This window comes from Actinocorallia longicatena (assembly GCF_039534125.1).
Taxonomy (GTDB): domain Bacteria; phylum Actinomycetota; class Actinomycetes; order Streptosporangiales; family Streptosporangiaceae; genus Actinocorallia; species Actinocorallia longicatena.
This window is the reverse complement of sequence record NZ_BAAAUV010000024.1, coordinates 54,676-112,346: the sequence shown is the minus strand read 5'-3', so window position 1 is coordinate 112,346 and position 57,671 is coordinate 54,676. Positions and strand designations below refer to the sequence as shown.

General features: G+C 71.1%; 51 protein-coding genes and 1 tRNA gene (2 of these 52 only partly in view). 40 read left to right on the top strand and 12 right to left on the bottom strand.

Annotated features, from left to right (window positions below; all coding sequences use genetic code 11):
* Nucleotides 1–506, bottom strand: the 5' end (the start) of a protein-coding gene (locus tag ABD785_RS32875; protein ID WP_344836111.1) for a hypothetical protein. Its footprint begins 904 nt before the window's first position; only the first 506 of its 1,410 coding nucleotides appear in the window; its start codon is at nt 504–506; the stop codon falls past the left edge of the window.
* The gene (locus ABD785_RS32870) at nt 506–991 is read right to left on the bottom strand and encodes a hypothetical protein (protein ID WP_344836108.1); all 486 of its coding nucleotides are present in this window, start codon (nt 989–991) and stop codon (nt 506–508) included. The genes ABD785_RS32875 and ABD785_RS32870 overlap by 1 nt, the downstream gene beginning before the upstream one ends.
* Nucleotides 992–1,114: 123 nt before the next feature.
* Here ABD785_RS32870 and ABD785_RS32865 point away from each other — a divergent pair, with 123 nt between their 5' ends.
* The 3 genes from ABD785_RS32865 to ABD785_RS32855 all read left to right on the top strand — a co-directional run bounded on the left by ABD785_RS32865 (nt 1,115) and on the right by ABD785_RS32855 (nt 14,905).
* On the top strand, nt 1,115–5,254 hold the full coding sequence (locus tag ABD785_RS32865) for an nSTAND1 domain-containing NTPase (RefSeq protein ID WP_344836106.1): 4,140 nt from the start codon (nt 1,115–1,117) through the stop codon (nt 5,252–5,254).
* 82 nt (nt 5,255–5,336) lie between these two features.
* Nucleotides 5,337–8,705, top strand: a complete 3,369-nt coding sequence (locus ABD785_RS32860) for a LamG domain-containing protein (RefSeq protein WP_344836103.1) — start codon at nt 5,337–5,339, stop codon at nt 8,703–8,705.
* A gap of 41 nt (nt 8,706–8,746) precedes the next feature.
* Entirely contained in the window at nt 8,747–14,905 is a 6,159-nt protein-coding gene (locus ABD785_RS32855; RefSeq protein WP_344836100.1) for an RHS repeat-associated core domain-containing protein, read from the top strand.
* 93 nt (nt 14,906–14,998) lie between these two features.
* Here ABD785_RS32855 and ABD785_RS32850 read toward each other — a convergent pair.
* Nucleotides 14,999–15,070 (bottom strand) — tRNA-Arg (locus tag ABD785_RS32850).
* Nucleotides 15,071–15,195: 125 nt separating this feature from the next.
* On the opposite strand from ABD785_RS32850, the gene ABD785_RS32845 reads away from it, so the two are divergent.
* The 13 genes from ABD785_RS32845 (at nt 15,196) to ABD785_RS32785 (ending at nt 28,488) form a co-directional block, all read left to right on the top strand.
* Entirely contained in the window at nt 15,196–15,564 is a 369-nt protein-coding gene (locus ABD785_RS32845) for a response regulator transcription factor (RefSeq protein WP_344836137.1), read from the top strand.
* Between the two features lie 43 nt (nt 15,565–15,607).
* Nucleotides 15,608–16,252, top strand: coding sequence for an anticodon-binding protein (locus ABD785_RS32840; RefSeq protein ID WP_344836098.1), 645 nt, complete (start codon nt 15,608–15,610; stop codon nt 16,250–16,252).
* Nucleotides 16,249–17,646, top strand: coding sequence for a diaminopimelate decarboxylase (gene lysA / locus ABD785_RS32835; protein WP_344836096.1), 1,398 nt, complete (start codon nt 16,249–16,251; stop codon nt 17,644–17,646). Before ABD785_RS32840 ends, lysA begins: the two co-directional genes overlap by 4 nt.
* Nucleotides 17,647–17,657: 11 nt before the next feature.
* Nucleotides 17,658–18,926, top strand: a complete 1,269-nt coding sequence (locus ABD785_RS32830) for a homoserine dehydrogenase (RefSeq protein WP_344836093.1) — start codon at nt 17,658–17,660, stop codon at nt 18,924–18,926.
* 129 nt (nt 18,927–19,055) lie between these two features.
* A complete protein-coding gene (thrC, locus tag ABD785_RS32825) occupies nt 19,056–20,111 on the top strand; it encodes a threonine synthase (protein ID WP_344836090.1) in 1,056 nt (351 codons plus the stop codon).
* Complete coding sequence (thrB, locus tag ABD785_RS32820) at nt 20,108–21,013, top strand: homoserine kinase (RefSeq protein ID WP_344836087.1); 906 nt, start codon at nt 20,108–20,110, stop codon at nt 21,011–21,013. The genes thrC and thrB overlap by 4 nt, the downstream gene beginning before the upstream one ends.
* A gap of 274 nt (nt 21,014–21,287) precedes the next feature.
* A complete protein-coding gene (gene rho, locus ABD785_RS32815; protein ID WP_344836085.1) occupies nt 21,288–23,261 on the top strand; it encodes a transcription termination factor Rho in 1,974 nt (657 codons plus the stop codon).
* A 166-nt stretch (nt 23,262–23,427) separates the two neighbouring features.
* The gene (locus tag ABD785_RS32810) at nt 23,428–24,690 is read left to right on the top strand and encodes a sensor histidine kinase (protein ID WP_344836082.1); all 1,263 of its coding nucleotides are present in this window, start codon (nt 23,428–23,430) and stop codon (nt 24,688–24,690) included.
* Nucleotides 24,691–24,707: 17 nt separating this feature from the next.
* On the top strand, nt 24,708–25,328 hold the full coding sequence (locus ABD785_RS32805; protein ID WP_344836080.1) for a response regulator transcription factor: 621 nt from the start codon (nt 24,708–24,710) through the stop codon (nt 25,326–25,328).
* Between the two features lie 115 nt (nt 25,329–25,443).
* Nucleotides 25,444–25,662, top strand: coding sequence for a 50S ribosomal protein L31 (rpmE, locus tag ABD785_RS32800; RefSeq protein WP_344836077.1), 219 nt, complete (start codon nt 25,444–25,446; stop codon nt 25,660–25,662).
* An 88-nt stretch (nt 25,663–25,750) separates the two neighbouring features.
* Nucleotides 25,751–26,800, top strand: a complete 1,050-nt coding sequence (gene prfA, locus ABD785_RS32795) for a peptide chain release factor 1 (protein WP_344836135.1) — start codon at nt 25,751–25,753, stop codon at nt 26,798–26,800.
* Nucleotides 26,801–26,804: 4 nt separating this feature from the next.
* Nucleotides 26,805–27,665: a peptide chain release factor N(5)-glutamine methyltransferase gene (prmC, locus tag ABD785_RS32790; protein WP_344836074.1), complete on the top strand. Its 861-nt coding sequence runs from the start codon at nt 26,805–26,807 to the stop codon at nt 27,663–27,665.
* Between the two features lie 34 nt (nt 27,666–27,699).
* Complete coding sequence (locus tag ABD785_RS32785) at nt 27,700–28,488, top strand: L-threonylcarbamoyladenylate synthase (RefSeq protein WP_344836071.1); 789 nt, start codon at nt 27,700–27,702, stop codon at nt 28,486–28,488.
* Here ABD785_RS32785 and ABD785_RS32780 read toward each other — a convergent pair.
* Nucleotides 28,476–29,432 (bottom strand): DUF2207 domain-containing protein, encoded by a 957-nt coding sequence (locus ABD785_RS32780; RefSeq protein ID WP_344836132.1) that lies wholly within the window; start codon nt 29,430–29,432, stop codon nt 28,476–28,478. The two genes, ABD785_RS32785 and ABD785_RS32780, sit on opposite strands and share 13 nt — an antisense overlap.
* A gap of 334 nt (nt 29,433–29,766) precedes the next feature.
* On the opposite strand from ABD785_RS32780, the gene ABD785_RS32775 reads away from it, so the two are divergent.
* From ABD785_RS32775 to ABD785_RS32755, 5 genes are all read left to right on the top strand, one after another.
* Complete coding sequence (locus tag ABD785_RS32775) at nt 29,767–30,228, top strand: hypothetical protein (RefSeq protein WP_344836068.1); 462 nt, start codon at nt 29,767–29,769, stop codon at nt 30,226–30,228.
* A 62-nt stretch (nt 30,229–30,290) separates the two neighbouring features.
* The gene (locus ABD785_RS32770) at nt 30,291–30,761 is read left to right on the top strand and encodes a hypothetical protein (RefSeq protein ID WP_344836065.1); all 471 of its coding nucleotides are present in this window, start codon (nt 30,291–30,293) and stop codon (nt 30,759–30,761) included.
* A 105-nt stretch (nt 30,762–30,866) separates the two neighbouring features.
* Nucleotides 30,867–31,421, top strand: coding sequence for an RNA polymerase sigma factor (locus ABD785_RS32765; protein ID WP_344836062.1), 555 nt, complete (start codon nt 30,867–30,869; stop codon nt 31,419–31,421).
* Nucleotides 31,418–32,617, top strand: a complete 1,200-nt coding sequence (locus ABD785_RS32760) for a WD40 repeat domain-containing protein (RefSeq protein ID WP_344836059.1) — start codon at nt 31,418–31,420, stop codon at nt 32,615–32,617. The genes ABD785_RS32765 and ABD785_RS32760 overlap by 4 nt, the downstream gene beginning before the upstream one ends.
* A gap of 11 nt (nt 32,618–32,628) precedes the next feature.
* Complete coding sequence (locus ABD785_RS32755) at nt 32,629–33,330, top strand: AfsR/SARP family transcriptional regulator (RefSeq protein ID WP_344836057.1); 702 nt, start codon at nt 32,629–32,631, stop codon at nt 33,328–33,330.
* Between the two features lie 53 nt (nt 33,331–33,383).
* Here ABD785_RS32755 and ABD785_RS32750 read toward each other — a convergent pair whose 3' ends face one another.
* The 4 genes from ABD785_RS32750 to ABD785_RS32735 all read right to left on the bottom strand — a co-directional run bounded on the left by ABD785_RS32750 (nt 33,384) and on the right by ABD785_RS32735 (nt 35,835).
* On the bottom strand, nt 33,384–34,118 hold the full coding sequence (locus ABD785_RS32750; protein ID WP_344836055.1) for a hypothetical protein: 735 nt from the start codon (nt 34,116–34,118) through the stop codon (nt 33,384–33,386).
* Nucleotides 34,115–35,041: an ABC transporter ATP-binding protein gene (locus ABD785_RS32745; protein WP_344836053.1), complete on the bottom strand. Its 927-nt coding sequence runs from the start codon at nt 35,039–35,041 to the stop codon at nt 34,115–34,117. Before ABD785_RS32745 ends, ABD785_RS32750 begins: the two co-directional genes overlap by 4 nt.
* A 9-nt stretch (nt 35,042–35,050) precedes the next feature.
* On the bottom strand, nt 35,051–35,302 hold the full coding sequence (locus tag ABD785_RS32740) for a hypothetical protein (protein ID WP_344836051.1): 252 nt from the start codon (nt 35,300–35,302) through the stop codon (nt 35,051–35,053).
* A 62-nt stretch (nt 35,303–35,364) separates the two neighbouring features.
* Complete coding sequence (locus tag ABD785_RS32735) at nt 35,365–35,835, bottom strand: hypothetical protein (RefSeq protein WP_344836048.1); 471 nt, start codon at nt 35,833–35,835, stop codon at nt 35,365–35,367.
* Nucleotides 35,836–36,134: 299 nt separating this feature from the next.
* Here ABD785_RS32735 and ABD785_RS32730 point away from each other — a divergent pair, with 299 nt between their 5' ends.
* From ABD785_RS32730 to ABD785_RS32720, 3 genes are read left to right on the top strand one after another with little or no spacing between them, the layout of a single operon-like run.
* On the top strand, nt 36,135–37,979 hold the full coding sequence (locus tag ABD785_RS32730) for a sensor histidine kinase (RefSeq protein WP_344836046.1): 1,845 nt from the start codon (nt 36,135–36,137) through the stop codon (nt 37,977–37,979).
* A complete protein-coding gene (locus ABD785_RS32725) occupies nt 37,976–38,641 on the top strand; it encodes a response regulator (RefSeq protein WP_344836043.1) in 666 nt (221 codons plus the stop codon). The genes ABD785_RS32730 and ABD785_RS32725 overlap by 4 nt, the downstream gene beginning before the upstream one ends.
* Before the next feature lie 34 nt (nt 38,642–38,675).
* Complete coding sequence (locus ABD785_RS32720; protein ID WP_344836041.1) at nt 38,676–40,790, top strand: WD40 repeat domain-containing serine/threonine protein kinase; 2,115 nt, start codon at nt 38,676–38,678, stop codon at nt 40,788–40,790.
* 9 nt (nt 40,791–40,799) lie between these two features.
* Here the strand turns inward: ABD785_RS32720 and ABD785_RS32715 are convergent, their stop codons facing one another.
* A complete protein-coding gene (locus tag ABD785_RS32715; protein WP_344836039.1) occupies nt 40,800–41,345 on the bottom strand; it encodes a hypothetical protein in 546 nt (181 codons plus the stop codon).
* 54 nt (nt 41,346–41,399) lie between these two features.
* Here ABD785_RS32715 and ABD785_RS32710 point away from each other — a divergent pair, with 54 nt between their 5' ends.
* The 13 genes from ABD785_RS32710 (at nt 41,400) to ABD785_RS32650 (ending at nt 52,241) form a co-directional block, all read left to right on the top strand.
* Complete coding sequence (locus ABD785_RS32710; RefSeq protein WP_344836037.1) at nt 41,400–42,542, top strand: hypothetical protein; 1,143 nt, start codon at nt 41,400–41,402, stop codon at nt 42,540–42,542.
* A gap of 145 nt (nt 42,543–42,687) precedes the next feature.
* Complete coding sequence (locus ABD785_RS32705) at nt 42,688–43,866, top strand: MraY family glycosyltransferase (RefSeq protein WP_344836034.1); 1,179 nt, start codon at nt 42,688–42,690, stop codon at nt 43,864–43,866.
* 110 nt (nt 43,867–43,976) lie between these two features.
* The gene (locus ABD785_RS32700) at nt 43,977–44,390 is read left to right on the top strand and encodes a Cg1360 family ATP-synthase-associated protein (RefSeq protein WP_344836031.1); all 414 of its coding nucleotides are present in this window, start codon (nt 43,977–43,979) and stop codon (nt 44,388–44,390) included.
* Between the two features lie 75 nt (nt 44,391–44,465).
* On the top strand, nt 44,466–44,696 hold the full coding sequence (locus tag ABD785_RS32695; RefSeq protein WP_344836028.1) for an AtpZ/AtpI family protein: 231 nt from the start codon (nt 44,466–44,468) through the stop codon (nt 44,694–44,696).
* Between the two features lie 99 nt (nt 44,697–44,795).
* On the top strand, nt 44,796–45,614 hold the full coding sequence (gene atpB, locus ABD785_RS32690) for a F0F1 ATP synthase subunit A (protein WP_344836025.1): 819 nt from the start codon (nt 44,796–44,798) through the stop codon (nt 45,612–45,614).
* 84 nt (nt 45,615–45,698) lie between these two features.
* Nucleotides 45,699–45,947: an ATP synthase F0 subunit C gene (gene atpE / locus ABD785_RS32685; protein ID WP_344836022.1), complete on the top strand. Its 249-nt coding sequence runs from the start codon at nt 45,699–45,701 to the stop codon at nt 45,945–45,947.
* Nucleotides 45,948–45,977: 30 nt separating this feature from the next.
* Nucleotides 45,978–46,520: a F0F1 ATP synthase subunit B gene (locus ABD785_RS32680; protein WP_344836019.1), complete on the top strand. Its 543-nt coding sequence runs from the start codon at nt 45,978–45,980 to the stop codon at nt 46,518–46,520.
* Nucleotides 46,520–47,332 (top strand): F0F1 ATP synthase subunit delta, encoded by an 813-nt coding sequence (locus tag ABD785_RS32675; RefSeq protein ID WP_344836016.1) that lies wholly within the window; start codon nt 46,520–46,522, stop codon nt 47,330–47,332. The genes ABD785_RS32680 and ABD785_RS32675 overlap by 1 nt, the downstream gene beginning before the upstream one ends.
* 17 nt (nt 47,333–47,349) lie before the next feature.
* Entirely contained in the window at nt 47,350–48,987 is a 1,638-nt protein-coding gene (gene atpA, locus ABD785_RS32670; RefSeq protein ID WP_344836013.1) for a F0F1 ATP synthase subunit alpha, read from the top strand.
* Between the two features lie 3 nt (nt 48,988–48,990).
* The gene (locus ABD785_RS32665; protein ID WP_344836010.1) at nt 48,991–49,899 is read left to right on the top strand and encodes a F0F1 ATP synthase subunit gamma; all 909 of its coding nucleotides are present in this window, start codon (nt 48,991–48,993) and stop codon (nt 49,897–49,899) included.
* A 4-nt stretch (nt 49,900–49,903) separates the two neighbouring features.
* Nucleotides 49,904–51,325: a F0F1 ATP synthase subunit beta gene (gene atpD, locus ABD785_RS32660; RefSeq protein ID WP_344836008.1), complete on the top strand. Its 1,422-nt coding sequence runs from the start codon at nt 49,904–49,906 to the stop codon at nt 51,323–51,325.
* A 57-nt stretch (nt 51,326–51,382) separates the two neighbouring features.
* Nucleotides 51,383–51,778 carry a F0F1 ATP synthase subunit epsilon gene (locus ABD785_RS32655; RefSeq protein WP_344836006.1) on the top strand — a complete coding sequence of 132 codons (396 nt, stop codon included), beginning with the start codon at nt 51,383–51,385 and terminating at the stop codon, nt 51,776–51,778.
* Nucleotides 51,779–51,785: 7 nt separating this feature from the next.
* Nucleotides 51,786–52,241: a DUF2550 domain-containing protein gene (locus ABD785_RS32650; protein ID WP_344836004.1), complete on the top strand. Its 456-nt coding sequence runs from the start codon at nt 51,786–51,788 to the stop codon at nt 52,239–52,241.
* 9 nt (nt 52,242–52,250) lie between these two features.
* Here the strand turns inward: ABD785_RS32650 and ABD785_RS32645 are convergent, their stop codons facing one another.
* From ABD785_RS32645 to ABD785_RS32635, 3 genes are all read right to left on the bottom strand, one after another.
* Nucleotides 52,251–53,279 carry a hypothetical protein gene (locus ABD785_RS32645; RefSeq protein WP_344836002.1) on the bottom strand — a complete coding sequence of 343 codons (1,029 nt, stop codon included), beginning with the start codon at nt 53,277–53,279 and terminating at the stop codon, nt 52,251–52,253.
* Nucleotides 53,280–53,341: 62 nt separating this feature from the next.
* On the bottom strand, nt 53,342–53,989 hold the full coding sequence (locus ABD785_RS32640) for an anti-sigma factor family protein (RefSeq protein WP_344836000.1): 648 nt from the start codon (nt 53,987–53,989) through the stop codon (nt 53,342–53,344).
* On the bottom strand, nt 53,986–54,519 hold the full coding sequence (locus ABD785_RS32635; RefSeq protein ID WP_425547848.1) for a sigma-70 family RNA polymerase sigma factor: 534 nt from the start codon (nt 54,517–54,519) through the stop codon (nt 53,986–53,988). The genes ABD785_RS32640 and ABD785_RS32635 overlap by 4 nt, the downstream gene beginning before the upstream one ends.
* Before the next feature lie 216 nt (nt 54,520–54,735).
* Here ABD785_RS32635 and ABD785_RS32630 point away from each other — a divergent pair, with 216 nt between their 5' ends.
* The 3 genes in view from ABD785_RS32630 to ABD785_RS32620 are tightly spaced (at most 10 nt apart) and all read left to right on the top strand, a layout consistent with a single transcriptional unit that may run on beyond the window.
* Complete coding sequence (locus ABD785_RS32630; protein WP_344835998.1) at nt 54,736–55,701, top strand: M23 family metallopeptidase; 966 nt, start codon at nt 54,736–54,738, stop codon at nt 55,699–55,701.
* 10 nt (nt 55,702–55,711) lie between these two features.
* Entirely contained in the window at nt 55,712–56,407 is a 696-nt protein-coding gene (locus tag ABD785_RS32625; protein WP_344835995.1) for a hypothetical protein, read from the top strand.
* Nucleotides 56,404–57,671 carry the 5' portion of a ferredoxin gene (locus ABD785_RS32620; protein WP_344835991.1) on the top strand. It continues 148 nt past the right edge of the window, so the window shows 1,268 of its 1,416 coding nt (coding positions 1–1,268); the start codon lies at nt 56,404–56,406; its stop codon lies beyond the right edge, outside the window. Before ABD785_RS32625 ends, ABD785_RS32620 begins: the two co-directional genes overlap by 4 nt.

Sequence of the window (57,671 nt, the reverse complement as noted above, 5' to 3'; positions counted from 1 at the left end):
GGTTCGGCCCACACCCGCGCGACGGTCTGATCGGCTCCGGCGACGAGATCATGATCGACTCCCCGCCAGCCGGAGATCGCCAGTTCCCCCAGCCACGACCGGCACCCGGCCAGCACGTTGCCGAACTCCTCCCGACCCGCGGCCTCCCCGCCCTCGGCCTCACCGTCCTCCCAGGCGGAGCGCTCCCGCCCGGCCGCGGTGTCGAACCGGTCGAGCAGCGCGTCATGGACGGCCCCGAGCAGGGCGGCCCGGCCCGCGGCGAGCAGCGTGAGCCGCTCCTCGGACGGGCCGCCCGCACAGATCTTCGCGACGGCGTCGGCGACGGGCCCGCCGAGGGACGACCCCGCCAGCACCCCCGCCAGGGCCTCCAGCGCCGCCACCCGGTCGGGACCGAGCCGCGCCAGCCCGTGCACGAGCGCCCGGTCGAGCCCGTCGACGATCTCCAGCGCCTCGGCGATCCCGTCGGGCCCGGAGGCGAGCAGGCCGGCCAGCCGCGCGCCCCGCATCAGACCACCGCCCCGGCGGGGAACCAGTGCATCTCCGCCACGGGCCCGGCCGTGACCGGCAGCTCCAGATAGGCGAGATGCCGCAGGAACCGGCTGAACACCATGGCCGCGGGCGCCGGGCTCCGCGTGCCGTGCATCCGCCCGAGGAGATCGTCGCCCTCGGCCGCGTCGACGCGCAGGTACCGGGCCACCCGGTCGAACCCGTACTGGAGCACGGCCTCGCCGACGAGCGATCCGAGGTGCTTGCACGGCCGCCCCCCGGTCAGCCCGCCGCACGGCCGGTTGTTGTTGGTGCTGCAACTGAAATCATGGCTGCCCGCGGCGATCGACGACACGTACACCCGAGCGAGGTCGGACCCGCTGGAGACGACCCCCTGGAGCCTGCCCTCGGCGAGTTCCACGAAGGGCACCTTGGCGAGCTTCCGGGGGAGGACCGGAGGCACCACAGGCGGCGCGCTGCGCCGCTCCCGAGCCGTGATATCCATGCCCCAGAAGCTATCCATCGCCTCTGACAGAACTCAGGTCCCGCAGGTCACACGGTCGGGCTGGCCGAATCCGGACACGTCCGCGGCTGGACGTCCATGATCGGGGCGGAGAGTCTGATCGCCGTGGAATTCCGGGTGCTGGGGACGCTGCAGGTCATCGACGGGGACGGGCCGGTCTCCATCGGCAACGCCCACAAGTGCCGGCTGGTGCTGGCGGCGCTGCTGGCCAGGGCGGACCGTCCGGCGCCGTCCGGCTGGCTGGTCGAGGCGGTCTGGGGCGACGATCCGCCGATGTCGGCCCAGCGCAACCTCCAGCTCTACCTGCACCGGCTCCGGCGGACCCTCGGAACGGAGACGATCAGCCGTGCGCCCGGCGGCTACACGGCCCTGACCGGCGGCGACCTGGACGCCCTGCGCTTCGAGCGGCTGGCGGCCGAGGCCCGCCGCGAGCCCGACGACGCGGAGGCCTCGGAGCTGCTCAGGAGGGCGCTCGCCGAGTGGCGCGGCGTGGCCTTCGCCGAGTTCACCGACAGCGCGATCCTCGTCGACGAGGCCGCCAGGCTCGAACAGCTCAGGCTGGCCTCCTACGAGAGCCTGGCCGAGGCGGGACTCAGGCTCGGCCGGACGGGCCCGATGATCCCCGAACTGGGCCGGCTCGTCCGCGAGCACCCCTACCGCGAGGGGACCGCCGGGCTGTACATGGCGGCGCTCTACCGCGACGGCCGTCAGGCCGAGGCCCTCGAGGTCTTCCGGACGGTCCGCGCCCGCCTCGCCGAGGAACTGGGCGTCGACCCCGGACCGCAGCTCACCCGCGTGCACGAGGCGATCCTCAACTCCGAGGAGGTCGACCTGTGGCCGCCGCCGGCCCGGCGCGTCACCCTGCCGCAGGGCGGCGGCCCCTACCTGGGCCTGGCGACCTACCAGCCGGAGGACAGCACCCGGTTCTTCGGCCGGGAGCGGCTGACCGGCCGGCTCGCCGAGCTGGTGGGCACGCTGCCCCTGGTGGGCGTGTTCGGCGCCTCGGGCAGCGGCAAGTCCTCCCTGATCAGGGCGGGGCTGATCGCCCGGCTCGCCCGCGAGGACGGCCGCTGGACCCCGGTCCTGTTCACCCCGGCGGAACGGCCGCTGACCGCCCTGGCGGCGGCCGTCCAGGACCTCACGGGGGAGAGCCCCGACCGGCTGGCCAAGGAGATCCTGGAGGATCCGGGCGCGCTCGCCGCGGCGCTGCCCGACGGCGGCCCCCGCGTCCTGCTCGTGGCCGACCAGTTCGAGGAGGCCTACACCCTCTGCGCGGACGACGCCGAACGCGGCGCCTTCATCGACGCCCTCCTGGCGGCCCGCGGCAAGGCCACGATCGTCCTCGGCGTCAGGGCCGACTTCCTGGCCCGGGTCAGCGAGCACGCGGGCCTGGTCGAGGCCCTCGACGGCGCCCAGCTGATCGTCGGCCCGCCGGCCGCCGCCGAACTGCGCGCCATCGCGACGGGACCGGCGGAACGGGCGGGACTCACCCTCGAACCGGCGCTGCTCGCGGCCGTCGTCGCCGATGCCGGAGGAGGTCCGGGGGCGCTCCCGCTGGTCTCGCACGCCCTGCTGGAGACCTGGCGCGGGAGCCGGGGCCGCGAGCTCTCCCTGGCGGCCTACCTGGCGGCGAAGGGGGTCCACGGAGCGGTCGCCGAGACCGCCGAGCGGGTCTACGGCGAGCTCGACCCCGCCGACCAGGGGACGGTCCGGCAGATCTTCCTGCGGCTGACCGCGCTCGGCGACGGCACCGAGGACACCCGCAGGCCCATCTCCCGGGCCGAGCTGACCGGGCTGGCCGCCGCGCACGTCCTGACCGCGATCCTCGACCGGCTGGCCGCCGAGCACCTGGTCGTCCTCGGGGACGATCGCGTCGAACTGGGCCACGAGGCGCTGATCAGGGCCTGGCCCCGGCTGCGCGGCTGGCTCGGCGAGGACCGCGCCGAGCTCGAGGTGCACCGGCGGCTCACCCAGGCGGCGCGGAACTGGGAACTGCTCGGCCGGGACGCCGGAGCCCTCTACCGGGGGGCGCCTCTGCACGCCGCGCTCCGCTGGGCGGCCGAGCGTCCGGGCGAGCTGAACCGGGCCGAGCGGACCTTCCTGCAGACGGCCAGGGCCGCCGAGGCCACCGAGATCCGGACGGTCCGGCGGCAGAACCGGCGGCTGACCCGGCTGCTGGCGGTCGGGGCGGCGGTGCTGCTGCTGGCGGTGGCCGCCGGGGCCGTCGCCCTCGACCAGAGGTCGGAGGCGGCGCACCGGCAGAAGGTGGAGCGCGCCCACCAGCTCGCGCTGACCGCCCGCGCCCTGCTGGAGACCGATCCGGACCGGGCGGGCCTGCTGGCCGTCGAGGCGCGGCGGCTGTTCCCCGACGCCGAGACCGGCGGCGCGCTGATCAGCGCCGCGTCGGCCGCGCAGCGCTCCACGACCCTGCGCACCGGCAGCCGGTCGATCTGGTCGTGCGCGTTCAGCCCGGACGGCACCCGGCTGGCCGTCTCCGACAGCGACGGCGACGTCTCGGTCTGGGACACCGCCACCGCGCGACGCGTGGCCCTGTTCACCGACCACCGCGACCACATGGCCGCGGGCGAGGCGACCTACGCCCGGGCCCTCGCGTTCAGCCGCGACGGCCGCCTGCTCGCGGGCGTCGCCCGGGTCCCGAGCGCGGGCGTCGCCCGGGGCTCCGTCGCGGTCTGGGACCTGACGGCCGGCCGGGCCGCGCACTTCCGGTCGCTCCCGGCCGTCGGCGGCGGGATGACCCTGAGCCCCGACGGCCGGATCCTCGCCTACACGACCGGCCAGGGCGAGATCACCCTGCTCGACTGGAAGCCCGGCACGACCCGCACGATCACCTACCGGAACGGCGGGGCGCCCGGCTCACTGGCCTTCTCCGGCGACGGCCGCCTCCTGGTCTCGGCCGACGGCGACGGCGGCCCCCGGATCTGGAACGCCGCGACCCTGAGGCCGGCCGGGCGGATCGACATGCCGGGCGCCCAGAACATCCGCTTCGACACCGGCGGCCGCTGGCTCGCGACCGAGAACGAGAAGACCGGCGTCCGGCTCTGGGAACTGGCCGGGGGAAGGTTCAGCCCGCGCACGTCGCTGCCCCGGGAGGACCCCTACCGGTGGGCGACCTCGGCGCCGTCGGCGGACCGGCGCCTGGCCATCGCCGACGAGAACGGCCTGGTGACCCTCTGGGACGGCACCGGGCCCGTCCGCTCCTTCCAGGACAGGGGGCGCGCCGAGACGACCTCGGTCGCCCTCAGCTCCGACGGCTCCTGGCTGGCCTCCTCGGGCCTGGGCGGCACCGTGATCCTGCGCCGGCTGGGATCGGCCTTCCGCTGGCACAGCGGCGAGATCACCGACCTCGACGCCTCCCCGGACGGCCGGACGATCGCCTCCTCCAGCGCCGACGGCTCCGCCGCCCTCTGGGACGCCTCCGGCACCCTGATCAGGACGTTCCCCGGCCACCGTGACCGGGTGGAAGCCCTGGCGTTCGCCCCCGACGGCGCCCACCTGGCGACCGTGACCCGCGACCACGCCCTGTCGTTCTGGCCGACCGGCCCCGGCCCGAGACTCTGGGAGCGCCCCTACCCGGGCTTCGGCACCTCGACCGACGTGGCGTTCCAGCCCGCCGGATCCCTGCTCATGACGGCCGCGATGGGCCGCCACCGCTGGTCGGTGGCCGACCCGGGCCATCCGGAGCCGAGCCCCCTCACCGACTCCCTCGCCCTCATCACCGGGCTGTCCTACAGCCCCGACGGCCGCGTGCTCGCCACCGCGAGCCCGACCGGCGGCCTCAGCCTCTGGGACGCCGTCACCGACACCCGGCTCCGGACGATCGTCACCGGCCAGGGCACCGTGGCCGACGTCGCCTTCGCCCCCGGCGGCGGGGAGATCGCCACCGCGGGCGCCGACCTCACCGTGCGGCTGTGGAACCCCGGTACCGGAGCAGGGACCGCGGTCCTGCGGGGCCACACCGCGCCGGTCCAGGCGGTGGCGTTCAGCCGGGACGGCCGCCTGCTCGCCTCCGCCGGGCACGACAGCACGATCATCGTCTGGGACCTGTCCACCCGGCGGCAGGTCCTCCGGCTCACCGGCCACCAGGGACGGGTCCAGGCCCTGGCCTTCACCGGCTCGGGCGACCTGGTCTCCGGCGGAGCCGACCGCCGCATCATCCGCTGGCGGCTCGATCCCGAGGCGGCCGCCACGGCCGTCTGCGCCGGGATCTCCTGCCCGAAACCCTGATCTGACTGCGGATATACGGCCCGTATACCGGGCTGCCGCACCATTCACCGGACCCCGGTCCGGAGGCTACGAGGGAGCCCGAATGGTGCGCTGGCACAAACTGCTGTTCGCGATCGTGTTGCTGGTCCCGGCGGCGGTGGTGCTGCCCGCCGGGACCACGATCGCCGCCGTCCCCCGGGGCGCCCCCGACCCCGGCTCCGCGGCGGCCGCCGCCCGCAAGGGCGGTGTCCCGGTCGAGGATCTGTCCGCCCGTACGGAGACCTCCCGGGTCGTCGCGGAGCCGGACGGCGCCTGGACGATGGAGTCCTACGTCCTGCCGCAGTGGACCCGGCGTCCCGGCGGAGCCTGGGCCGACGTGGACACCACGCTCGCCCGGCTCCCCGACGGCACCCTGGCGCCGAAGGCGAGCACCGCCGACGTCCGCTTCTCCGCGGGCGGGACCGGCCCCGCCGTCACCCTCCGCAGGGACGGCCACGACTTCACCCTGACCTGGCCTGGAACGCTCCCCGCCCCGGTCGTCGAGGACGACTCGGCCACCTACCGCGACGTCCTGCCCGGCACCGACCTCGTCGTGCGCGCCACGAGCACGGGCTTCTCCCACTCCCTCGTCATCAGGACCAGGGAGGCCGCCGCCGACCCGGCGGTCCGCAGGATCAGGTTGCGGACGGGCGGCGACGTCAAGATCTCCGGAACCCCCGACGGCGGCCTGCGGATCGCCGCGGGCTCCACCGCCGTCGCCACCGCGGGCGGCGCCCTCATGTGGGACGCCAAGGGCGGCACCGGCCCGGGACGCGACCCCGTCGCCGGCCCGTCCGACGAGGCCCGCCGCGCCAAGGTCGGCCTCAGCCACGCGGCCGGCGAGCTGACCCTCGTCCCGGACGCCCGCCTCCTGGACGATCCCGCCACCGTCTTCCCCGTGGTCGTCGACCCCGACTACTCCAGCGGCGTCACCCGCTGGACCTACGCCACCTCCGACAACAGCAACTCGCCCACCACCGACAACGTGGTCCAGTCGGCCGACTCGAAGGGCCCGAACGTCCGGGTCGGCAAGGACGTCGACGTCGGGAAGCTGCTGCGCACGTTCCTCCAGTTCCCGATGGCCGTCACCGGGCACGACCTGCGCGGCAAGCACATCCTGGGCGCCAAGTTCTCCGGCAACGTCGACCACACGAGCCTGTGCAGCGTCAACAAGCCGAACCACATCTACCGCAGCGCCGCCATCGCGGCGACGCCCCGGCAGTCCTGGCCGGGCCCGGCGCTCCAGTACCACCTGGGCAGCCTGTCGAAGCACGCCAACGAGAAGGCGTGCAGCGAGCCCAACCAGCGGTTCGAGCTCAACAACGGCCTCCTGCTGTCGGACATGATCACGGCGGCGCGCGACAACTGGCCGACGTACACGATCGGCATGGCCGCCGTCGAGCCGGGCGGGACGGGCGAGAACACCACCGACCGGTGGATGCGGTACTTCCTCAACGACTTCAGGCTGGCCGTGAGCTACAACACCTATCCCGGCACCCCCGACCAGCTCGACACCTCGGGACGCGCCTGCGTCACCGGCACGGGACGTCCCTGGATCACCGACACGACGCCGGAGCTGAAGGCGCGGCTAACCGACGGCGACCCCGAGACCGACATGAAGCTCCAGGCCGACTGGGCGAGGATCCTGCCCGACGGCACCTACGGCCCGGTCCTGGGCACCGTCGAGCAGGCGAACCTGACCGCGGGCACCACGGGCCGGGTGACCCTGCCCGAGCTGGAGGACGGCGGCCTGTACGCCTGGCGGGCCAGGGCCCACGACGGCACCGACGTCAACAAGGCCGACAGCGGCTGGTGCGAGTTCGCGATCGACGCCACCCGGCCGGACCAGGCGCCGGGCGTGTCCTCGCCCCTCTACAAGGACGACCTGGAGAACTATTACGGGTCGATCGGCAGGACCGCCGACTTCACCTTCACCCCGAACGGCGTCACCGACGTCGCCGGATACGAGTTCGGCTGGTCCGACCCGCCCACCACCTACGTCGCCGCACCCTCCCTCGGCGCCGCCCTCACCCGGCAGCTCACCCCGCCGCCGCCCGACCCGGCCGACCCCTCCCGCGGCGGCCAGCTCACCCTGCACGTCCGCAGCGTCGACCGCGCGGGCGCCAAGAGCGACATCACGCGGTACACGTTCCTGATCGGCTCGGCCTCGGGCCCGGCCGGCGCCTGGAAGCTGGACGAGAGCGGCGGCACGACCCTCGCCGACTCCTCGGGCCGCGGGCACCCCGCCACCCTGGCCCAGGGCACCGCCGGCACCCGCGGCCATCTCGTCGGCGAACCGGCCGTCACCCTCGACGGGGTCGACGACCAGGCCGCGACCGTGGGACCCGTCCTGAACACGGGCGGCAGCTTCACCGTGGCGGCCTGGGTGCGGCCGGACAACGCGGCGGCCACCGGCCAGACGATCGTGAGCCAGCTCGGCTCGCGGACCGGCGCCTTCGTCCTCCAGAAGACGGGGAGCACCTGGTCGCTGGCCGTCGCCTCCGCCGACTCCGACACCCCGGCCGTGGTCCGCGCGAGCTCCGCCACGGCGCCCGTCCAGGGCGTGTGGACCCATCTCGCCGGCGTGTACGACCGCGAGAGCGGAACCGTCCGGCTCTACGTCAACGGCGTCCCTGCCGGGACGGCCACCGGCGCCGCGCCCTTCGACGCCACCGGCCCCCTGACGATCGGACGGGGCAGGTCCGCCGGGGCCCCGGCCGACCCCTTCGGAGGAGCGGTCTCCGACGTCCGGGTCTGGGACCGGGTCGTCCCGCCCGCCGAACTCGCCGAGCTGGGCGCCACCCAGGTCGGCTGGTGGAAGACCGACGGCGACGGCGCCGACGCCTCGGGCCACGGCAACGACGCAGTCCCCACCGCCGTGACCTGGACCGAGGACCGCCGCGACACCCCCGACGCCGCCGCGGCCCTCAACGGCGCCGCCCGGCTGACCACGCCGGGACCGGTCCTGTACACCGACCAGTCGTTCACCGTCTCGGCCTGGGTGCGGCTGAACGAGACCGGCCAGTACGAGCGGACGGCCGTCGCCCAGGCGGGCACGACCGTGTCGCCCTTCTACCTGGGGCTGCGCCACGACGCCCAGAACGTCGCCCGGTGGTCCATGCAGCTGCGCCCCGCCGACAACGAGACCTGCTGCCCCGACGCCGCCGTGGGCGGGACCGTCAAGCAGGGTCAGTGGCAGTTCCTGGTCGGCGTCTACGACGCGGCGGCCGGCAAGGTCCGCCTCTACGTCGACGCGGTGAAGGTCGCCGAGGTCTCGCGCGCCACCCGCCTCTGGAACGGCGCGGGACCGCTGACGATCGGCTTCGGCAAGTGGGCCGCCGCCGGTGACCACTGGCTCGGCGACCTCGACGAGATCCGCGTCCACCAGGGCGTCCTGCCCGAATCCGAGATCGCCCGGCTCCACACCCGCTGACGACCCCGACCCCTCGAGTTCCCCCCACCGGGAGGATGTTCATGCCCATTCGACGAGTGACGGCCAGGCCGGCCCTGCTGCTGGCCATGGCCCCCCTGCTCGCGATCCCGCTCTTCGGCCAGATCCCCGCCATCGCCGCGGCCGCCGACCGGCTGCAGGCCCAGATCGACCCGGAGGTCCCGGGAGCCACCGTCAAACCCGTCAGGACTCCGCCCGGCCGGACCGGCACGCCCTTCAAGGGCGCCGAACCCGTGTGGCCGGGCGGCGGTGACGCCGTCGTCGCCCTGTCCGGAGACCGGCAGGTGGCCGCGGGGGCCCTGCCGGTCACCGTGGCAGCCGGAAAGCGGCCCGACGGCCGGTCGGTCGCGGGCACCGCGGCGCCGGAGAAGGTCCGCGTCGAGGTCCTCGACCGGCGGGCCGGTGGCGGCCCGGTGCTGCGGATCTCCCGCGCCGACGGCGTCGACGCCCGGGGCTCGGTGCGGGTGAGCGTGGACTACGCGAAGTTCCGCGACGCCTACGGCGCCGACTGGTCCACCCGGCTGAGGCTGGTCCAGGACGGCTCCCGCGTCCTGCCCACCACCAACGACCAGGACCAGAAGACCGTCACGGCGGACGTCGAGGTGGCGCCGCCCGGCCCCGCCACGGGCGTCGCGGCCGCCGGCACCCTGGTCGCGGTGCAGGCCGCTCCGTCGGGCCCGTCGGGGGACTACTCGGCGACGTCGCTCCAGCCGTCGTCGGCCTGGACCTCCGGCGGCTCCTCCGGCGACTTCACCTGGAACTACCCGCTGCGCCTGCCCCCCTCACCGGGCCCGGTCCCGAAGGTCTCCCTCGGCTACTCCTCGCAGTCCGTGGACGGCCGGATGGTCTCCTCCAACAACCAGCCGTCGATGATCGGCGAAGGCTTCGACTGGTCGCCGGGGTACCTCGAGCGCAAGTACAAGAGCTGCACCGACGACATGTCCGGCGGCAACAACTCCACCAAGACCGGCGACCAGTGCTGGGCCACCGACAACGCCACCCTGTCGTTCAACGGCAAAGGCGGTGAGCTGATCTTCGAGACCGGCAAGGGCTGGCATCTGCGCAACGACGACGGAACGAGGATCGAGCGCCGCACCGGCGGCGTGAACGGCGACAACGACGGAGAGCACTGGGTCGTCACCACCACCGACGGCACCCAGTACTGGTTCGGCCGCAACAGGCTGCCCGGCTGGGCGTCCGGCAAGGCCGAGACCGGCAGCGTGCTCACCTCGCCGGTCTACGGCAACCACGCGGGCGAGCCGTGCCACGCCGCCGCGTTCTCCGGCTCCTCGTGCGCCCAGGCCTACCGGTGGAACCTCGACTACGTGGTCGACGCCTTCGGCAACAGCTCCTCCTACTGGTACGCCAAGGAGACCGGCAAGTACGGCCGCAACGGCTCCTCCACCGACCTCGCCTCCTACGACCGGGCCGGGTACCTCACCCGGATCGACTACGGGACGCGCTCCGACACCGCCTACGGCACCGCCCCCGCCCAGGTCGTCTTCGACATGGCCGACCGCTGCCTGGCGAACTGCACGAGCAAGACGGCGACGTCCTGGCCGGACGTCCCGTGGGACCAGGAGTGCACCGCCTCGCCCTGTTACACCGGAGCGCCCACCTTCTGGACCACCAAGCGCCTGGCGAAGGTGACGACGCGGATCTGGAACGGCACGGCCCCCGCGCCCGTCGAGTCCTGGACCCTCACCCACTCCTTCCCCGACCCCGGCGACGGCACCAGGGCGGGCCTGTGGCTCGACCGGATCTCCCACTCCGGCCTGACGGGCGGCACCGCCTCGGTGCCCGACGTGAGCTTCACCGGCGTGCAGATGCCCAACCGGGTCGACGCCACCGATCACTCGCCCGCGATGAACTGGTGGCGCCTCGCCCAGATCAGCACCGAGACCGGCGGGAAGATCTCCGTCGCCTACTCGGGCCCCGACTGCGTGGCGGCCAGCAGGATCCCCTCCGCGCCGGAGAGCAACAAGCTGCGCTGCTACCCGGTGAAGTGGACGCCGCCCGGCCTGACCGATCCCGTCACCGACTACTTCCACAAGTACGTGGTCACCGCGGTGACCGAGAACGACCTGACCGGCGGCGCGCCGCGCACCGTCACCGCCTACGAGTACGTCGGCGACCCGGCCTGGCACTACACCGACGACGACGGGCTGGTGAAGGCCGACTCCAAGACCTGGTCGGTGTGGCGCGGCTACGGCACCGTCCGCACCCGCAAGGGCGATCCGGGCGAGCAGACCCTGTCCGAGGCCCGCTACTTCCGCGGGATGCACGGCGACAAGCTGCCGACCGGCACCCGCGCCGTCACCCTGCCCGCGGCGGGCGGCGCCCCGGCCGTCGAGGACGAGGACGCCTACGCCGGGATGACCCGGCAGTCGACCGTCCTCAACGGCGCGGCGGAGGTCTCCGGCGAGGTCACCGAGCCCTGGCGGTCGGCGCCGTCGGCCAGCCGGACGATCAACGGGGTCGCGGTCCACGCCAGGTTCACCGGCACGGCCGCCACCCACGGCAGGACCGTCCTGGACGGCGGAAAGGTCCGCACGACGACCGTCCGCAACACCCTGGACGCCTACGGGATGGTCACCCAGGTCGACGACGCGGGCGACGAGGACGCCCCCGGCGACGAGAGCTGCGTCAAGACCACCTTCGAGCCGCGCAACACCGCCCGGTGGCTGGTCTCCTACGCCCACCGCACGGAGACCTACGCGGTGCCCTGCGGCACCGCGCCCGCGAGCGAGAAGGACGTGATCGGCGACGAGCGCACGAGCTACGACGGCCAGGCCCACGGCACCGCCCCGGTCAACGGCGCCAAGACGGTGACCGAGGTCCTGAAGACCTGGACGCCGACGGCCCGCACCTACCTCGTCTCCTCGAAGGCCGTCTACGACGTCCAGGGCCGGGTCGTCGAGGCCAGGGACGTCAAGGACAACAAGACCGTGACCGCCTACACCCCGGCCACCGGCGGCCCGGTCACCGCGAGCACGGTCACCAGCCCGCTCGGCTGGAAGACGACGACCACGCTGGCGCCCTCCTGGGGCCTCCCCACGAAGATCGTCGACAACAACGGCCGGACCACGGAGCTGGCCTACGATCCGCTGGGACGGCTCACCTCGGTGTGGCTGCCCGGCCGCGCCAGAAGCGAGAGCGCCTCCGCCACCTACGCCTACCGGGTCAGGAACGACGGCCCGGTCGCCGTGACCACGTCGAAGCTGAACGCCGCCGGCGGCTACACGACCTTCCACACCCTCTACGACGGCCTGCTGCGCCCCCGGCAGTCGCAGGCGCCCGAGGCGGGCACCCTCGGCGGCCGGATCATCACCGACACCCTCTACGACACCGCCGGCCGCACCTGGAAGACCAACGAGGCCTACGTCGCCGACGGCGCCCCGGTCACCGACCTCTTCCAGCCCTGCCTGGGACGGCCCCAGCCCTGCGACCCCGACGCCCAGATCCCGGCCCAGACCCGCAAGACCTACGACGGCGCGGGCCGCGAGACGGCCTCGGCCTTCCTCGTCAAGGGCCGCGAGAAGTGGCGCACCACCACCGTCCACGGAGGCGACCACAAGGACGTCACCCCGCCCGCGGGCGGCACCCCGACCACGATCTACACCGACGCCCGCGGCCTCATGACCGAGCAGCGCCAGTACAAGGGCGATACGGCCGCGGGCGACTTCGACGCCACCACCTACTCCTACACCCGCAAGGGCGAACTCGAGAAGATCACCGACCCGGCCGGCAACACCTGGACCAACGGCTACGACCTGCGCGGCCGCAACGTGACCGTCGCCGACCCGGACAAGGGCACCACGACCAGCGCCTACAACGACGCGGGCGAACTGGTCTCGGTGACCGACACCGACGACCAGAAGCTCATCTACGCCTACGACGCCATCGGCCGCCGCAAGGAGCTGTACGCCGGTTCCGTGGCCCCGGCCAACAAGCGCGCCGAGTGGACGTTCGACACGGTCGTCACGGGCCAGCCGTCCGCCTCGACCAGGTACGAGGGCGGCAACGCCTACACCCGCGCCGTCACCGCCTACACCACCGACTACAAGCCGAAGACCGTCACCTACACGATCCCGGAGGCCGAGACGGGCCTCGCGGGCACCTACACCTACGAGCACACCTTCACAGGGAACGGCCTGCCCGCCACGACGAAGCTGCCCGACCTCGACGGCACCGGCGGCCTGCCCGCCGAGACCCTCACCCAGGGCTACACCGCCCTGGACAAGCCGCGCACGCTCAGCACGTCCATCGGCGCGACCACCTACGTCGACTCCACCTCCTACACGAGGTTCGGCGAGCTCGCGGTGTTCGGCCGCCGCAACGCGGGCGGCAGGTTCATGGACACCGGCCTCTACTACCAGGAGGGCACCCGCCGCCTCGAACGCATCCTGACCACGAAGGAGACCGCTCCCGCGGCCGTCACCGACCTCAACCTCACCTACGACGCGACGGGCAACGTCACACGGCTGGCCGACACCCCCGCCGCGGGCGTCCCGGACGTCCAGTGCTTCACCTACGACCACCTGCGCCGGCTCACCGAGGCCTGGACCCCGGGCGGCGGCGACTGCGACCCCGATCCCTCGGCGGCGGCCCTGGGCGGCCCGGCGAAGTACTGGCACACCTGGTCGTTCGACCTGGTCGGCAACCGGACGAAGCTGGTCGAGCACGCCACGGCGACCGGCGACGTCACCACCGCCTACCGCTACCCGGCGCCCAAGGCGTCCCAGCCCCACACGCTCCTGGGCACGACCAGGACCGACTCGGCCGGGGCCGTGAACGCCGCCTACACCTACGACGATCAGGGCAACACCCTCACCCGGCCCGCGCCCACCTCCGGCGACCAGACCCTCACCTGGGACGTCGAGGGGCACCTGGCCACGAGCCGCGACACCACCGGCACCAGCGGCAACCTGTACGACGCCGACGGCGACCGGCTGATCCACCGCGATCCGGGCGGCAAGACCCTCTACCTTCCGGACCAGGAGCTCCGGACCACCACCGCGGGGATCAAGACCTCGACCCGCTACTACACCCACTCCGGGCAGCAGGTGGCCGTGCGCACCTCCACCGGCCTGACCTGGCTGGCCTCCGACCACCAGGGCACCCAGACGGCGTCGGCCCACCCGGTCACCCAGGCCGTCTCCCGAAGGCGCCAGCTCCCCTACGGCGATGCCCGGGGCACCACGGCGGCCTGGCCGTCCGGCATGGACAAGGGCTTCGTCGGCGGCACGAACGACTCCACGGGCCTGACCCATCTCGGCGCCCGTGAGTACGACGCCCGGATCGGGAGGTTCATCAGCGTCGACCCGGTGATCGACCCCAACGACCCGCAGCAGCTGCACGGCTACGGCTACTCGGTCGCCAACCCGATCACCATGTCGGACCCGGACGGCCGCCTCCCCGGCTGGATGAAAGCCGTCGGCAGCCTCGTCAAGAACCAGGTCGAGGCGCACGTCGAGGCGGCCAAGACCGCCGTGGCCGCCGTTGGGAACGCGGTGAGCACCGTGGGCAGTGTGCTCTACGAACAAGCCGGGAACATCTCGGCCGTCTCCGGGGTCCTGGCGATGGTCACCCCGCCCCCGCTCAACCTGGTCCTCGGCGGCATCTCCCTGGTGGCGGGCGCGGTCGACGCCTACAAGAGCTGCAGCGAGGGCAAGCCACTGGAGTGCGGGCTCGGCGTCGTCAGCCTGGTCCCGGGGGTGGCAGGGCTACGGGCCGGTTCCAAGGTCTACAAGGCCAGGGACGCGCTCAAACTGGCCGACAAGCTCGCGGGTGAGGCCCAGGACGGGATCAAGCTCGCCAAGGTCGGCTACGACGAGGCCCTGATGAAGAACCCCTTCTACGCGGAGTCGCGCAAGGCCTACGACCAGTCGATGAAGAGCTTCGAGGCGACGCTGGATCAGGTCTACCAGGTCAGGTCCCAGGCGCTGACCACGCTCAACAAATGGGTCCCCATCGACAAGCAGTGGACGAAGGTCGGAAATGTCTTCACCTGGGAGAACTGGGGGTTCACCAACCTGAAGTGGAACGGCATGGCGGACTCCCGCGACGAGCTGTACCTGGGCCACCGTCCGCAACCGGTGGTCAGGGCGAGTCCTCCCAGGCCTCAGCCCACCGGCGGATGGAACCCCTACCGGCGCTACGGGGGGCAGCTCCTGGAGTGATCCCGCGGTTCTCCCGGGCGGCTCCCGCGCAGGGGAGCCGCCCGGGAACGGATGAAGGGTGCGAACCGCATGGTTCGCACCCTTCGTTCTCTGCGCTCCCGGCAGGATTCGAACCTGCGCTTTTGCCTCCGGAGGGCAACGCTCTATCCCCTGAGCTACGGGAGCATGTCGCCGGTGGCGACGGGAGTTAAGGCTACCAGGGATCGGGGGGCCGCGCGTACGGGGTTGTTTCCGGGGCGTGGGGGACTCCGGGGCGTTAGCGTTGAGGGGTGGCGGACAGTCTCGGGCGCGTGCTCGTCGTGGATGACGATGAGGTCATCAGGCAGTTGATCGCCGTCAACCTGCAGCTGGAGGGGTTCGAGGTCGACACGGCCGTGGACGGCCTCGACTGCCTGGAGCGGGTGCGCGACGTCGCCCCCGACGTGATCACGCTGGACGTGATGATGCCCCGGCTCGACGGCTGGGAGACCGCCGTCAAGCTCCGCGAGGATCCGGAGACCGCCGGAATCCGGGTGGTGATGATCACTGCCAGGGCGCAGGACCGCGACGTCGTCAGGGGTCGCGAGATCGGCGTCGACGCCTATGTGACCAAGCCGTTCGACCCCAACGAGCTGATCAGGACCGTCCGTGACCTGGCGAGCGGGAACCGGCCCGTTTAAAGGGGTTGAGGTGTCCACATGCTGGTCGGCTACCCTCACCAGAGTGACTCCCGGGGAAGCGGACGCGATGGTGGTGGCGGCGGTGCGCGCCGCGACCGGCACCGTCGTGGCCTCGGCCGCACTCGCCTGGGAGGACACCTACGTCTCCGCGGTGGCCCTCCGGAACCGGCTCGATCCGGGTCCGGTCGCCGCCGAGATCGCGAAGGCCCCCAATGTCTCACATGTCGAGACGCGCGGGCCCGGCCTGCTCGCGATCCATCTGGCCGTCCCCGGAGAGGTCGCCGCCGCGATCGGCCGTGATCCCCGGTACGGCGGGGGTGGAAGGATGGGTCCGGGGTGGCCGGATCTTCCCAGGACGTTCGAGAACCCGGGCTTCCGGGTGCGGTTCGCCCATGAGAGGGCCTGCGCGGTCGTGCGCAGGGCCCGCGACCTCGGCGTGCCGCCCGGAGACCTGACGGCGCTCGACGGTGAGTCCAGGCTGCTCGGGCTGCTGGCCGGGTTCGAGGGGCACCGAAAACCGGTGCTCCAGCTGGAACGCATCGCGGACGCCTACCACGACGTCTACGAGCGATCCCGCGAGGAGCCCACCCCACGGCACGGCGCGCGAGTGGTCCTCGCCGGCGCCGTGCGCGTCACTGTGAGCAACGGGCTGGCAAGGCTCGGCGAGACGGCAAGAGAGAGACTGTGAGCAGCAGAGTTCATCCGGCTGGGGACAGGCACGCGGACGTGCTTCCCGGCGATCACCCGCTTCCGCCGCCGGCGGATCTCAACGAGATCGCGCCGCAGGTCTGGCCGCGCACCGCGCGCCGGCGGGACGGCGCGCTGACCGTCGGCGGGGCCGACGTCCGCGATCTGGCGTCGGAGTTCGGCACCCCGCTGTACGTCCTGGACGAGGACGACTTCCGGCAGCGGGCCCGCGAGTACGCCCAGGCGTTCGCCGACGGCTCCGTCCACTACGCGGGCAAGGCGTTCCTGTCCGGCGCCGTGGTGAAGTGGCTGCACGAGGAGGGCCTCGGCCTGGACGTGTGCAGCGGCGGCGAGCTGGCCCTGGCCCTGGCGGTCGGGTTCCCCGCCGAGAAGATCACCCTGCACGGCAACAACAAGTCGGCGGACGAGCTCGTCCAGGCGCTGGAGGCCGGGGTCGGCCACATCGTCCTCGACTCGTTCGAGGAGATCGCCAGGCTCGGGTTCCACGCCGAGCGGCTGGGCGTGCGTCCCAAGGTCATGCTGCGCGTGACGACGGGCGTCGAGGCGCACACGCACGAGTTCATCGCGACCGCCCACGACGACCAGAAGTTCGGCTTCTCCCGCAACTCGGGCGCGGCGCTCGAGGCGGTCCGCCGGGTGATCGCCCTCGACCAGCTCGACCTGGTCGGCCTGCACTCCCACATCGGCTCCCAGATCTTCGAGCCGGACGGCTTCGAGGTCGCGGCCCACCGCCTCGCCGAGCTGCTGGTGAAGATCAAGGAAGAACACGGTGTGGTCCTGCCGGAGCTCGACCTGGGCGGCGGCTTCGGCATCTCCTACCTGGCGGGCGACGAGCCGATCGACGCCAAGATCATGGCGGACAACCTGCGGCGGATCGTCGCCAAGGAGTGCCTGTCCTACGACCTGCCGGTGCCGCACCTGACGGTCGAGCCGGGACGCGCGATCGTCGGCCCCGGCGGCATCACCGTCTACGAGGTCGGGACGATCAAGGACGTCGAGGGCATCCGCACCTACGTCTCGGTCGACGGCGGCATGTCCGACAACCTGCGCACCGCCCTCTACGGCGCCGAGTACACCGCCGCGCTGGTCAGCCGCGAGAGCGCGGCCGCCCCGATGCTCTGCAGAATTGTGGGAAAGCACTGCGAGTCGGGGGACATCGTCGTGCGTGACCTATGGTTGCCCGAAGATATTGCGCCCGGAGACCTGGTGGCCGTCGCCGCCACCGGTGCGTACTGTCGATCCATGGCGAGCAACTACAACTTCCTTCCGAAGCCCGCCGTGGTGGCGGTGCGCGACGGCAAGGGGCGCGTGATCGTCCGCCGGGAGACCCCGGCCGACCTGTTGAGGCTCGATGCGGAGGTTGGAGAGCGGTGAAACCGGTGCGGGTGGCTTTGCTGGGGTGTGGTGTCGTCGGCACCGAGGTGGTGCGGCTGCTGGAGACGCAGGCGCATGATCTCGAGGCCAGGGTCGGGGCGCCGGTGGAACTCGCGGGGATCGCGGTCCGCAGGCCGGAGCGGGTCCGCGAGGGCGTGCCCGCCGATCTTCTGACGACGGACGCCATGGGCCTCGTCACCCGCGACGACGTCGACATCGTCGTCGAGGTGATCGGCGGGATCGAACCGGCCCGCTCGCTGATCCTCGGCGCGCTGAAGACGGGCAAGTCGGTGGTCTCGGCCAACAAGGCGCTGCTGGCCGAGGACGGCGAGACCCTCTTCGCGGCGGCCCGCGAGTTCGGCGTGGACCTCTACTACGAGGCCTCGGTGGCGGGCGCGATCCCGCTGCTGCGGCCGCTGCGCGAGTCGCTGGTCGGCGACCGGATCCACCGGGTCCTGGGCATCGTCAACGGCACCACCAACTACATCCTCGACCAGATGGACACGCACGGCGCGGGTTTCACCGACGCGCTGGAGGAGGCCCAGGCCCTCGGCTACGCCGAGGCCGACCCGACCGCGGACGTCGAGGCCTTCGACGCCGCCGCGAAGGCCGCGATCCTCGCCCAGCTGTCCTTCCACACCCCGGTCACCGCCGCCGACGTGCACCGCGAGGGCATCACCGAGGTGACGGCCGCCGACGTGGCCGGGGCCAAGGCGATGGACTGCGTCGTCAAGATCCTCGCGATCTGCGAGCAGATCGAGGACAGGGGCGTCTCGGTCCGGGTCTACCCGGCCATGATCCCCAGGACCCACCCGCTGGCCTCGGTGCGCGGCGCCTACAACGCCGTGTTCGTCGAGGCCGAGAGCGCCGGAAGCCTCATGTTCTACGGCGCCGGAGCGGGCGGGGCGCCCACCGCGAGCGCCGTGCTCGGCGACATCGTGGCCGTGGCCCGCAACAAGGTCAACGGCACGTCCGGGCCGGTCGAGACCACGTACGCGGCGCTGCCGATCCTGCCCATGGGCGAGACGATCACCCGCTACTACGTGCAGCTCGACGTCGCCGACCAGGCGGGCGTCCTGGCCCAGGTGGCCGACGCGTTCGCCCAGAACGGCGTGTCGATCCAGGCCGTCCGGCAGGAGGGCCGCGGCGATGACGCCCAGCTCGTGATCGTCACCCACCGGGCTCCCGACAGCGCGCTCGCCGCGACCGTCGAGACGCTCCGGACCCACTCTTCGGTCAGGGAAGTCGCGTCCGTTATGCGGGTGGAAGGCGACGTCTGACCTGCGGTTCTCCTCCTGACCCCGTCCACATGCTGGACGGGGTTAGGTGCTTTCGGGCAGATAACCCATAGACTTCGGCGCATCCCAGCAGGTCACACAGACTCCGTCTTCGGAGTACAGGAGGCAGCCGTGAGCGCTTGGCGCGGGCTGATCGAGGAATACCGCGACCGTCTACCCGTCAGCGAGAAGACGCCGGTCGTCACTCTTCTGGAGGGCAACACGCCGCTCGTCCCGGCGCGCCGCGTGTCCGACCTGACGGGCTGCGAGGTGTTCCTGAAGGTCGAGGGGCTCAACCCGACGGGGTCGTTCAAGGACCGCGGGATGACCATGGCCATCTCGAAGGCGGCCGAGGACGGCGCCAAGGCCGTCATCTGCGCCTCCACCGGCAACACCAGCGCCTCCGCCGCCGCCTACGCGGTCCGCGCGGGCATGACCTGCGCGGTCCTCGTGCCGCGCGGGAAGATCGCCATGGGCAAGCTGGCCCAGGCGCTCGTGCACGGCTCCAAGCTGCTCCAGGTCGACGGGAACTTCGACGACTGCCTCGAACTGGCCCGCAAGCTGGCCGTGGACTACCCGGTCGCCCTGGTCAACTCGGTGAACCCCTACCGGCTCCAGGGCCAGAAGACGGCCTCCTTCGAGATCGTCGACGCCCTCGGCGACGCGCCCGACGTGCACTGCCTGCCCGTCGGCAACGCCGGCAACATCTCGGCCTACTGGATGGGCTACAAGGAGTACGCGAACGACGGGATCGCCGCGAAGACCCCGCGGATGATGGGATTCCAGGCGTCCGGGGCGGCTCCGTTCGTCGCCGGCGGCCCGGTGCTCAACCCGCAGACCATCGCGACGGCCATCCGGATCGGCAACCCCGCCTCCTGGGACCTGGCCGCCGCGGCCAGGGACGAGTCCGGCGGCGCGATCGACGCGGTCACCGACCGGCAGATCCTGGCGGCCTACCGGCTGCTGGCCCGCGAGGAGGGCGTCTTCGTCGAGCCCGCCTCCGCCGCGTCCGTCGCGGGGCTGCTCCAGGCGCGCGAGCAGGGCGTCCTGGCGGCCGGGCAGCGGATCGTGTGCACCGTCACGGGCAACGGCCTCAAGGACCCCGACTGGGCGATCTCGGGCGCTCCCGCGCCGACGACCGTCAAGGTCGACGCCCACGCCGCGGCCTCCGCGCTCGGCCTCGCATGATCCGGAGCGTCACCGTCGAGGTCCCGGCCACCAGCGCCAACCTGGGGCCGGGCTTCGACTCCCTGGGCCTCGCCCTGGAGTACCGCGACGAGGTGACCGTCGAGCCGATCGACGGTCCCGTGGAGATCGAGATCAGCGGAGAGGGCGAGGAACTCGCCCATCTCGGCGAGAAGCATCTGATCGTCAGGGTTTTCCGGCAGGCCTGGGAGCGGATCGGATCCGCCTCGGAACCGAAGGGCGTTCGGCTCACATGTGTGAACCGGATTCCGCACAGCAGAGGCATGGGATCCTCGTCGGCGGCGATCGTCGCGGGGATCATCGCGGCGAAGGCGCTCCATCCGGACGGCGCCCGCTTCGGCGACGCACTCGGTCTCGCCACGGAAATCGAAGGTCATCCGGATAATGTCGCGCCGTGTCTCGAGGGCGGCCTGACGATCGCCTGGACCCGCCCGGACGGCCCTCAAGTCGTCCGTCTGGACCTGGAACGGGAGGTCACGGTGTTCGTGCCGGACACCCGTCTCGACACCAAACGGGCACGCGGGCTGCTACCGGAAACGATCACCCATCACGATGCGGCGGCGAATTCTGCCCGCGCGGCCTTGCTCATTGCCGCTCTCACCAGCAAGATGGGCAACGACGTGCTGCTGGACGCGACCGAAGATCGGTTGCACCAGGCCTACCGGGAACCGGCGATGCCGGCCTCATTGGCACTGGTCGACCGGCTGCGGGCGGCGGGCATTCCGGCCGTGATCTCCGGGGCGGGGCCCACTGTCCTGGCGTTCACAGGCGCATCACAAAGTGAATCGATTGCCCAGAACCTGGGTAATGGGTGGAACATACGCCCACTGAACGTCGCTCCTGAAGGAGCCCGCGTTCGGTCGAACGATTCGCGGACACGCTGACCTCAAGGAATTCAAGTGCACGCTGGTGGTGTTAGGCTGGAAGCCGCACCAGATGCCCCGCTCGGGGCCATGTGCCCGTCGGCATTGCCGATGCGCCTGTGCACCTTCTTCAACTCTGAATTCGTTGGGGACGAGTCCGCGATCATCTGGCTGTATCCAGAAATTCCTTTCGGCGATCACATGATCGCCGGATTCGGCGCCCCCGCCGGATCGAATCACCGGGCTGATCGGGCAGGACACCCGATACAGGCCCGCTCCCTGGGAAGGACCCTTAGTGAGCGAATCCAGCGAACTGCTGAACGACGCGGCCGCGGACGCGCCCGCCCCCAAGCGGCGCCGGACCGGCACCGGCCTGTCCGCCATGGTGCTTCCTGAACTGAAGACGCTCGCGTCGCAGCTCGGCATCAGCGGCACGACCGGGATGCGTAAGAGCCAGCTCATCGCTGCCATTCAGGAGAAGCAGGGCGGCCCAGCCGCCGGCGGTCAGGGAGCTGCCGGTGTCAAGGCCGAGGCCAAGACCGAGAAGGCGACCGAGAGCACGGCCGAGAAGGCTGTGGAGCGGCCCGCGCGACGCGCCCGGACCTCCGCCGCTCAGCGCGAGGACGGCGAGGACCAGGTGACCTCCGAGACCAAGACAGTGGCCGTGGCGGAGAAGCCCGCGCCCGACCGGCAGGCCGAGCGGACGGTCGCCGACCGTCCCGCGGGCTCCGAGGAGCAGCAGGGCGGCGGTGAGGGCGGCCAGCAGCGCGAGGGCCGTCAGCGCAGCCGTGGCGGCCGCGACCGGGACCGCAGGGACCGCAACAGCGACCGGAACGGCAGCGAGCGCGGCTCGCAGGGCGGTGGCGAAGGCGGCGAGCGTCAGGGCGGAGAGCGTCAGGGCGGCGAGCGTGGTGACCGCGGCGACCGCCGTGACCGCCAGGATCGCCAGCAGGGCGGCAACCAGGGCGGCCAGGGCAACCAGGGCGGTCAGCAGGGTGGCGGCCAGCACGGCGGCCAGGACGACGACGACCGCGGCGGCCGTCGCGGGCGCCGTTTCCGCGAGCGCAACCGGGGCCGCGGCACCGGCACGGGCCGCGACCGTTACGAGGCCGACCCCGTGGTCGCCGACGACGACGTCCTGATCCCCGTCGCGGGCATCCTGGACATCCTCGACAACTACGCCTTCGTCCGGACCACCGGTTACCTGCCGGGCCCGAACGACGTCTACGTCTCGCTCGCCCAGGTCCGCAAGAACGGCCTGCGCAAGGGCGACGTCATCACCGGTGCGGTCCGCCAGGCCCGCGACGGCGAGCGCCGCGAGAAGTTCAACGCCCTCGTGCGTCTCGACACGGTGAACGGCATGGAGCCCGAGCAGGCCCGCGGCCGCGTCGAGTTCTCCAAGCTCACCCCGCTGTACCCGCAGGAGCGCCTGCGCCTGGAGACCGACCCCGGCATCCTGACCACGCGGATCATCGACCTCGTGTCGCCGATCGGCAAGGGCCAGCGCGGTCTGATCGTCTCGCCGCCCAAGGCCGGCAAGACGATGGTGATGCAGTCCATCGCGAACGCGATCACCAAGAACAACCCCGAGTGCCACCTGATGGTCGTCCTGGTGGACGAGCGTCCGGAAGAGGTCACCGACATGCAGCGGTCGGTGAAGGGCGAGGTCATCCACTCGACCTTCGACCGTCCGGCCGAGGACCACACCACGGTCGCCGAGCTGGCCATCGAGCGCGCCAAGCGCCTCGTGGAGCTGGGTCACGACGTGGTCGTGCTGCTGGACTCGATCACCCGCCTGGGACGCGCCTACAACCTGGCCGCCCCCGCCTCGGGCCGCATCCTGTCCGGTGGTGTCGACTCGACCGCGCTCTACCCGCCGAAGCGGTTCTTCGGCGCCGCGCGCAACATCGAGAACGGCGGCTCCCTGACGATCCTGGCCACCGCGCTGGTCGAGACCGGCTCGCGCATGGACGAAGTGATCTTCGAGGAGTTCAAGGGCACCGGCAACATGGAGCTCAAGCTCTCCCGCCAGCTCGCGGACAAGCGGATCTTCCCGGCCGTGGACGTCGACGCGTCCTCGACCCGCAAGGAGGAGATCCTCATGGCCCCCGAGGAACTGCGGGTGGTCTGGCAGCTCCGCCGCGTCCTGCACGCCCTGGACACCCAGCAGGCGCTGGAACTCCTTCTCGAGAAGATGAAGGAGACCAAGTCGAACGCCGAGTTCCTCCTCCAGGTCCAGAAGACCACGGTGGCGAACCGCGACGACTAGTCCGGCTCACGTTCCACCGGTGAAGGCCCGTCTCCGCACCAGGAGGCGGGCCTTCCCGCGTCGGGGCGGGGGTTAACCCCACCGGGGGATCGGATGGACGCTCCATGGCGGTGGAGGGCCGGGGGCGGGAGGCTGGGGGCGTGGAGTTGGGAACGAGGGGGTCCGGGTGACACCGCTGAAGCTGGTCAGGGACAGGTCCGTGTGGCTGGGGGCCCTCTATCTGCCGTTGAGCAGCGTGCTGGGGCTGGCCTGGTTCGTCGGGCTGGCCGGGGGGATCCCGCTGGCCGGAGCGCTGACGATCATCTGGGTGGGCGTGCTGCTGTGGGCGCTGCTCTTCCTGGCCCTGCGGTACTGCTCGATCCTCGACCGGCGGGTGATCGAGTTCGTGTACCGGGTGAAGCTGGGCGATCCCTACCGCAGGACGGCCGCGCGGGGGCTGCTCGGCCGGGCCCGGGTCATTCTGACCGACCCGGCGACCTGGAAGGACCTGGCCTTCCAGGTGATCAGGATCCCGCTGTCGTTCGGGTACTTCGTGGTGGCGGCCGTCGGGTGGAGCTTCTGCGTGATGTCGCTGCTGATGCCCGTCATCGCCGCGACGGGCGGCGACGCGCCGCAGGTCTCCCTGGGCAGCCCGACCGTCTACTACCAGTTCGACACGTTCTGGAAGGGCCTGCTGTGGATGCCGGTGGGCGTCCTCGGGACCATCGTGATGCTCTACGTCGTGAAGGGTCTGGGAATGCTGCACGTGGCCCTGTCCACGGCGCTGCTGGCCCCGTCGGAGAAGCAGGCGCTGAAGGCCCAGACGGCCCATCTGAAGGCGTCCAGGGCCCGCGGGGTGGACGCCGCCGAGGCCGAGCGCCGCAGGATCGAACGCGACCTCCACGACGGCGCCCAGCAGCAGCTCCTGGCCGTCGCCATGGACATCGGGCGGGCCAGGTCGAAGCTGAGCAGCGACCCCGAGGCGGCCAGGGAGCTGATCGAGCAGGCGCACAGCGGCGCCAGGGCGGCCATCGCCGAGCTGCGCGACCTCGCCCGGGGGATCTACCCGGCGATCCTCACCGACCGGGGGCTCAGCCCCGCGCTGTCCTCGCTCGCGGCACGGGCGCCGGTCCCCGTGGAGATCATCGTGGATGTCGCCGAGCGGCCGCCCGCGGTCGTCGAGTCGATCGCCTACTTCACGGTCGCGGAGGCGCTGACCAACGTCGCCAAGTACGCCGAGGCCACCGAGGCCCTGGTCAGGGCCGAGCGGACGGGCGAACAGGTCACCGTGTCGATCACCGACAACGGCCGCGGCGGGGCCCGGATCACCCACGGGGGAGGCCTGTCGGGCCTGGCCGACCGGGCCGCGACGATCGACGGGACCCTGTCGGTCGTCAGCCCGCCCGGCGAGGGCACGACGATCACCGTCGTGCTTCCCTGCTCCTGGTAGGCGTGCATGATGGCCTCATGAGGGTTGTGATCGCCGAGGACTCGGTGCTGCTGCGGGAGGGCCTCGTCCGGCTCCTCGCCGACGAGGGGATCGAGACCGTCGCGGCGGCCGGGGACGGCGCCGGGCTGGTCGCGGCCGTCAGGGAGCACGCCCCCGATCTGGCGATCACCGACGTCCGGATGCCGCCGAGCTTCTCCGACGAGGGCCTGAAGGCGGCGCTGGCCGTCCGGCCGACCCCGGTGCTGGTGCTGTCGCAGTACGTCGAGGAGCAGTACGCGACCGAGCTGATCGGCGGCGGCGCGCGCGGGGTGGGCTACCTGCTCAAGGAGCGCGTCTCGGACGTCGAGGAGTTCCTGGACGCCGTCCGGCGCGTCGCGGCCGGCGGAACCGTGATCGATCCCGACGTCGTGGCCCAGCTCCTCGGCCGCAACCCCCTCAAGGACCTGACGCCCCGCGAGCGCGAGACCCTCGACCTCATGGCGCAGGGCCTGTCCAACGCGGCCCTGGCGCGCAGGCTGGTCGTGACCGAGGGCGCGGTGGAGAAGCACATCTCCAACATCTTCGCCAAACTGGGCCTCCAGGCCAGCGGCGACGGCCACCGCAGGGTCCAGGCGGTGCTGGCCTACCTCAAGGAATAGGGGCAGGCCGAGGCACGTTCCGGTATCCGGCATACTTGAGGATGCTCACAGGTCCCGGTTCCCGGCTCCCGATCCACGGAGTCCGACCCGGCGGCCGTCTCGAAAGGGATCTTCCATGAAGGCTGATATCCACCCGAAGTACGTCGTCACCGAGGTGACCTGCACGTGCGGCGCGACGTTCACCACGCGCAGCACGGTGGAGAGCGGCGTCATCCGCTCCGACGTGTGCTCCGCCTGCCACCCGTTCTACACGGGCAAGCAGAAGCTCCTCGACACCGGCGGCCGCGTGGCCCGCTTCGAGGCGCGCTTCGGCAAGAAGGCCGCGGACAAGTAGACAGCTGGCAGAGCCTGGCCGCTCGGCCAGGCTCTCCTTCTGTTCTCCACCTCCACGGTCCGTAGCCACCTAAGGACGAGCAGTGAACATCGATCTCGACGACTTCCTTCGCGAATACGGTGACATCGAGCTGGCGCTCGGCGACCCGGCGGTCCACGCCGACCAGGCGAAGGCGCGCGAGCTGGGCAAGCGGTACGCCCATCTGCGCCCGATCGTCGAGACGTACAAGGTGCTCGAGACGGCCCACGAGGACCTCGAGGCGGCCCGCGAGTTCGCCCACGAGGACAAGTCCTTCGCCGAGGAGGTCACGAGCCTCGAGGCCAAGATCGTCGAGCTGGAGGAGGAGCTGCGGCGCCTGCTGGTGCCGCGCGACCCCAACGACGACAAGGACGTCATCCTCGAGATCAAGTCCGGGGAGGGCGGCGAGGAGTCGGCGCTGTTCGCGGCCGACCTGTTCCGCATGTACACCCGGTACGCCGAGCGCGTCGGCTGGAAGACCGAGATCATCGACTCCCAGCTCTCGGACCTCGGCGGGTTCAAGAACGTCACGGTCGCGGTGAAATCGAAGGACGGCGCCTGGTCGCGGCTCAAGTGGGAGGGCGGCGTGCACCGTGTGCAGCGCGTCCCGGCCACCGAGTCGCAGGGCCGCATCCACACCTCCGCCTCGGGCGTGCTGGTCACCCCCGAAGCCGAGGACATCGACGTCCAGATCGACATGAACGACCTGCGCATCGACGTGTTCCGTTCCGGCGGCCCCGGCGGCCAGTCGGTCAACACCACCGACTCCGCGGTCCGGATCACCCACCTGCCGACCGGCGTGGTCGTGAGCTGCCAGAACGAGAAGAGCCAGCTCCAGAACAAGGAGTCGGCCCTGCGCGTCCTCCGCAGCCGGCTGCTGGCGATCAAGCAGGAGGAGGCGGACGCCGCCGCCTCGGCCGAACGCAAGGCACAGGTCAGGACGGTCGACCGTTCTGAGCGGATTCGTACTTACAACTTCCCGGAGAACCGCATCTCCGACCACCGGGTGGGGTTCAAGGCGTATAACCTCGACCAGGTGATGGACGGTGACCTGCACGCCGTCATTCAGGCGCTCGTTGACGCCGACATGGAACGCAGGCTGGACGAGATTCAGCAGTAGAGAAATGACATTGCTCCTCGATGAGATCGCTCGGGCGACGGCACGACTGGCCGAAGCCGGTGTCGCGTCGCCCAGAGCCGATGCCGAGGAGCTCGCGGCGTCGATCCACGGGGTGACCCGCGGCGCGCTGCACACCCTTCCCGACAGCGCCTTCGACGCCCGGTACTGGGAGGGCATCGCCCGCCGCGAGGCCGGCGAGCCGCTCCAGCACATCACCGGCCGCGCCTACTTCCGCTATCTCGAGCTCATGGTCGGGCCCGGCGTGTTCGTGCCGCGCCCCGAGACCGAGGTCATGGCCGGCTGGGCCATCGACGTGCTCCGCGACATGGACGTCGCCGATCCCGTGGTCGTCGACCTCGGCACCGGTTCCAGTGCGATCGCCCTGTCGATCGCCCAGGAGGTCCCGCAGGCCCGGGTGCACGCCGTCGAGCTGGACCCCGGCGCGCACGAGTGGGCGTCCCGCAACATCAAGAACCTCGACGAGCGCGGCCAGGTCACGCTGCACAACGCGGACTTCGCCGACGCGCTGACCGAGCTCAACGGCCAGGTCGACCTGGTGGTGTCCAACCCGCCCTACATCCCGATGAGCGAGTGGGAGTACGTGCCGCGCGACGTGCGCGACCACGACCCCGCCCGCGCCCTGTGGGGCGGCGGCGACGACGGGCTCGACGCGATGCGGATCGTCGAGGCGACGGCGCGTCGGCTGCTGCGCCCCGGTGGAGTGATCGCGGTCGAGCACAGTGATCTGCAGGGCGCACCCGTCTACTGGATCTTCTCCGAGGAGAACGGCTGGCGCGATCAGCGCAACCGCCGCGACCTCACCGACCGGGACCGGTTCGTCACGGCCCGGCTGACCACCGAGTAGTAGCACTAGCAGAGCCGTACAGGGAGATTGCCGCATGAGCCGCCGATACGACTGCTCGGACCCGATCGAGCGCAGCAGGGGCGTCGCGGACGCCGCCACCTCTTTGCGCCGCGGTGAGGTCGTGGTCCTCCCCACCGACACCGTCTACGGCATCGCCGCCGACGCCTTCACCCCCTCGGCCGTCCAGAAGCTGCTCGACACCAAGGTGCGCGGGCGCGAGATGCCGCCGCCCGTCCTGGTCGGCTCGGTGCGCGCCGCGACCGCCCTCATCGAGGACCTCGGCCCCTACGGCCAGGACCTGATCGACGAGTTCTGGCCGGGCGCGCTGACGATCATCTGCCGGGCGAACCCGAACCTGTCGTGGGACCTCGGCGAGACCAAGGGGACCGTCGCGGTCCGGATGCCGCTGCACGACCTCACGCTGGAGCTGCTGAAGGAGACCGGGCCGCTGGCCGTCTCCTCGGCGAACCTGTCCGGCGCGCCCGCCGCGCGGACGGTCGACGAGGCCGAGCAGATGCTGGGCGACAACGTCGCGGTCTACCTGGACGGCGGCGAGGCCGGCACCGGCGACGCGTCGTCGATCGTCGACCTGACCGGCACCCTGCCGAAGCTGATGCGCCGCGGCGTGATCGCCGAGGACAAGATCCGCGCGGTCTGCGGCGTGCTGCTGCGCGACGAGAACCTCGAGGACGAGGCCGACCCCTGGGCCGGGACCGAGGCCGAGGCCGCCGCGAACGAGCCGGCGATCTCCTTCGACAAGCCGTCCGGCGACGAGGCCGCGATCTCCTTCGACAAGCCCGCCGACGGCCCTCAGTCCTCCTGAGGGCGGGGTCCGCGCCGCCCGCGCCAGGGCGGCAGGGCCAGGGTGACGAGAGCCAGGCCGTAGAGGCTCGGGTCGCCGACGGAGACGAACCAGAAGCCACCGGGGACCATGTCGGCGACGGCGTCCCAGAGGATCAGGACGGTTCCCGCGCCGATCAGCGGCAGGCGCGCCTCGCGCAGCCTGCGCGGCCGCACCAGCAGGGCGAGGACCATCGCTGCCAGGACCGCGACGGGGCCCCTGACCGTGAAGCCGAAGTGGGCGGGCGCGGAGGACGGCGGGGGCGGGTGCAGCGCTCCCGGCCGGAAGGCGGCCCGGACCGTCATGCCCTCCTCGGGCCGCAGGTCGATCTGGGTGAAGTCGGTGACGTTCGGGGTCAGGGCATGTCGCACGCAGCGGGTCAGGGCCTCGGGGCGTCCGGCGAGGCAGCCGGAGCCGAACGGGGCGGGCGCCTCGATCCGCACCGCGGCCTCCGAGACCGGCACCGACCACCGGGTGCCGAGGGCGTCCCAGAGGAACTCGTCGCGGCCGTGGCGCCGGGAGAACGCCCCGTGCACGTCGTAGGTCAGCACGTAGGCGTGCCGTCCGCTGACGGAGTGCCCGGCCCCGATCCGCACCTGCTCACGGTGGGCGAAGGTCCGCCGCTTCACGTTGACGGGCGCGCGCGTGGAGCTGGCCACGCTCAGGTTCGTGATCCGGTAGACGCGGTTCCCCTTGCGGTAGCGGATCTCGCGGAGCAGCCCGTGCCGCTCGACGCCCGCGTAGTCGAAGGTGAACGCCTCCCTGACGTGCACGGTCCCGTCCGTCCGCACCGACAGGACGGCGTCGTAGGTGGGGATGCTCCCCTCGGGTGACCGCCCCCCGCCGGCGAGCAGCGGGAGCCCGGCCAGCACCAGCACCGCGGCGGCGACCGCGATGCCGGAACGGGGGGACAGGCGCGGCATCATCACTCATCGCAGTCTCCCCCGTCCGCGGGGGTGACCGTGCGGCTTCCGAAACGCGATCTTCCGGAAAGTGTGAGCATCATCACATGCAACTGGGTTTTGGATCTGTATCCGGCGCTAGCGCTCGGTATTTCACCAGCTCAGACCGCCTGAATACTCCAGTGTTCAAGCAACCTCGTGATTTTGCATCCATCTTTTGACGCTCCGGGGCCCTCTGAGGTTCGAGAAGAGGACCACTTTGGGCCACGTCAAATCGGCGGATATTGCGGCAATAAAGATGATCTTTCGGAAGTCGCTAACGTTCCTCCAGCAACATCGTTCTGACCAGGGAGAGAACATGCGGCGTATCGCTGCTGTGACCGTGACGACCGCGCTCCTGCTCGGCGGCGTCGGCCTGGCGTCCCCCGCCAACGCCTCGTCCAGTGCTCGTGCGACCAAGAGCTGGTCGACCTTCAACGGCCCGAAGGGCAGCCCCTTCCGCACGATCAAGGGCTACGGCACCTACAAGCGGACCGGCGCCAGCAAGGTCAAGGTCAAGCTCTGCTACATCGACACGAAGAAGAACGGCTGGACCGCAGGCGTCCAGTTCCGGTCCTGGAGCGGCAAGTGGCGCAGCTCGAAGTACCGCTTCCTGACCTACGGCCCGGCGGGCACGCACAACCCGGCCGACTTCAAGTACAAGATCTGCTACGGCAGCTGGTCGTCCTCGGCGGCCAAGCACCTCCAGGTCCGTGAGGTCCTGGTCCGTTCCTCTTCCGGCAAGGCCGCCAAGGTCGGCGCCTGGAAGAAGCTCTACTAGCAGCACCTAGGGCCCGGTGCCAGGGGGCACCGGGCCAACCCCCCACGAAGGAGCAGGACAGCATGCCCTCGAAGTTCATGAAGATCGGTGTCGCGACGGTGATGGCCGCCGGCGCCCTGGTCGTCACCGGTGGTCCCGCCTCCGCGATCCCGAGCGGTACCCACGGCTGGCGCACCGCCAAGTCCCTGTCGGGCGTGACCGCCAACGGCACCTTCAGGCCCTCGCGCTGGAAGGGCGAGCCCACCGCCCTCGTCCGGTACAACATCACGGACACCAACGCCCACGACGGCCGTCTCGCCGCCATCCAGCTGAAGTTCTACGACGCCGACGGCAACTGGGAGTCCTACTACGCCTGGAACACCCGCAACCGCCGGGGGACCGCGACGGGCGGCCAGCACTCCTACTACCGCTACGCGCTGAGCATCCGCGAGTGCCGCGGCACCCAGTACCGCAAGAACGGCAAGCTGAAGTTCCGCGCGTCGAAGTGCGGCGGCTGGCGCACCTACTACCGGGGCACCCGCATCCTCGGCTAGTCACCTCCCCGGAACCCCGGACGTCACCTCTGTGGCGTCCGGGGTTCCGTCGTTCGGGAGGGGCGTGAGAATCTTCCGTTTCGGAAGCAGCGGATCACGACCGCTGTGCGTCACTTGTGCATGTTCGGGCAGACCGGGACGGTGGTGGCGGGCGCGGTGAAGGCCCCCGCGGACACGAGCGCGCTCACCGCGCTCTACAGGGAGAACCTGAACGGCCTGATCAGGATGGCCGTGCTGCTGGTCGGCGACGAGGCGAGCGCCGAGGACGTCGTCCAGGACGTCTTCGTGCGGCTCCAGCGCTCGATGCCGGACCTGCGGGACGAGACGAAGCTGCTCGCCTACGTTCGGTCGGCGGTCCTGAACGGCTGCCGCTCGGTGCTCCGGCGCAGGAAGCTCGCCTTCCTCAGGGAACGCGCGGCCCCGGCGGCCGAGATCTGGTCGGCGGAGTCGGAGGCCATCCTCGGCGAGGACAGGCGCGAGGTGCTCCGGGCGCTGACCCGCCTCCCCGGACGGCAACGCGAGGCCCTGGTCCTGCGTTACTACATCGATCTCGCCGACGAGGAGATCGCCGAGGCGATGGGCATCAGGGCGAGCACCGCCCGGTCCACCCTCGCCCGGGCTCTGCAGGCACTCGCCAGGGAACTGGGGGAACAGCGATGACGGATCTCGAAAGGCGGCTGGCCCAGGCCCTCGGCGAAGCGGCGGACCTCGTCCCCGAGCGGCCCCCCGGGGCGCTGCCGGCCGTGAGGCGCCGGTTCTCCCTCCCCCTCGGCCTGGCACCGCTGGCGGCCGCGCTCTGCGTCCTGCTCGTGCTGGCGGCCTTCGGCTGGTACACGAAGGCGAAGTCCCATGAGGTGCTGCGCATCCCCGCCGGCGCCCCCGGCTTCTACGCGGACGTCCGCTCGGTCTCGGAGGACATGGACCGCACGGTCCTCGAGATCAGGAACACCAGGACCGGAGCGGTGACCGACTCCCGGGATCCCGCGCGTCCCGGAACGATGTTCAGCGGCCTGACCGGCCGCGGCGACGGCAGGAGCTTCATCGTGACGGAGGAGCGGCAGACCGAGGACTGCGAGGCGATCTCCTTCTCGCGCGTCTCGGTGTCCGCCGAGGGCCGGATCACGGAGCTCGTCCCCGTGGCGGAGGGGCTCGGCGCGGGGAACTGGCTGGGCACCTCGCCGACGGCGTGGTCGCGGGACGGCCGCTGGCTCGCGGTCGCGCTCCAGACGTGCGAGGAGGACCGGGGCCGGATCGTGCTCCACGACCTCGAGCGCGACGTCACGGTCGAGTACAGGGGAGAGACCGGCGGCGTGGTCGACCTCGCCTGGGGCCCGGACGGCGCCCTGTACTTCGTGGGCGCGCGCGAGGAGGAGGAACTGGCGCTCTGGAAGCTCGGCACCGGCACGGGAGACCTGTTCCAGGCGTCCACGAGGCTGCCGGTGACCGGCGGCAAGGATCGTTCGCTCGGCCAGGTGGTGATCGACCCGGACGGGACGTCCGTCGTCGCGGTCATGGAGCCGAGGATCACCTCGGTCCTGTGCCGGAGCAGCTCCTCCTCGGAGGACGGGACGCCGCCGCCCGAGAGCGGATCCGGTGCGGGGGAACCCGAGGGAGAGGGCTGCGGGGAGGCCGACGGCAACGGCCCCACGGGAACGCCGAGGGACGTGGAGCGGATCTCGCTCGACGGCCGGTTCGTCAAGCGGCTGCTCCACGAGGAGAACATCGAACCGCCCTCCCAGCTCGCGGGGGACGCCAGCGGCCGCAACTTCTTGCTGGAGACCGGCGTCGTGGAGGGAGCCGAGTTCATCAAGAGGAACGAGAGACTCCCCTACGGACTGATCGGACTCGAGTGGTGACGGGGGGAACGATGTCCGTGGGCGGAGACCGGGTGGAGCTCCGCCTGCTGGACGGCTTCGCCTGTTCCATCGCCGGGACGGAGGTGGCGCTCGCGGAGTATCCGGCGGAGCTGGTCATCCAGGTCTTCCTCGGCGGCGGCCGGGCGTCCCGGAGATCGCTCCAGCAGCGGATGTGGCCGGACGTCACCGCGGAGAACTCCGCCAAGCGGCTCCGCCAGCTCCTCTGGCGGGTCGGGACGGCGACGGGCGGCCGTCTTCTGGAGGCGGGGGCCATGACCGTGACGCTGGCGGAGGGCGTCACGGTGGACGTCGGGGAGGCCGAGGCCCTGGCCCGTTCCCTGTCCCGGATCTCTCCCGCGGGCCTCCCGGACGGCTGGGAGGTCCTGTCCCGCCCCCTGCTGCCCGGCTGGGACTCCGATGAGGTGACCGGCGCCCGCGAGCGCTGGGACCAGCTCAGGCTGCTGGCCCTCCAGGACCTCGCGGCGGGCCTGCTGCGCGCCGGCGACGTCGCGGCCGCGATCGAGATCGCCTCCCGCGCCCAGGCCATCGACGCCCTCAGCGAGGGCTCCCACCGCGTCCTGGCCGCCGCCCATCTGGCCAGGGCCGACCGCCCCCGCGCCGAACGCGCCTACCGTGCTTACGCCCGTCTCCTGCACACCGAGCTCGGCGTCCCCCCGAGCCAGGAGTTCCAGCGGCTCCTCGACCCGGCGTGAAGAGGCGGGCCCCGGGATGGGGCCCGCCTCTCGGGTGATGCTTCCGTGCCGGTTCAGGCGGCGTCGCGGTGGCGGAGGAGCGCCGCGGCGGCGGTGAGGAGGGCGGCGGTGAGGAGGGCGGCGTAGAGGAGGGAACCGGGAGGGCCGCCGGGGACGGAGGAGGTGGTGGCGGGGTCGATGAGGGAGGTCAGGACGGTGAAGGGGGCCCAGCGGCTCAGGGCCGCACCGGGCCCGGGGACGAGGGCCAGGAGGCTCTCGGCGGCCAGGGACCAGACCAGGGCGACGCTGACGGCCGCGGCGGAGTTGCGGCAGAGGGCGCCCACGCAGACGCCGATGACCGCGGTCAGGGCGAAGACCGGCGGCACGACCAGGATCTGACGCCAGGTGGCGGTGTCGAGGGCCGGTGCGGTGCCCTCGGCCGCGACCAGCCGGACCAGGAGGACCGAGGCCGTCGCGAGGACGAACCCGGCCGCCGCGCTCAGGGCGCCCATCACCAGGGCCTTGGCGGCGAGGACAGGCCACCGCCGGGGGACCGCCTGGAACGCCAGCCGGACGGTGCCGGCCCTGTACTCGCCGGTGACGGAGAGGACGGACAGCACCAGCAGGACCGTCTGGCAGAGCGCGATCCCCAGCAGGACGTCCGGCATCTCGATCGGGCCGTCCTCCGCCGGCGTGGTGCCGACGATGGCGGCCATCCCCAGGCCGAGGACCGTGCACAGGAGCAGCGACCCCCAGGTCGACCGGTGCGAGGCCAGCCGGAGGCGTTCCGCCCTGACGAGCCGGTTCACGATGCGCTCCTGTTCTCCGGGGCGCCGCCCCGGTACTCGGTCGACGAGGCGGTCATCGCGAAGTAGGCGTCCTCCAGCGATCCGACCTCCTGCCTCAGTTCGTGGACGGCGATGCGGTGGGCGCAGGCCAGCTCGCCGATCCAGGCCGGGGTCGTGTCACCGACCGTGAAGGTGCCGGGGGCGACCGCGGTGACCAGCAGGCCCCGGTCCATCACCAGACGCGCGAGCCGGTCGGCCTCGGGCGCCGTCACCAGGACGGGGCCGCGTGGCACCTCGGCCACGAGCTCGCGCACCGGACGGTGGGCGATGAGCCGTCCCGCGCCGATGACGACGGCCTCGTCGGCGGCCTGCGCGAGCTCGGAGAGGAGATGGCTGGAGACCAGCACGGTCCGCCCCTCGGCGGCGAAGGTCTTGAGCAGCCGCCGGATCCAGCGGATGCCCTCGGGGTCGAGGCCGTTCATCGGCTCGTCGAACATCAGGACGGGGGCGTCGCCCAGCAGGGCCATCGCGATGCCCAGCCGCTGGCGCATGCCGAGTGAGAAGCCCTTCACCTTCCGGTTCCCCGCGTGGGCGAGGCCGACCAGGTCCAGGACCTGCTCGACCCGTCCGGCGGGGACGCCGCCGAGCGCGGCGGCCCACCGCAGGTTGGTCCGGGCGGAGACCGTCGGCTGGATCCAGCCGGCGTCCAGGAGCGCGCCGATCCGCCGCACCGGGTCGTCGAGCGAGGCGTAAGGCACCCCGCCGACGGTGACCCGGCCGCCGTCGGGACGGACCAGGCCCATGACCATCTTCATGGTGGTCGACTTCCCCGCCCCGTTGGGGCCGAGGAAGCCCGTCACCACACCGGGCCGGACGGTGAACGACAGCTCGTCCACGACCCGGCGTTTCCCATATCCCTTGGAGAGATCGCGGACCTCGAGCATGAAGGCTCCTCAGCTCGTGAACTGGAAGAACGCGTACCCGGTGAGGAAGACACCGAGCAGGGTGAACAGGGCGAGGTTGGCCCGGTTCTCGCCCTTGAGCAGGCCTTCGGCGACTCCCCAGAAGCAGAGCAGGGCGCCGCCGGCGCCCAGCCATCCCTGGGCGGCCTCCAGGGCCGGGGCGTCGTGGAAGGCGATCCAGCAGAGGAACAGCACGGCGAGCAGCACGCCGCCCGTCGCCCGCACCGTCTTGGTCGTGATCATTTCTCCGCTCCTCACCGATGGCGGGGAGGCCCGGAACGCTCCGGGCCTCCCGCGAGGGGTTGTTACTTGGTCCAGCTGAGCAGGACGTGGATCAGGGCGTCCCAGGCCGAGTCTCCGGCGATCTTCATGGCGATCCAGAGGGTCGCGCGCCACTTCCAGGACAGGCTCTTGTACCAGGCCTTGACCGCGGCCTTGCCCTTCTTGGCGGCCTTGATCCCGGCCTTCAGCTTCTTGGTCGGGAGCTTCTTGAGGAGCTTCTTGATGGCCTTCAGGGCCTCGCCCCACTTGCCCCGCTTGGCCGCGTCGGTGGTGCTGCTCGCGGGGGCCTTCTCGGCCCCGGCCGCGGCCGGGGCCGCGGCCGGGGCGGTGGTCGCCGTCGCGTGCTGGACGGCCGTGGTCCCGGCCTGGGCGGTCACGGAGACCGTGGGCCGCGCCTCCCTGGCGCTGGCCCCGGCCGCCGGGCCGAGCACTCCCGCCGAGACCGCGAGGGCCAGGGCGAGCGAGGCGAGACGGGGCTTCAGGTTGTTCGTCACGGGGGATGGTCCTCTCCCATCGGCGGACCGGGGCCCGCCGCGGCCCGCTCTGGGCTGCGGGCACCACTCCACCGAGCGGTCGTCTCCCCAGCGTCATCGCCGCGTCTTCCTTCCGTCGTCCCGTGGTCTCGTCGGCGTCTCCCGCACTGATGGGAGCGGCCGTCCTCATGGGGAAATTCAAGTCGATGAAGGGCTCGCGCGCCTCCTGCGCGAAGCCGAACCGCGCTTCGCCGCAGGGCGGCCCGGGACTCCACCCTGGGTTGGATCCGCCCGGCTCCGGCGGATCGTAGAGTCGGTGGATGGCCGGACCACGCTGGGGCGACACCGTGCTGCCCGGCGTCCTCGTCGGGCTCCAGCTCGTGCTGGGCAGGGCGCTGCTCCCCGAGGATCCGGGCGGCTCCCGGTGGGCGGCGGCCGGCGTGGCGGCGGTCGTCATGGGGGGCGCCCTGGCCTGGCGCAGGACGGCCCCGGTGATCGTTCTCGCGGTCGTGGCGGCGGTGGGCGCGGCCGCCCATCTCGCCTTCCCCGAGGCCGCCTCGGGCCCGGTGTTCTGGCTGTCCGACGCGATCGCCCTGTACTCGCTGGCCGTGCTCCGGGACGCCCGGACGGCGGCCGCGGGACTGGCCGCCGTGACGCTCGGGGACGCGGTGTCCGTCACCTTCTCCGAGGGGATCGCCGACCTCCCCGCCTCCCTCCTCGTCGACGCCCTGGTGTTCGTGCTCGTCGTGCAGTTCGGCCGGGCGCACCGCGCGCGCGGTGCCCGCCGGGCGGCGGCCACGGCCCGGCTCGCGGAGATCGAGCAGGAGGAGCGGGCCGCCGCCGCGGCCGAGCGGGAACGCCTGGCACGGGACCTCCACGACGTGGCGGGGCACCATCTGAGCGCCGTCGCGGTGCACAGCGGCGCCGCCGCCCGCGACCCGGAACTGGTCGAGGAGGCGCTGGCGATCGCGATCGAGAACGGCCGCGAGGTCCTGGCAGCGCTCGAACAGCTCGTGGGCGTGGTGGGACCGGAGCCGGGCAGCGACCTGGACGAGCTGCTGCCGCCGCTCTGCGAGGGCCTGGGACGGCTCGGCTTCCCCGTCATGCTGCGGATCGAGGGCGACGGGCACCGGCTCCCCCCGGCGACGGCGGCCGTCCTCTACCGGGTGGTCCAGGAGTCCCTGACCAACGCCATGCGGTACGCCTCGGGCCAGGAGGTGAGCGTCGTGCTCCGCCACGGTGCGGGGGGCACCCGCGTCACGGTCGTCAACGGGGTCTCCGCGGGAGCGCCGCCGCGGCTGGGCGGCGGTCGGGGCGTCGCCGGGATGACGGCCCGGGTGGAGGGGCTCGGCGGACGGCTGGAGGCGGGGCAGGACGGGGCGGGCTCCTGGGTGGTCGTGGCGGAGGTGCCGCGGCCCGCCGCCGTCAGGCGGTGGCCGCGGGCCGACCCGGTGCTCGCCGCGGTCCTGACCGTGGTCCCCCTGGTCCTGGCGCTCGGGCCGCCGGAACCGCTGGTGGAGGGGGTCTCGGCGGGCTTCGCCGTCCTGCTGGCCGTCCTGCTGGGCTGCCATGCGCTTCCCCTCGTGCTGCGGGCGCGCCTGCCGGTGGCCGCCGCCGTGCTGAGCGCGGCGGCGAGCCTGGCGTGGCCGGTGCTGACCCTGGCCGGGGTCCTCGCGCCGGGCTGGGCGCAGCCGCTCGTCTTCGCCTGGGGGGTCGAGCTGATCCTGGTGTACGGCGCGGGCCCGGCCGCCGTGCCGGTGCTCGCCGCCGCCTCGATGGCCGCGGTGGGGGCCGCCGCGTACTGGGAACCCGGCGAGGGCGTGGGAGCCTTGGTCTTCTACTTCGCGGTGTTCTGCGCGGCCGCGGCGGCCGTCCTGGCGCCGTTCCGGATCTGGGGGCTGCGGGCGCGGAGCGCGGAGGAGCGGATCGTCCTGAACGAGGAGTCGGCGCGGCGGGCCATCGGCGCCGTGACCTGGACCGAGCGGCAGCGCCTGGCCGCCGGGCTGCGGGGAACGGTCCTGACCGAGACGGCCGGGCTGGTGAGCGTCGCGGAGGCGGCGGCCGGGGGAGCGGGCGGCGATCCCCGGGAGGCGGTCGTCCAGGTGGCGCGGCGGGCGCGGGCGGCGCTCACCGGGATGAGGGATCTGCTGGAGGTCATGGAATGACGGTCCGGGTGCTCGTGGTCGACGACCAGCGCGTGGTCAGGGCGGGGTTCTGCTCGATCATCCGGGGTGAGCCCGGCCTCGAGGTCGTCGGCGAGGCGGGCGACGGGGTCGAGGCCCTGCGGGCGGTGCGGGAGTGCGCCCCCGACGTCGTGCTCATGGACATCCGGATGCCCGGAATGGACGGGCTCACCGCGACCCGGCGGCTGACGGAGTCCGGATCACCGGCGCGCGTGGTGGTCCTCACGACCTTCAGGCGGGACGAGTACGTGTTCGCGGCGCTCAGCGCGGGGGCCTCGGGTTTCCTGCTGAAGGACTGCGAGCCGGAGGAGCTGGTCGGCGCGGTCCGGACGGTCGCCGCCGGTGAGGCGATGCTCTCGCCCGCCGTGACCCGCCAGCTCATCGACGCCTTCATGACGGGCTCCGTCCGTCCCGCGGCCCCGGAGGGCGACGACCGCCTGACCCTGCTCAGCCCCCGGGAGATCGAGGTCCTCCGCCAGGTCGCCCGGGGGTTCAGCAACGCGGAGGTCGGCGCCGAGCTCGGCATCGGGGCGGCGACGGTCAAGTCGCACGTGAACGGGATCCTCGGCAAGCTCGGCCTCCGCGACCGGGTCCAGGCGACGATCTTCGCCTACGACGCCGGGCTGGTGCGTCCGGGAACGTAGGGATTTTGTGATGGTTCGGGGCTATCGTTCGGGTGTGGCGGAGAGCGCGGCAGGAGATCTGGTCAACGGGCGGTACCGGCTCGTTGAAGTGATCGGGACCGGCGGGATGGGGCGGGTCTGGCGGGCGCTGGACGAGATGCTCGACCGCGAGGTGGCCGTCAAGGAGGTGCTGCTCCCACCGGGGCTGGTGGGGGAGCAGCGGGAACAGGTCAACAAGCGGTCGGTGCGCGAGGCGCGGTCGGCCGCCCGGCTGAGCCATCCGGGGATCATCACGGTGCACGACATCGTGATGCACCAGGACGCCCCGATGATCGTCATGGAGTACGTGCCCGGTCCCTCGCTGGCCGAGGCCGTCGAGGCGGGCGGGCGGATGTCGGTCGCCCGGGTCGTCGAGATCGGGCTGATCATGGCGGGGGCCGTCAAGGAGGCGCACGCGCTCGGGGTGGTGCACCGCGACCTCAAGCCGCAGAACGTCCTGCTCGCTCCCGGACGGGTGATCATCACCGACTTCGGGATCGCCCGGCTGGTGGGCGACGCCACCCTGACCAGGTCCGGGGCGATCATGGGAACGCCCGCCTACATGGCCCCCGAGCAGGCGCACAGCCCCGTGGCCACGCCCGAGGGCGACATCTGGTCGCTCGGCGCGACCCTCTACAGCGCCGTCGAGGGCAGACCGCCCTTCCCCGGGACCAACTACATCGAGGTGCTGACGGCCCTCATCACCTCCGAGCCGCAGCCCGCGCGGCACGCCGGACCGCTCGGCGACGTCCTGGCGCGCGTCCTGATCAAGGACCCCGACGCACGGCCCGGCGTGGACGAGCTGATCGGGCTGCTCTCGGCCGTCCCCGTGACGGACTCCTCGGCCGCGCCCAGCCCCGCCGGGGCCTTCCCGATGCCGTCGGAGTCGATCGCGCCCGGCCTGCTCCACCCGGGCCCGCGCACCGACCCGCCGGACCCCGGGACGCCGCCGCGGCAGAGCTCCCCGGCCCCCGGCGGCTTCGGCGCCCCCGATCCCCGGTTCGGCACCCCGCAGCCGCTCCCGCCGCACCCCTCCTTCCCGCCGCAGGGGCCGCCGCAGCCGCACCCGTCCTTCCCCCCGGGCCCGCAGGGGATCACGCCCCGGCCGTCGCTGACCTCCCACGACGCCCTGCCGGCCGCCCGGCCGAGGACCTGGCGCCGCAGGGACCTCGCGCTGCTGGCCGGGCTCGCCGCGCTCAGCGCGGCCGTCCCCGCCGCGGTCAACCTCTCCAGGGAGCCGGAGAAGAAGCTGCTGACCGGCCCCGCGCCGATCCCGTCGTACCTGAGCGGGCTGACCTCGGGAGTGCGGGCCCTGGCCTTCAGCCCGGACGGCTCCCGCCTGGTCAGCGCGGGCGGCGACGGCCTCGTCTGGTGGAACACCGCCACCCGTGCGCGGACGGCCATCGCCTCGGGCCCGAACCAGACGACCAGCCTGGCCTTCAGCCCCGACGGCAAGACGATCGCCGCGGGCGGCACCGACGGGACGGTCTGGCTCATCGACGCGACCTCCCACCAGAAGCGGGCCGTCCTCACCCAGCACAAGGGCCCGGTCAGGTCCGTGGCGTTCAGCCCCGGCGGCGAGGTCCTGGCCAGCGGGGCCGACGACGACACGATCTGGCTGTGGGACCCGGCGACCGGCAAGGAGACCGCCCCGCTCAAGGGCCACAAGGACGACGTCCACGGCGTCGCGTTCAGCCCCGACGGCAAGACCCTCGCCAGCGGCGCCTTCGACCGGACCGTCCGGATCTGGAACGTCGGGGACCGCCGCGAGGAGCACTCCTTCACCGACCACAGGGCCGGGGTGACGGGCGTGGCCTTCAGCTCCGACGGCAAGACGGTGGCCAGCTCGAGCGAGGACCAGACCGTCCGCGTCTGGGACGTCCCCGGGCTCAAGAACACCCACGTCTTCGGCGACCACGCCGACACCGTCCTGGCGGTGGCCTTCAGCCCCGACGGCAGGACCCTCGCCTCGGCGGGCTGGGACAACACCACCCGCCTGTGGAACACCTCGACCTGGCAGGCGTCCTCGTCGCTCACCGACCAGAGCGCCTACGTCGCCGCCCTCGCCTATGCCCGGACCACCGGCACCCTCGCCACCGGCAGCAACGACAGGACGATCCGCCTCTACTAGGGAGTGTCCTCAGGCCTTGGACAGGCGCCCGGAGACGGTGTCGCCGTCCGGGGTGCGGGTGCTGTAGCGGACGCCGCCGTCGACCAGGCCGATCCGGCCGGAGGACGGGGTGCACTTGCTGCCCGTCCTGGTCCGCTCGGTCACGAAGACCGCCTGGCGGTCGACGGAGTCGAGCTTCAGCTCGAAGACGCAGTCGCTGCCGGGGACGGTCGACTCGCCGACCACCTCGCCGACGACGCCGTCCTTCAGGGTCAGGGCCACCTGCTGCTGGCCGTTCGGGCCGAGCGCCGTCCCGGCCCAGCTTCCGACGAGCTCACCGGGCACCCGGGTCGAGGGTGCCGGGTTGGAGGACACCGGGGCCGTCGAAGCCGCAGCGGTGGGCCCGGGACCGGTGACCACCTCGGTACCGGGACGGGTGAGGAAGAAGGAGAGTGTGCCGATGACCGCGCAGGTCAGAACCGCTATGACGCCTTTGAGGCCGCTCATGCCCACCCCCTGAACACGGCCCGTCGGCCGCAACCGGTCATCGATGAACGAGACGATCGGTGCGATCATCCCATGAACGCTAATATTCGGGGGCAATGCTGGATATGTACGGGGAGTGACTGGATGCAACGCATCGCCACCATCGTGCTGACGACCGGATCCCTCATTCTCGGTACGGGCGCATTCGCGACCGCGGCGCAGGCGAAGGTAGAACCGCCTGCTCCTTCCGAGAGGCCGGCGGCGGCAGTTCCGAGCAAGCCCAAGGGCTCGTTCACCACGAAAAAGGGCTTCAAGTACGTCGAGGCCGGCGGCTCCTACTCGGTGACCGCCGACAAGATCACCGTGAAGTTCAAGGTCAAGGACAAGAAGCGCGACGGATGGACGCCCGGCGTCCAGTTCGCCGCCATCGAGGCCTGGGACATCGACGATTCCGGTGTCCACTTCGTCACCGCGAAAGCGCGCGGGAACGGCCGGGGAACGACGCCGGGTCCGGGGGGATCGGGCACCATCGAAGGCCCGCCGATCAACAAGGACATCAACAACAACCAGGGCTACAAGCAGAAGTGCTACACCTGCAAGGTGAAGCGCTACAAGCCGAAGAAGAAGGTGTACAAGAACCCGCTCGCGGACGGGAAGTACACCTACAAATTCAAGGCTTCGTGGAAGTCCGCCTACACCGAGGGCCTTTTCGTCCGCGAGATCCTCATCAAGAAGAAGAAGGGGAAGAAGGGCTACACCGTCAAGAAGGGCGCCCTGAACTTCGTCTACTTCGCCCCGCTGGGCAAGCTCGTCGGGTTCGACAACCCGAACGTCCGGGTCCCCGGCACCCAGAAGGCCGCCAAGCTGAGCGCCGCCGAGCGGGCGGGCATCGCCAGGGCGAAGGACGCCCCCCTCAAGGCCTACAGCTACTCCACGGCCACCACCCCCGGCCAGCCGTCCGGCGTGACGGCCTGGGGCATCGTGACCGGCGCCAAGGAGAACGACTTCATCCGGCCGCTGGTCGTGGTGAGGATCCGGGACGACAAGACCGACAAGCGGATCGCCGCGGTGAAGATCCTCTACACCAACGACGACCCCAACGACGGCGAGGTCTGGACGCTCTGGAAGACCAAGGACAAGGGCGGCCAGTTCGTGAGCTTCCTGTCCACGTCGAACTTCCGGAAGCACATGTACTTCCAGTCCTGCGTCGGCCGGAACGGAACCAACGACCAGGGGCAGCCGACCTTCATCGCCACCAACTGCGGTGAGGTCCTGCGGGGCTACTGACATCCTCCTTAGCCTTCTGGGCATAAAGTGGCCTGATCGCCGAGCGGTCGCCGTCAACCTCCGGGTGGCGGCGGCCGTCTCATTGAACGACGGCTGATCAACGGCTGACGGGGCGTCCGGCCCTGTCTCGATCAAGGACGGGCCCATGCGGGAGTACCTGCTCGTGATCCTCACGGGGATCGCGACCACGTATCTGCTCGTGTCCCCGGTCAAGAGCTTCGCGATCACGATCGGCGCCCAGTCCAAGGTCCGCGACCGCGACGTCCACACCATCCCCACCCCCCGGGTCGGGGGACTGGCGATGTTCGGCGGGGTCGCCGGGGCGCTGATCATGGCGAGTTCGCTGCCCCACCTGCGTGACGTCTTCGAGCAGACCAAGACCGCGCCGGCCGTCCTGCTGGCGGGCTGCCTGATCGTGCTGATCGGCGTCGCCGACGACCTGTGGGAGATCGACCCGCTGACCAAGTTCGCGGGCCAGGTCGCCGCCGCCGGTGTCCTGATCATGAACGGTGTGCAGATGTACACCCTGCCGACGCCGTTCGGCGGCTCCTTCTCCCTCAGCCAGGCCTACGGCATCCCGCTGACCGTCCTGCTGGTCGTCGCGACGATCAACGCGGTCAACTTCATCGACGGCCTCGACGGCCTGGCCGCGGGCGTCGTGGGCCTCGCCGCCCTGGCCCTGTTCGTGCTCGGCTACCACATCGCCGACGCCCTGACCTACTCCTCGCTGGTCCCGCCGTCCCTGATCGCGGCGATCCTCGTCAGCGTCTGCGCGGGCTTCCTGCTGCACAACTTCCATCCGGCCCGGATCTTCATGGGCGACACCGGGTCGATGCTGATCGGGCTGCTGATCGCCGCCGCGACCATCCAGATGACCTCGCAGTTCGACCCCGAGATCGGCCGGGCCTACGAGACCTACCCGCTGTTCCTGCCGCTGGTCCTGCTGCCGATGGTCGTGGTCGTCCCGTACCTGGACATGCTGCTGGCGATCTGGCGGCGCACCAACCAGGGCATGTCCCCGTTCGCGCCGGACAAGCACCACCTGCACCACCGGCTCCTGCGCCTGGGCCACTCCCACCGCCAGTCCGTCCTGATCATGTACGGCTGGGTCGGGCTGATGGGGAGCTGCATGGTGGCGATCTCCTTCGTCCCGCCGAACTCGCCGAACTATCTGCGCGGAGTGGTCTCGATCACGATCGTGGCGGCCATCACCGGTGCCCTCTTCATGGTCGGCTGGCCCCGGCTCCGGGCCAGAAGGGCCGCCGCGGCGGCCCTCGCGGCGAGTGCGGAGAGCGACGAGCCCCGCCCGCGGCTGCCCGTTTAACGAGCTGTTCCCAACGCCGTTACCCACGGGGTAATTGCCGTGGGTAACAGGGCTTGTGATAGCTTTCACGAAGTACGAACGAACACTTTGAGTGACCATCGGAGTCCCCCATGGAGTCTTCCGACGCCCGGATCTTCCGCGGCGCGGCCATCCCCACCTCTGCTGCCGGACTGCTGGCGATCGTGATCGCCGCTCTCCTCGCCGGGGGGAAGGGTGCCATCGGAGCCCTCATCGGAACGCTGGTGGTGCTCGTCTTCTTCGGAATCAGCATCATCGCGGTGTCCTATTCGGCCCGCGTCTCCCCGCAGTTGCTGATGCCGGTCGCGATGGGTACCTATTTGGTGAAGATCTTCGCGATGTTCGGACTGATCGTGTTGCTGCGTGACGCGAGCTGGATGAACGGACGAGCATTCGGCATCACAGTTCTCGCCTGCACTGTCGTGTGGCTCTTCTTCGAGATCCGGGTCTTCGTGAAGACCAAGATGCTCTACGTCGAGCCGCACTCGGGTACCGGCGGGGGCTGACGACGATGCGGGTTTGGTCAAAGGACTACGCCAATGTGACCAGTCCTTCGATGGCCTGCTATCGTCCGTCTCGCCATGGACAAGGACAGTGCAAGCTCCGGCTCCGGTTCGCAGGGGCCCGAGAGTCCCAACCCGGGCTGGTCGATCGTCAGCATCATCCTCTCCGGAATGCTCTTCTGGGGCGGTGTGGGCTGGCTGGTGGACCACCTGGTCGGTACCGAGAAAGTCTTCCTCCCCATCGGGATCATCCTGGGGCTGGTCGCGGCTCTGTACCTGGTCTATGTCCGATTCGGTCGGGATCAATAGGCGATCCAGCCGAACAAGGTTTTTCTCGTGGTTCGCGGGTAGCCCCGCGCCAAAACGTCGAGGGTGTTGACAACATGCTTCACGCCGAAGGAGCTCGCGGTGATCGCTGACGTAGTCCTGGCATCTGGCGACAGCTGCCACTTCGAGTCGTCGGCCCACTGCGGCTTTCCGGCTCCGGGCCCCGAGATCTTCGTCTTCGACACGTGGTTCAGCATCGGCCCGTTCGAAGTCACGAAGCCGGCGTTCCTCGCCGTGGTCGCCTGCGCGGTCATCTGCGCGTTCTTCTGGGCCGCTTTCAGCAAGGCGAAGCTCGTCCCCAACCGCATCCAGTCCGTCGGAGAGCTCGGTTACCTCTTCGTGCGCGACCAGATCGCGCGTCCCATGGTCGGTGCGAAGGGCGACAAGTTCGTCCCGTACTTCCTGGCGATGTTCGTCTTCATCTGGCTCCTGAACTTCATGGCCTTCATCCCGCTGGCCCAGTTCCCGGTCACCTCGCGCATCGCGTTCCCCGCGCTGTTCGCCCTGGTCGCCTGGGTCATCTACATGTACCTGACGTTCAAGAACAACGGTCTCGTCGGCGGATTCAGGAACCTCGCCGTTCCCTCCGGCCTCCCGTGGTGGGTCTACATCATCCTCACCCCGATCGAGCTGCTGTCGAACATCATCATCCGGCCGTTCACGCTGACGATCCGGCTCTTCGCGAACATGTTCGCCGGTCACCTCCTGATCGCCGTGTTCTCGGTCGCCGCGTGGTACCTCGTCAGCCCGACCGTGGTCGGCATGGCCTCCTCCGCCGCGTCCTTCACGATGGCCATCGTGATGACCGCGTTCGAGCTTCTGATCCAGTTCCTGCAGGCCTTCATCTTCACGATGCTCGTGGCCGGCTACATCGGCCAGGCCTACGAGGAAGCGCACTAGCTTCTCCGTTCTTCCTGGATCGACCCCCAAACACAGACCACGACCGGTGAACTGTTCGCCGGCCGAGCTAAGGAGAAACAAGAAATGAGCGCCATCGTTCAGACGGTTCTCGCCGCCGAAGACACCGTCAGCGGCAGCCTCGGCGCCGTCGGCTACGGCCTCGCGGCGATCGGCCCCGGCATCGGTGTCGGTCTGATCTTCGGTAACGGTGTGCAGGCCATGGCCCGCCAGCCCGAGATGACCAACGTCATCCGCACCAACATGTTCATCGGCTTCGCCCTGACCGAGGCGCTCGCGCTGCTCGGTTTCGTCGTGCCCTTCGTTTTCCCGTAAGAAGCCACGACGACCCGGAGGGGAGCACTCATGTTCCTGGCAGAAGCGGCTGAACACGAGCCGAACATCTTCCTGCCGCATGGCGCCGAGCTCGTTATCGGCCCCATCGCCTTCGCGATCATCTTCGGCCTCTTCGCCTGGAAGCTTCTTCCCAAGATCGTCAAGACGCTCGACGAGCGTTCCGACCTGATCGAGGGTGGGCTGAAGCGTTCTGCTGAAGCTGAAGACGAGGCGAAGCGGACCCTCGAGGCCTACAAGGCTCAGCTCGCCGACGCCCGCCAGGAGGCGGCCCGTCTGCGGGAAGAGGCTCGTGAGCAGGGCGCTCAGATCATCGCTGAGATGAAGGAGCAGGCCCAGGTCGAGGCCCGCGGCATCGTTGAGAACGCCCGCGCACAGATCGAAGCGGAGCGGGCCCAGGCCCTCACCTCGCTGCGGTCCGAGGTCGGCGCGCTTTCGGTGGACCTGGCCGGCCGTGTCGTGGGCGAGTCCCTTGAGGACGAGGCCCGGCAGCGCCGCGTGGTCGACCGCTTCCTCGAGGAGCTCGAAGCGGCCAACGCGAGCAAGGTCCTTTGATGGCGGGCGCCGTCAGCAGGGCCTCGCTGGCCGAGATCACCGACAACTTCGCGAACTTCTCGAAGAACGCGGACGCGACCGTGCTCGGCGCCGAACTGCTCGAGATCCTGCACCTGCTGGACCGCGAGCACGGCCTGCGCCGCGCGCTGTCCGACCCGGCGAAGCCCGGCGAGGAGAAGGCGAACATCGCGCAGGCCCTGTTCGAGGGCAAGGTGAGCGCTCCGGCGCTGGCCATCCTCAAGGACGTGGTCTCGCGCAAGTGGAGCCGCCCCAGTGAGCTGACCGACGCGGTCGAGCAGCTCGCGATCGGCTCCTACGCGCTGGCCGCCGAGCAGAACGGCACGCTGGACGACCTGGAGGACGAGCTCTTCCGGTTCTCCCGGCTGGTCGAAGGCGAGCCCGAGCTGCGCAACGCCCTCGCGGGCCAGCGCCTTCCGGCGGAGCGCAAGACCGAGCTGGTCTCCGCTCTGATCGCCGACAAGGTCGCGGCTCCGAGCCTCGCACTCATCAACGAGGTCGTGACCAACCCCCGGGGACGTAGCCTGGAGCGTGGACTCGCCGAAATCGGCAAGAACATCGCGACCCGGCGCAACCGGCTGGTAGCGACCGTTCGTACGGCTGTCGCCCTCACGGACGAGCAGCAGACCCGGCTCGCGGCCGCGCTCGGCGCGTCCTACGGCCGCGGCGTACACCTGAACATCGAAATCGACCCGACGGTCATCGGCGGTCTCGCCGTGCAGCTCGGGGACGAAGCAATCGACGGCACGATCGCCGGGCGCCTTGACGGCGTTCGCCGGCGCATCGCGAGCTGAAGGCAGGGAAAGGAATCATGGCGGAGCTGACGATCCGTCCGGATGAGATCCGGAACGCGCTGGAGCGTTTCGTCCAGTCGTACGAGCCCGACGCGGCCGCGCGCGAGGAGGTCGGCACTGTCACCGAGTCCGGCGACGGTATCGCCCGCGTCTCGGGCCTCCCCTCGGCGATGGCCAACGAGATCCTCGAGTTCGAGGATGGCACTCGTGGTCTGGCTCTGAACCTGGACGTTCGCGAGATCGGTGCTGTCGTGCTGGGCGACTTCACCAAGATCGAAGAGGGCCAGCCGGTGCGCCGCACCGGTGAAGTCCTGTCCGCCCCCGTCGGCGACGGCTTCCTCGGCCGCGTCGTCGACGCGCTGGGCAACCCGATCGACGGCAAGGGCCCGATCGAGTCCACCGAGCGCCGCGCGCTCGAGCTGCAGGCCCCGACCGTCGTTCAGCGGCAGTCGGTGTCCGAGCCGCTGCAGACCGGCATCAAGGCGATCGACGCCATGACGCCGATCGGCCGCGGCCAGCGCCAGCTGATCATTGGTGACCGTCAGACCGGTAAGACCACGGTCTGCGTCGACACCATCATCAACCAGAAGGAGAACTGGCTCTCCGGCGACCCGAAGAAGCAGGTCCGCTGCATCTACGTCGCCATCGGCCAGAAGGGTTCGACCATCGCGTCGATCCGCGGCACGCTGGAAGAGGCCGGCGCCCTCGAGTACACGACGATCGTCGCGGCTCCGGCGTCCGACCCGGCCGGTTACAAGTACATCGCGCCTTACACCGGTTCGGCCATCGGCCAGCACTGGATGTACGAGGGCAAGCACGTGCTCATCGTCTTCGACGACCTGTCGAAGCAGGCCGAGGCCTACCGCGCCGTCTCCCTGCTGCTGCGCCGCCCGCCGGGCCGCGAGGCCTACCCCGGTGACGTCTTCTACCTGCACTCGCGTCTGCTCGAGCGCTGCGCGAAGCTGTCGGACGACCTCGGCGCCGGTTCGATGACGGGTCTGCCGATCATCGAGACCAAGGGCAACGACGTGTCGGCGTTCATCCCGACCAACGTCATCTCGATCACCGACGGTCAGTGCTTCCTCGAGACCGACCTGTTCAACCAGGGTGTGCGCCCGGCCATCAACGTCGGTGTCTCCGTCTCCCGAGTCGGTGGCTCCGCGCAGATCAAGGCCATGCGCAAGGTCGCCGGCACCCTCCGCCTGTCGCTGTCCCAGTACCGTGACCTGGAGGCCTTCGCGGCCTTCGCGTCCGACCTGGACGCGGCGTCGAAGGCGCAGCTGGAGCGCGGTGCCCGCCTGGTCGAGCTGCTCAAGCAGCCGCAGTACTCGCCGTTCTCGGTCGAGCGTCAGGTCGTGTCGGTGTGGGCCGGTACCTCCGGTGAGCTGGACGACGTGCCGGTCGAGGACATCAAGCGCTTCGAGGCCGACTTCCTGGAGTACGTCGAGCACAACGCCAAGGGCGTTCTGCCGGGCATCCGGGACACCAAGCAGCTCTCCGACGACGCCCTGACCACGCTGAAGAGCGCGATCACGGAGTTCAAGCAGGGCTTCACCACCTCCGCCGGCACCCTTCTGGGCGCCGAGGAAGAGGTTGAGCCGCTGAACCCCGAGGACGTCGAGCAGGAGACCATCAAGCGCGTCAAGAAGGCCTGATCCATGGGTGCGCAGCTTCGCCAGCTCCGGCGCAAGATCAAGTCGGTCAAGTCGACCGCCAAGATCACTCGCGCTCAGGAGCTGATCGCCACCTCGCGGATCGCCAAGGCCCAGGAACGCGTCGCGGCCTCCAAGCCCTACGCCGAGCAGATCACCACCGCGCTCTCCGCGCTGGTGAGCCACCGGTCCGGGGTCGACCACCCGCTGCTCCGCGAGCAGCCGGAGGACAAGCGCTCGGCCATCGTCATCATCACCTCCGACCGCGGATTCTGCGGTGGCTACAACGCCAACGTGATCCGTGAGGCCGAGGCGCTGGCGGCGCGGCTGCGCGAGCAGGGCCGCGAGCCGGTCCCGTACGTCGTGGGTACCAAGGGCATCACCTGGTACAAGTTCCGCGACCGCGAGACCGGCGGCAACTGGAGCGGCTTCAGCGACCGTCCCGACTTCGCGAGCGCCGAGCGCATCGGCCGCCGCGTCGTCGAGGACTTCCTGAAGAGCGACGCGGAGGGCGGAGTGGGCGAGATCCACGTCGTCTACACCGAGTTCGTGTCGATGCTGACCCAGGAGACCCACGTCTCCCGGCTGCTTCCGCTCCAGGTCGAGGACACGAAGGAGGACAGCGGTCACGCGCTGCCCACCTACGACTTCGAGCCCTCGGCGGCCGACACGCTCGACCTGCTGCTCCCGAACTACATCGAGAGCCGTATCTTCCACATGCTGCTCCAGGGCGCGGCTTCTGAGCACGCGGCACGCCGCCGGGCCATGAAGTCCGCCACGGACAACGCCAACGAACTGATCGGGCTCTACTCGCGCCAGGCCAACCAGGCGCGCCAGGCCGAGATCACCCAGGAAATCAGCGAGATCGTCGGTGGCGCCAGCGCGCTGGCCGACGCTGGCGCGGGGAGTGAATAGGAACATGTCTGCAACTGCGGTAACGACTGGCACCGGCCGTGTCGTCCGGGTCATCGGCCCGGTCGTCGACGTGGAGTTCCCGGCCGACGCGATGCCCGAGATCAACAACGCTGCTCACGTCGAGGTCCTCCTCGGCACGGAGACCAAGACGCTGACCCTCGAGGTCGCCCAGCACCTGGGTGACAACGTGGTCCGCGCGATCTCCATGCAGCCGACCGACGGCCTGGTGCGCGGCGCCTCGGTCGCCGACAGCGGCGAGCCGATCTCGGTTCCCGTCGGCGACGTGACCAAGGGCCACGTGTGGAACGCGCTGGGCCAGTGCCTGGACAACCCGGCGCTGGAGGTCAACGAGCGCTGGGGCATCCACCGCCCGGCCCCCTCGTTCGACCAGCTCGAGTCGAAGACCGAGATGCTGGAGACCGGCATCAAGGTCATCGACCTGCTGACCCCGTACGTCAAGGGTGGCAAGATCGGTCTGTTCGGTGGTGCCGGTGTCGGCAAGACCGTTCTGATCCAGGAAATGATCACCCGTGTCGCCCGTAACTTCGGTGGCACCTCGGTGTTCGCCGGCGTCGGCGAGCGCACCCGTGAGGGCAACGACCTCTGGGTGGAAATGGAAGAGGCGAACGTCCTCAAGGACACCGCCCTCGTGTTCGGCCAGATGGACGAGCCGCCGGGCACCCGTCTGCGGGTCGCCCTGTCCGCCCTGACGATGGCGGAGTACTTCCGCGACGTGCAGAAGCAGGACGTGCTGCTCTTCATCGACAACATCTTCCGCTTCACCCAGGCCGGTTCCGAGGTCTCCACGCTGCTGGGCCGCATGCCGTCCGCGGTGGGTTACCAGCCCACCCTGGCCGACGAGATGGGCCAGCTCCAGGAGCGCATCACCTCGACCCGCGGTCACTCGATCACCTCGATGCAGGCGATCTACGTCCCCGCGGACGACATCACCGACCCGGCGCCGCACACCGTGTTCGCGCACCTCGACGCGACCACCACGCTGTCCCGTGCGATCACTGAGAAGGGCATCTACCCGGCGGTCGACCCGCTGGACTCGACGTCCCGGATCATGGACCCGGCCATCATCGGCCTGGAGCACTACACCGTGGCCCAGGAGGTGAAGAGGATCCTGCAGAAGTACAAGGAGCTGCAGGACATCATCGCCATCCTCGGTATCGACGAGCTGTCGGAGTCGGACAAGGTCACCGTTCAGCGCGCGCGTCGCATCGAGCGGTTCCTGTCGCACCCGATGTACGTCGCCGAGCAGTTCACCGGCCAGCCCGGTGTGACCGTCCCGGTCGACGAGACCGTCGCCTCCTTCAAGGCGCTGTGCGAGGGCAAGTACGACCACATTCCCGAGCAGGCGTTCTTCATGTGCGGCGGCATCGACGACGTCGAGAAGAAGGCCAAGCAGCTGCAGAAGTAGTTTCCGCCGGGGTCTCCGCCGAGGCCCCGGTCCTTCTGCCGAACAGGAGCAAGAGATATGGCGATCAAGGTCGCTCTTGTCTCGCCCGAGCGTGAAGTGTGGTCGGGCGAGGCCGAGATGGTGGTCGCTCAGACCATCGAGGGTGAGATCGGTATCCGTACCGGTCACGCCCCGGTGCTGGGCGTCCTGGTCGACGGCAGCCTCGTGAAGATCCATCCGGCCGGTGGGGACGTCATCGTCGCCGCGGTCGGAAGCGGGTTCTTCTCGGTGGCCGACAACGAGGTCTCCGTCCTGGCGGAGCAGGCCGAGCTCGGCTCGGAGGTCGACGTCAGCTCCGCGAGGGAGGCGCTCGCCGCCGCCCAGTCCGGTGGCGACGACGTGGACGGCAACCCTCAGGCGGTGGCCGAGCGCCGCGCCCGCGCGCGTCTGCGCGCGGCCGGAGCAGAGGCGTAGAAAGCACGTGGGCGAGCACCTGGCTATGGACATCGGCTGGGTGCTCGCCGCCGTCGTTCTGGTGGCGGTTCTGCTCTTCGGCCTGATGTCCCTGCGCCGCTGGCTCCTGGAGCTGGGCGGCGGCACCGTCGAGTGCTCGCTGCGCGAACTCGACTCCGGCTCGGGCGTCTGGCGGCTCGGCATCGGCCGGTACGTGGGCGACGAGCTCCAGTGGCACCGGATCTTCGGCTACGGCCGCGCTCCCCGCTCGGTGGTCCACAGGCGCGGCCTGATGGTCATCAACCGGCGCACCCCCTCGGGAGAGGAGACCGCCGCCCTTACGCCCGACGCGCAGATCGTCGAGCTCAAGGACGGCGACCACACCTTGGAGCTGGCGATGTCGATGGCGGCCCTGACGGGCTTCCTCGCCTGGCTGGAGTCCTCCCCACCAGGCTGGCCGATCGATCTCCAGTCCAGCATCTGATCGGTCCGATCAGTACGTGTATCCGCCGTCCTGCGGCTCGTCCTCGGGGTTGGACGTGGTCTTGGCGGCGGCCTTCTTGCCCTCGGGGGTGGTGGCGAACCAGACGCCGCCGACGCCCTGGCCGTTGGTGTCGCCGGGGTTGACGTCCTTGGCGTAGCGGTAGATGGGCCAGCCGTTCAGGGTGAGCTGGCAGATGCCGTCCTTGCGCATGATGTTGCCGACGATGCCCTTGCTGACGCCCGTGAGCTTCAGCTTGGCCGTGAACTTCACCGGCGGCCAGAGCTTCGCGCAGGCGCCGTTGCAGGCCGAGGTGCCGGTCTTGGGGACGTCCTTGTCGAAGCGGTAGAGCGTCCAGCCCTTGCCGTCCTGGACGATCGTGCCGAGCTTGGGGTCCTTGACGGCCTTGAGGACGGTCCAGCCGGCCCAGTTCGGGGTCGTCTGCGTCTTCTTCGGCTTCGGCGCGGGGGTCGCGGAGGGCTCGGTCGTCTCGGCCGGGTCGGGAGCGGGGTCGGCGGCCTTGGCCTTCTTGCCGTCGGGCGCCGTGGCGAACCAGACGCCGCCGACGCCCTGGCCGTTGGTGTCGCCCGGGTTGGTGTCCTTGGCGTAGCGGTAGAGCGGCCAGCCGCCGAGGGTGAGCTGCTCAGTGCCGTCGGCCCGGGTCACGGTCCCGACGTTCTTCTGCGCGACGCCCTTGAGCTGGACGTCGTCGGAGGCGGGCACCGGAGGCCAGGCCTTGGCGCAGTCACCGTCACAGTTCGACGTGGGCGGCTTGGCGGTGTCCTTGTCGAAGCGGTAGAGCGTCCAGCCCTTGCCGTCGACGACGATTCTGCCGAGGGTCGGGTCGTTCTGCGCGCTGAGCGCGGCGGGCGTCGTGCCGGCGTCGGGGTCTTCGGCCGCCTTGTCGCCGCTGTCGGCGAGCGTGTAGGGCGAGGCCGTGGTTTCGCCGGGCCCGGTGCCGGTCACCTTGTTGGCGGTGAAGAGGATTCCCGTGGTGGCGACGGCGGCCAAGGGGAACGCCCAGATCGGTCGGATCCGCATGGTGGTGCCTCTCGTACGGAACGGTGGTCGAGAGGCTTTACGCGGCGGCCCGGCCGCATGGTTCAGACCGGAATGACGAGGACCGTCTTTCCGGTCGAGGAGCGCACCTCGAGGCGGTCGATCTGGTCCATGGAGTCGGCGATGCCGCCCTCGACCTTCAGGTGCTCGGGGGAGCCGGGAACGCCGTAGCCCTTGGACGAGACGTTCCAGCCGCCCGCGACCCGCTCGTTGCCGGACTTGGTCACGGCGATGAGCTCACAGGTGAACGGGCCCTTGATGTTGGCGACGTCGAGGGCGAACCAGGTGCCCCAGCTCCGCTTGTCCAGGACGGCCGTCCCGGTGGTGCCGGTGGCCGCGTTGGTCGCCGTGCGCTGCTCGCCCTTGGCGATGCTCGGCGGCCCCTCGTCGGCCGACAGCGCCACACCGCCGCCGAATCCGCCGAGCAGGAGCAGGACCCCGGCCGCGGCGTTCACCATCCACTGCTGCGGGCTCCAGCGCCGGCGCGGTGCCCGGATCGGCGTCGCGGGCGCGGTCACCTTGGGCGGCGGATCGATGCCCTGGAGCAGCGTGCGCATGCCGCTGAGGTCGGCGAGCTCCATGTTGCAGAACCTGCATCCGGACAGGTGGGCCTCGAAGGTCCGCCGGTCGCGGTCGTTGAGCACGCCGAGGGCGTACGCCGCGACGTCTGTGTGCTCGAACTCGTGACTCACGTGTCCACCCCCATTTCCTCCAGGGCGACGCGCAGCGCCTTGAGCCCGTAGTACACGCGAGACTTCACGGTACCCACCGGGACGCCCAGCACGTCGGCGGCCTCGTTCACGGTTCTGCCCCTCAGGACGGTCTCGGTCAGCGCCTCGCGGTGGGCGGCCGACAGTGTCTGCAAAGCTTCCGAGACCACGACGGTACGCAGCAGGTCCTCCATGCCGTCTGGGACGGGCACACTCTCTAGCGGTCCGTCGCCCGTCTCGCGGGGGCGGGACTCACGTCGGCGCCGGTCGTCGATCACGATACGGCGGGCGACGGTCGCCAGCCAAGGCATCAGGGACTCCACATCCGGATCGAGGCGCGAAACATTGCGCCAGGCACGGATCATCGTCTCCTGGACGACGTCCTCCGCCCAGTGCCGGTCACCGCCCGTGAGGTTCATGACGAACGCCGTGAGCGGACGGCGGTAGCCGGCGAAGAGCTCTGTGAAGATCTGTTCCCGCATCGGCGGTTCCAGTTCGGTGAGGTGAGCCATGAACGATCTGTACGGACGATCCGTACCGATGGTTCAAAGGCAGTTAGGTCTAGAGGAAACTAGCCAATCAGTGGATATCGTGATGCCGCTTTGTTACTTTTCGGTGCTGATGTGACGGGCACCACCGAGTGTTCGAACCTGTGCGGAAGTGGTGAGTGAGCCTGCCGCCCTCTGGAGGGGACGATGGGTCGTAGGAGGGGAGTCAATCCCCGGACCGTGGCGATCGCGGCGGACCGCGTTTCGACCGCGGGCATGATCGTCGCCGTGGTGGTGGCGCTCGTGTTGCTGGTCATCGTCGAACGAAGTCTTCTCGATGTGCGCAAACCGGCGGACAAGCCGAGTCCGCCGGCCGAGGCCGCGGAGAAGGCGGCCGGGACGACCCCGGCGTCGCCGCAGCGGCTGGAGAGCCGGGTCGCCGAGCTGATGAAGAAGGAACGCGGGCGGGTGGCCCGCATGGTCTACGGAAGGCAGGGAGGTGATCCGGTCGTCGCGGTGACGCGGCAGACCGCCGACCGCATGTGGGCTTTCGGAGTGGCCGCGCTGCCCGTCCCGACGAGCAGCTCGGCGATGCCGCAGGTGGCGCTGTTCCTCGCCCGCTGGGAGGGGCGGCGCTGGCGCGCCGGGCTGTCGGGGACGGAGGGGTTCCGCGCGCTGCTGCGCGTGGTGCCGACCCGGCTGCTTCCGGCCACGGAGATCCGGACGCTCGCCCGCTACAGCGCGGGCCCGGTCACCCAGCCGCAGCTCATGCTGCCCTGGCAGATCGGGGAGAGCCGGCGGGTCACCGCGATGCCGGCGCAGATGACGTTCGACGGCGGCGACGGGCAGGTGCTGGCGGCCTCCGACGGCCTGCTGTACCGGTTCTGCACCGACGCCGCGGGCAACGGCCTCGTCGTGATCGTGAACGACACGGGCCTCGCCACCGAGTACTACCGGCTGTCCGACATCACGCGCGTCGCCGACGGGACCCCCGTCCGGCAGGGCGACTATCTCGGGCAGACGGGCGGACCCGGCACCTGCGGCGGCGCCACCGCGGCGACGACGCTGTTCGGGCTGGGTCAGGGGGACGGGGACCTGCCGCTGTCCGGTCGCACGCTGGGCGGCTGGCGGTTCCGCGACGGATGGGCTCAACGGGGAGCAGAGAAGATCATGCCTGGCCAGGAGCTTTCCAACTTCGGACCTTGAAGGAGATGCGATGGCTGAATCACGTGTTCCGCGCTGGATGGTTCCCACCCTTTGCGTCGTCGCACCGGTCACCCTGGGGCTGGCCGCGACCGGCCCCGGTGCGGTCTTCGCCGCCCACGCCCAGTTGTTCCTGCTGACCTACTCCGGGGTCTTCGCCCTGGTCGCGATGAGCCTGACCGTGATGATCGGCCTGACGGCCACCGACCGCAGCCTGCTGACGATCCGCTACCGGGTGCTGGCGCAGGCCGGGCACCGCACGACCTCGACGGTCGGCATGACCTTCCTGGTCGCCCATCTGATGGTGAAGATCCTGGCCGGGCACGCCTCGGCCGCCGACGCCGTGGTGTTCGGCCTCGGCCCGATCGGGCTGGGCGCCATGGCCTTCGACCTGTTCCTGATCGTCCTGCTGAGCGGGGTGACGCGGTTCTGGTTCGCCGCGGGCACCCGGCCCGGGTTGTGGCGGGGGCTGCACGCCCTGTCCTACCTCGCGTGGCCGGTCGCGATCATGCACGGTCTCACCGCGGGCCGGCAGGCCGCGCCCTGGGTGGTCTGGGGGTACGTGCTGTGCCTGGTGTTCGTCGGGCTGGCGCTGCTCAACCGGGCCGTGCTGGTGGTGCGGCCGATCGTGCCCGTCCGCGAGGGTGAACCCGAGCCCTCACCGACCCCCGTCCGTACCAGGCGCAAGAGCAAGGCGGAGCAGCGATGAGCCTCACCTTCACCGCGATCGGGGCGCCCAGGATAGGCGCCGGGTTCGACCGTTTCCCCCGGCTCGGCCTCGGCCAGCACCGGGCCATGCACGGCAAGATCCCCGAGATGGGTCTCGGCGATCTGATCGAGCTCGTCGAGCGGGTGGACCTGCGCGGCAGGGGAGGCGCGGCCTTCCCCGTCGGCCGGAAGCTGGCCGCGACGAGCAAGTCGGGGCCCGGCGCCGTCGTGCTCGTCAACGGCGCGGAGGGCGAGCCCGGCAGCGCCAAGGACGCGCTGCTGCTGACGCGCGCCCCGCATCTGGTCCTGGACGGCGCCCAGCTCGTGGCGACGGCGCTGAAGGCGTCGGAGATCGTCATCGGGATCGAGGGCGCGGCCGGGCTGGAGTCGGTCCAGGAGGCCATCGCCGAGCGGGAGGCCCCGCAGCCGTTCCGGGTGGTGCCCCTGCTCGAACGGTTCATCTCCGGTGAGGGCGGCGCGCTGGTGCGGGCCGCCAACGGGGAGGACCCGATCCCGCCCGGACGCAAGCTCCGCGCCGCGGTCTCGGGTGTGGACGGCCTGCCGACCCTGCTGTCCAACGCCGAGACCTTCGCCCAGCTCGCCGTGCTGGCCTCGCTCGGGGCCGAGCTCTACGCCTCGGCCGGCACCGACGAGGAGCCGGGGACGGTCCTGCTGACCGTCGCCGCCGAACACGTGGTGGAGGTGCCCACGGGCACACCGCTGGCCGACGTCTTCGCCGCCCTCGGGGTCAGCACCGGACAGGGCGTCCTGACCGGCGGCTACCACGGCTCCTGGCTGAGCCCGGACGCCGCCCAGGTGGCGCGGGTGTCCCGGTCGGGCCTCGAGGCGGTCGGCGGCTCGCTCGGCGCGGGCATCCTGCTGCCGCTCGCCGAGGGCGTCTGCCCCCTCGGGGAGTCACTGCGGGTGGCGTCCTACCTGGCGGCGCAGTCGGCCGGGCAGTGCGGCCCGTGCCGGCTCGGGCTGCCCGAGGTCGTGCGCACCCTGTCGGACCTGATGGACGGGCTCGGCGGGGTCACGCCGGTCCGCCGCGCCGTCGGCATCGGCCGGGGCCGCGGGGCGTGCAAGCATCCGGACGGCACGGCGGCGTTCGTGCTGTCGGCCATGACGGCCTTCGCCGAGGACATCGCGATCCACGCCGAGTTCGGGTCCTGCAACCGTCCCGTGCGCGGCCTCCTGCACGTGCCGGGGGACGAGAACGGCCGGCTGGAGGTCGACTGGGCCCGCTGCGCCGGGCACGGCGTGTG

What these genes read in the sequence shown, in the direction of transcription:
- ABD785_RS32870 (WP_344836108.1), bottom strand. Translation starts at nt 991, where the DNA reads ATGGATATCACGGCTCGGGAGCGGCGCAGCGCGCCGCCTGTGGTGCCT.
- ABD785_RS32860 (WP_344836103.1), top strand. Translation starts at nt 5,337, where the DNA reads ATGGTGCGCTGGCACAAACTGCTGTTCGCGATCGTGTTGCTGGTCCCG.
- ABD785_RS32855 (WP_344836100.1), top strand. Translation starts at nt 8,747, where the DNA reads ATGCCCATTCGACGAGTGACGGCCAGGCCGGCCCTGCTGCTGGCCATG.
- thrB (WP_344836087.1), top strand. Translation starts at nt 20,108, where the DNA reads ATGATCCGGAGCGTCACCGTCGAGGTCCCGGCCACCAGCGCCAACCTG.
- ABD785_RS32805 (WP_344836080.1), top strand. Translation starts at nt 24,708, where the DNA reads ATGAGGGTTGTGATCGCCGAGGACTCGGTGCTGCTGCGGGAGGGCCTC.
- rpmE (WP_344836077.1), top strand. Translation starts at nt 25,444, where the DNA reads ATGAAGGCTGATATCCACCCGAAGTACGTCGTCACCGAGGTGACCTGC.
- prmC (WP_344836074.1), top strand. Translation starts at nt 26,805, where the DNA reads ATGACATTGCTCCTCGATGAGATCGCTCGGGCGACGGCACGACTGGCC.
- ABD785_RS32785 (WP_344836071.1), top strand. Translation starts at nt 27,700, where the DNA reads ATGAGCCGCCGATACGACTGCTCGGACCCGATCGAGCGCAGCAGGGGC.
- ABD785_RS32780 (WP_344836132.1), bottom strand. Translation starts at nt 29,432, where the DNA reads ATGATGCCGCGCCTGTCCCCCCGTTCCGGCATCGCGGTCGCCGCCGCG.
- ABD785_RS32775 (WP_344836068.1), top strand. Translation starts at nt 29,767, where the DNA reads ATGCGGCGTATCGCTGCTGTGACCGTGACGACCGCGCTCCTGCTCGGC.
- ABD785_RS32770 (WP_344836065.1), top strand. Translation starts at nt 30,291, where the DNA reads ATGCCCTCGAAGTTCATGAAGATCGGTGTCGCGACGGTGATGGCCGCC.
- ABD785_RS32760 (WP_344836059.1), top strand. Translation starts at nt 31,418, where the DNA reads ATGACGGATCTCGAAAGGCGGCTGGCCCAGGCCCTCGGCGAAGCGGCG.
- ABD785_RS32755 (WP_344836057.1), top strand. Translation starts at nt 32,629, where the DNA reads ATGTCCGTGGGCGGAGACCGGGTGGAGCTCCGCCTGCTGGACGGCTTC.
- ABD785_RS32745 (WP_344836053.1), bottom strand. Translation starts at nt 35,041, where the DNA reads ATGCTCGAGGTCCGCGATCTCTCCAAGGGATATGGGAAACGCCGGGTC.
- ABD785_RS32740 (WP_344836051.1), bottom strand. Translation starts at nt 35,302, where the DNA reads ATGATCACGACCAAGACGGTGCGGGCGACGGGCGGCGTGCTGCTCGCC.
- ABD785_RS32730 (WP_344836046.1), top strand. Translation starts at nt 36,135, where the DNA reads ATGGCCGGACCACGCTGGGGCGACACCGTGCTGCCCGGCGTCCTCGTC.
- ABD785_RS32725 (WP_344836043.1), top strand. Translation starts at nt 37,976, where the DNA reads ATGACGGTCCGGGTGCTCGTGGTCGACGACCAGCGCGTGGTCAGGGCG.
- ABD785_RS32715 (WP_344836039.1), bottom strand. Translation starts at nt 41,345, where the DNA reads ATGATCGCACCGATCGTCTCGTTCATCGATGACCGGTTGCGGCCGACG.
- ABD785_RS32710 (WP_344836037.1), top strand. Translation starts at nt 41,400, where the DNA reads ATGCAACGCATCGCCACCATCGTGCTGACGACCGGATCCCTCATTCTC.
- ABD785_RS32705 (WP_344836034.1), top strand. Translation starts at nt 42,688, where the DNA reads ATGCGGGAGTACCTGCTCGTGATCCTCACGGGGATCGCGACCACGTAT.
- ABD785_RS32700 (WP_344836031.1), top strand. Translation starts at nt 43,977, where the DNA reads ATGGAGTCTTCCGACGCCCGGATCTTCCGCGGCGCGGCCATCCCCACC.
- ABD785_RS32695 (WP_344836028.1), top strand. Translation starts at nt 44,466, where the DNA reads ATGGACAAGGACAGTGCAAGCTCCGGCTCCGGTTCGCAGGGGCCCGAG.
- atpE (WP_344836022.1), top strand. Translation starts at nt 45,699, where the DNA reads ATGAGCGCCATCGTTCAGACGGTTCTCGCCGCCGAAGACACCGTCAGC.
- ABD785_RS32680 (WP_344836019.1), top strand. Translation starts at nt 45,978, where the DNA reads ATGTTCCTGGCAGAAGCGGCTGAACACGAGCCGAACATCTTCCTGCCG.
- ABD785_RS32675 (WP_344836016.1), top strand. Translation starts at nt 46,520, where the DNA reads ATGGCGGGCGCCGTCAGCAGGGCCTCGCTGGCCGAGATCACCGACAAC.
- atpA (WP_344836013.1), top strand. Translation starts at nt 47,350, where the DNA reads ATGGCGGAGCTGACGATCCGTCCGGATGAGATCCGGAACGCGCTGGAG.
- ABD785_RS32665 (WP_344836010.1), top strand. Translation starts at nt 48,991, where the DNA reads ATGGGTGCGCAGCTTCGCCAGCTCCGGCGCAAGATCAAGTCGGTCAAG.
- atpD (WP_344836008.1), top strand. Translation starts at nt 49,904, where the DNA reads ATGTCTGCAACTGCGGTAACGACTGGCACCGGCCGTGTCGTCCGGGTC.
- ABD785_RS32655 (WP_344836006.1), top strand. Translation starts at nt 51,383, where the DNA reads ATGGCGATCAAGGTCGCTCTTGTCTCGCCCGAGCGTGAAGTGTGGTCG.
- ABD785_RS32645 (WP_344836002.1), bottom strand. Translation starts at nt 53,279, where the DNA reads ATGCGGATCCGACCGATCTGGGCGTTCCCCTTGGCCGCCGTCGCCACC.
- ABD785_RS32635 (WP_425547848.1), bottom strand. Translation starts at nt 54,519, where the DNA reads ATGGCTCACCTCACCGAACTGGAACCGCCGATGCGGGAACAGATCTTC.
- ABD785_RS32625 (WP_344835995.1), top strand. Translation starts at nt 55,712, where the DNA reads ATGGCTGAATCACGTGTTCCGCGCTGGATGGTTCCCACCCTTTGCGTC.